This window comes from Idiomarina sp. X4, from assembly GCF_002808045.1.
Taxonomy (GTDB): domain Bacteria; phylum Pseudomonadota; class Gammaproteobacteria; order Enterobacterales; family Alteromonadaceae; genus Idiomarina.
The window spans coordinates 2122969-2178888 of record NZ_CP025000.1; the positions used below are offsets into that span (position 1 = coordinate 2122969).

Below are 55920 nucleotides of genomic sequence, written 5' to 3' on the forward strand. Positions count from 1 at the left end.
GGAAGACTGCATAGCTTTCGCCTTTATTATTTTAACGTCATAATTTAAAAATCAGCGCCGAATTCTAGCATAAAAAAAAGGCGACTCTGCAAAACAGAGTCGCCTTATTGGTTTTCGAGTGCTTAACGTTTTAAGCTGCGTCACTCTCTTTCAAGTTTTTCAGCGCATAATCAAACGCCGCTTTACCCGCTAGTAAGTCTTCCGGCGCAAAGTCGTCAACATTGATAGTACGTAAACGGCCTTCTTCCGTTTTTTCCAGAAGGGCGACTTCGTCATCGCTTAGTACGCCCAATTCTCTACCTTTAGCGGCAATCTGATCTAACTGAGTAAAGCTGAAACGTTTACCGGCTGCCTTGCAAACTTTGTCGTACAGTGGCTCAGCAGCAATAACGTTCTTCAGTGTTTCTTCTAAGAAACCAAAGTGACCTTCAGGGCTCAGGAACTGGCCTTTACCCAGGCGAGTACGTACGTCATTAGGTGACATCAACATACGCGCAATTTTGTGGTCGTTCTTGTCGCTTGGACGCTTAGCAATACGGCCTAACGGGAACATGATGGCGCGCATGACAGAGCCAATACCACCAAAGTTTTCCAGCATAGACAACTGTGCTTCCTGAAGCTTATTCAGAGTGTCCTGCATAGCCCAATGCATCAGTGGCAAGTCTTCTTTAATTTGTCCTTCATCATGGAAACGTTTCAAAATTGCAGAGCCAATGTATAGGTAGCTCAACATATCGCCTAAGCGAGCCGATACACGCTCTTTACGCTTCAGGCTGCCACCAAGCACGCCCATAGCTACATCAGACAGCAATGCCATATTGGCACTGAAACGGTTCATTTGCTGGTAGTACTTACGTGCAGGGCCGCTTACAGGCACTGAACTTAAGCGATGACCACCAAAGCCGTAAAACACTGAGCGCATAAAGTTGCTTGCGGCAAAACCGATATGACCAAACAAAGCGTTATCGAACTTCTTAAGCGCTTCAGGGCCTTGTTCTGCTGACGCTTCCATTTCTTTTAATACGTAAGGATGGCAGCGAATGGCGCCCTGACCGTAAATCATCATGTTACGAGTCAGAATGTTCGCGCCTTCAACGGTAATGGCAACCGGTACGCCTTGGTAACCACGACCTAAGTAATTGTTTGGACCTAAACAGATGCCTTTACCGCCATGAATATCCATCGCGTCGTCCATGCAGGCGCGCAATTTCTCGGTCATGTGGTATTTAGCGATAGCACCGATAACGGAAGGCTTCTCGCCTAAGTCGATGCCTTTAGTGGACAGAGTCGTCACCGCATCCATTAGATAAGCATTACCTGCGATGCGAGCCATTGGCTCTTCAACGCCTTCCATTTTACCAATCGGTAGCTTGAATTGGCGACGAATGCGTGAGTACGCACCTGTTGCCAGAGCAATCGACTTAATACCGCCGGCACTGTTTGATGGCAGAGTAATAGATCGGCCTACTGATAAACACTCAACCAGCATACGCCAGCCTTTACCGGCATTTTTCTGGCCGCCAATAATGTAGTCTAACGGTACGAATACATCGTTACCGCGAATCGGACCATTCTGGAACGGTACGTTCAGCGGGAAATGACGACGACCAATTTCAACGCCTTTGGTGTCACGAGGAATCAGTGCACAGGTAATGCCCAGTTCTTTTTCTTCGCCGATTAAGCCGTCAGGATCGTACATTTTGAAAGCCAGACCTAACACTGTCGCAACCGGCGCCAGTGTGATATAGCGCTTATTGAAGTTCAGCTTAATACCAACGATTTCTTCGCCGTTCCACTCGCCTTTACAGACAACACCTGAGTCAGGAATCGCTCCGGCGTCAGAACCTGCTTCCGGGCTGGTTAATGCGAAACACGGGATTTCGTCACCACTTGCCAAGCGTGGCAGGTAATGATCCTGCTGTTCTTTAGTACCATAGTGTTGCAGCAATTCGCCCGGACCTAATGAGTTAGGTACACCGACCGTCGATGCTAGTACTGTGCTAACACCGGCAAGCTTTTGCAAAACGCGAGACTGCGCGTACGCCGAAAACTCCAGACCACCGTATTCTTTTTTGATGATCATCGCGAAGAACTTATTGTCCTTCAGATACTGCCATACGTGCTCAGGCATATCGGTTAGCTCATGCGTGACTTCCCAGTCATCCAGCATTTTGCAGACTTCTTCGCATGGGCCATCTAAAAAGGCTTGCTCTTCTGCGGTCAATTCTGCTTTTGGCACATCTAATAGCTTTTTCCAGTCAGGGTCGCCGCTGAATAAGTCGCCGTCCCACCAAACCGTACCGGCTTCTAACGCATCGCGTTCGGTGTCAGACATTTCTGGCATGACTTTGCGGTACGCTTTAAGAATTGGCTTAGTTAGCAAGTTCAGGCGAACGGGTGCTAAATTAAGAGGAATTAAGATAACGGCAAGAATTGTCCACAGCACAGGGCCGACAATTTCCAGTACGTTACCAATAGCAAACATAGCGACCATGCCCACGCTGAATAACAGTAGGCTGGCGCGCTTGTAAATGAGAGCTGCCGCAACAATAACGGTAGCGATAATCCAAAGTGCAATACTCATAGTGTAATACTCCGATTTGGAGGTCTGACCAGTTATACTGTGCAAGTTAGATCAACCAGACATTATTTTCAAGAAAAATTTGAACGCGCGTTTGAATTTTCTGTCAATGTAAGTATCCAGTTGTCACGGCGAATGGAGTGGTGATGTTAAAACGGACAATGTATTTTTTAATGGCTTCTACTGTACTGAGTTTCTCTCAGCTTGCGCCAGTTCACGCAGACGATACTGCAAAAGCAACTCAGGGCATTAACGATACCATGAAACCTTATGAAGCAAACTACGTTATTACGCGTGGTGATAGTGAATATGGTGAGGGCTATCGATACTTAGAAGTGTCGCCTGACAACGAGTGGCAGTTGCGCACAAAATCTGACATTTCCTGGTTCATTTTGTCGGACACAAGAGAAGCTCGGTCTGTCTTTATTGTGGATGATGAAAATAACCGACTGGAGCCCCGCGAGTTTATTTACATGCGTACGGGAACCGGATCAGACAAGTCTTTTCATGGTGAATTCCGAGCAGATGATAAGACGGTTCGCAATGTCGATACTGGTCGCATGCTCGACATTAACTGGAAAGACGCTTTATTTGATGAAGCCAATGTAACAGAGCAGCTGCGCATAGACCTGGCTCGAGGAGCTAAAACGTTTGAGTATCGACTGGTTGATGAAAAAGGCCGGGAAGATGAGTATCGTTTTAGAGTGATGGCCGACAGTGAACTACTAAAACTGCCGTATGGCGAGGTTGAAGCGATAAAAGTAGGGCGAATTCGTGACAACAATCGCCGCCAGACGTTTTTTTGGTTTGCCCCCGAATTAAACTACGTGATGGTTAAAATGCAGCAATTCAAAGAAGGTGACGAACAAGCCACCATGTCTTTGAGAAGTTTAGATATGTGATCAATTTACTCCGAGGCGTAGCCCTGGGCCCCTAAGACTTCACCGTCTAAGGTTACGCGGCCGCCTTCGAGTTTTACACGTTCCTGACAGAACCAGTTGACCACGAGTGGATAAATACGGTGCTCTTGTTCGTGCACCCGGGCTTGAACTTCGTCGACTGTGTCGCCTTCAAAAATAGGTACTTTGGCTTGTAATACGACCGGACCGCCATCGAGTTCTTCGGTGACGAAATGGACGCTTACGCCATGCTCGGCGTCGCCAGCATCTAATGCCCTCTGGTGAGTATTTACACCTTTGTATTTCGGCAAAAGAGAAGGGTGGATGTTGAACATGCGACCTTCGTAATGGCGCGTGAAGTCACCAGTAAGTATTCGCATAAAGCCAGCTAAGACGACTAAATCGGGCTGGTAGCTATCAATTAACGCTTTAAGTTCAGCATCGTAAGCCTCGCGTGAATCAAATTCTCTGTGGCTCAGCACTTCCGTGCTAATACCCTTGGCTGCGGCTTTTTCCAGACCTTTCGCGGAAGCTTTATTAGAAATGACCGCAACCACTTCACCGGCAACTTTACCCTCTTCACAGGCTTGTTGAATTGCCTGCATATTACTGCCGGTGCCTGATATCAGTACAACAATGCGTTTCATTAGTGCGTCTCGTCGGCCAGAATATCGACTTGTTCTTCACCTTCCAACGCATTGGCTATGCGGCCGATTTTCCACGCATCTTCGCCAGCGTCGGTCAGTATCTGAATGGCTTTATTGGCTTGGTCATTAGGCACGGCAATAACCATACCCACACCGCAGTTAAAAGTGCGGTACATTTCTTTCATACTGACGTTGCCGTTGTCTTTCAACCAGTCAAAAATAACTGGCCAGTCCCAGCTGTTACCGTCAATAACGGCTTTACTGCCCTTTGGAAGGACTCGTGGAATGTTTTCCCAGAAGCCGCCACCGGTAATGTGTGACAAGGCATGCACAGGAACATGCTTAATCAGTTCAAGCACCGATTTAACATAAATGCGAGTAGGCTCTAATAAATGATCCGCTAGCGTTTTGCCTTGTAGGTGAGACTCTAAGTCGGCACCACTTACTTCAATAATCTTACGAATCAGGGAGTAGCCGTTTGAGTGCGGGCCGCTTGACGCTAGTGCAATTAAGGCATCGCCGTCAGCAACTTTGGTGCCGTCGATAATGTCTGACTTTTCGACAACCCCAGTACAAAAGCCCGCTAAGTCGTAGTCGCCATGTTCGTACATGCCCGGCATTTCTGCCGTTTCTCCGCCGATAAGTGCGCAGCCTGACTGTTCACAGCCGTCACCAATGCCTGCGACGACGTCAGCAGCAACGTCAACATCCAGCTTTCCTGTTGCGTAATAGTCTAGGAAAAACAGCGGCTCTGCGCCTTGCACAATAAGGTCGTTAACACACATCGCGACTAAGTCGATTCCGACACCGCGATGGCGTTTAAGGTCAATAGCTAAACGTAATTTTGTACCAACACCGTCCGTACCTGAGACTAAAACGGGTTGCTTGTATCCTGCTGGAATTTCACAAAGTGCGCCAAACCCACCAATGTTACCCATTACTTCTGGTCGATGCGTGCGTTTCGTCACGCCCTTGATACGGTCAACCAATGCATTACCAGCGTCAATATCGACGCCCGCGTCTTTGTAACTTAAAGAAGGTTTGTTATCGCTCACAGAATTATCCCGACAGGCAAAAAATTTGCGCGCAAGTTTAACACGATTTGTGGTACAAAAGGTAGTCTGAAGCCTGAGGTTATTAGCTCAGGAACTTTATTACGAGGTGCGCTCTAAGTATGGCTTCTCAAAGCTATAAAATAACCTGTGCTCAATCGCTTCATCTGGATGCCGTGGCAACGCTAGAAGCGAAAACCTACCCTGAAGATGCTATCAGCAAGCGTAGCTTCCGCCGCTTTATTGAGTCCGAAACGGCCGACTTTTTTGTACTTGAAGTGAACGGCAACGTCGAAGGTTATGTTGTGGTGTTGTATCGCAACAACACCAACTTGGCTCGTTTGTATGCGCTGGTGGTCAGTGAGCGTTGTCGTCATAAAGGCTACGGGCGTTTATTGCTTCATAAAGGCGAAGAGTTAGCTGACGAACGGCATTCTTTATTTTTACGTACCGAAGTGGCGGTGTCTAATAAGGTCGCTCAAAAACTACTTATTGGTGATGGGTTTCACTCTATAGAGTTGCGTGAAGCCTACTTTCCGGTGACTCAGGCACAGTCGAGTGACGCGCTTGTGCTGCAAAAACTCCTACCACGCTATGAACTCGGCGAAGATGCCGGTGTGGGTGCTACCGAAACCTACGTTCCTATGTTAACCCAGTCAACAGAGTTCACCTGTGGACCGGCAAGCTTACTAATGGCGCTTGATTACTTTGGCTACCCAAGTCATGACCCGCAATCAGAAGAGCTGGAGATTTGGCGCGAAGCAACCACTATTTATATGACCTCTGGACACGGCGGTTGCGGGCCTTATGGATTAGCTCGCGCAGCGTTAAAAAGAGGCTTGAATGTTCGTGTTGAGGTGAATACTGATCAGCCATTGTTTGTCGATTCGGTAAGGCATGAGCAGAAGAAAGCTGTTATTGAGCGAATACAGCAAGTCGATATCGGTTATTTGCGTGAAAGAAATGTAGCCGTGTCCGTAGGCGATTACACACTAGAGTCGTTGTGTCGTGACTTGGCGGCCGGGGCGTTGGTCATGGCGCTTATTTCAACCTATTTGTTTGACGGCATTCGAGCACCCCATTGGGTTCTGATATGCGCCGCAGACGACGATTTTGTTTATATTAATGACCCCGATTACGATACCTTACCCTGGCAGTCACCGACAGAAAGACAATACCTACCGATACCGGTCAAAACGTTCAGTAAAGCCTTTGGATATGGCGGCAAGAAGCAAAAAGCGGCGGTGATTCTGTTGGTTAAAAATAGGTAAAGTGATCAAATCACCTTGAAATCTCCGTAAATATGCACAAAGTCATAGTTTAGTTCCTAACAAAAAAGGATTCCGTATGAGCTCTGCATTTGATGATTTCGAGTTAAAAGGCCACAAGTTTGATAATCGATTTGTGGTTGCGCCAATGACCCGCACCAGTGCTGATAAAAAAGGTAAGCCAACCGAGCTTATGGGTGAATACTACGAGCGATTCGCTAAAGGTGGCTGGAGTATGATTATCAGTGAAGGTGTTTATACCGACCGTCAGGCAAGCCAGGGTTATATTAATCAGCCGGGTATTACTGATGCACCGCAAACCGATGCCTGGAAAGAAATTGTTGAAAAAGTACATGAGCACGACTGCAAATTTATTTTACAGCTGATGCACGCAGGCGCCCAGTTCCAACACAATGAATATACGGACACGCCGATCGCGCCAAGTGCCGTACAGCCTAAAGGTGAGCCATTGAGTTTATATGGTGAAACTGACGGCTGGCCAGAAGTGAAAGCAATGGACGAAAGCGACTTCGATGCGGTCATGCAAGGCTTCGTTGGCGCCGTGAAGCGCGCAGAAGAGGCAGGGTTTGACGGTATTGAGCTGCATGCCGCCAATGGTTACTTGCTGAATGAATTTTTAAGTGACTACTTCAACCAACGTGAAGACCAATGGGGTGGCAATATTGGTAAGCGTATTAAGTTTGTTGAAATGGTTGCAAAAGCGGCGAAAGCAGCGGCAAAAGATGATTTCATTGTTGGTATTCGCCTGGGCCAAATTACGGTGACCGACCCGGATTACCAGTGGCCGGAAGGCGAAGACGCGATGATAAAGCTGGTGAAAGCCTTGAAAGAGGCTGGAATAGACTATATTCATACAACGGACACCGACGTAAATCGTAAGCCATTTAAAGGTGGCAGTGCGAAGACGCTGGCGGAAATTGTGCAGGAATTCAGCGATATTCCGTTGATAGTTAACGGTGGAATTGACCAGACCAATTATGAACACGTAGCCGCGCATTATCCGAACGCTATGTTGGCAGTGGCTAAAGCGGCGTTGGCAAACCCTGACCTCCCGAAGCGTTTGAAGTCAGGTGACAAAATTGAAGATTTAGACTTCGCCATGTTGCAGCCGACAGCAACGCTTGAAAATGAGTGGAAATGGCGAACTGAGCACGATAAACATATAAACGATAAATAAACTTACGTTTAAGTAGAGGTTTTTATGAAAAAAGTAGCGGTACTATTGTCAGGTTGCGGTGTGTTTGACGGCGCTGAAGTGAATGAAGCGGTATTAACTCTGTTGCACCTTACCAAGCAAGGTGCTGCTTATCAGTGTTTCGCTCCCGACGTCGAGCAAATGCACACTATTAATCATTTGAAAGGCGAAGAAAGTGGCGACAAACGTAATGTACTGGAAGAAGCCGCACGCATTGCTCGAGGAGAGGTGAAACCGTTAAGTGAACTGGATGCGTCGGAATTTGATGCCTTGATGTTACCGGGGGGCTTTGGTGTTGCGAAGAACTTTTGTGATTTTGCAGTGAACGGAGCTGAAATGACCGTTAACGAGCAAGTTCTTAAGGTTGGTAAAGCCTTTGTTGATGCAGAGAAGCCTGCAGGTTATATGTGCATTGCCCCTGTTTTGTTACCGCATATTTATGGTAGCGGTGTGAAAGTGACTGTGGGTAATGACCAAGAAGTCGCTGGCGCAATTAATACAATGGGTGGCGAACACGTTGACTGTGGCGTGCGCGATATCGTGGTGGACGACAAGCACAAACTGGTGACAACACCGGCATATATGTTGGCGGATAACTTAGCGGATGCGGAAGAGGGCATTCGCAAATTGGTAGAAAAAGTGCTTTATATGGCCGCTTAAGGTATGAAAGCCTAATAATTCACCGTTTAAGCGCGGAACTTATAGCGCTTAAACGGTGTCTGAGTTATAGTATCGACATTACGTCATTAAGAACTGACAGAAAACTTTGGGGCTGATCAGGATTCGACGGGATACACGAAACCCAAGGTGCATGCCGAGGTGAGGCTGGCCTCGTAAAAAGCCTCAACGTTATAGTTGCAAACGACGACAACTACGCTCTAGCGGCTTAATAACCCGCTAAGCCCGTCCCCCAGCGCTTTGTCTACGAGACTGGATCAGGACGGCTCGACCTAAGGTAGACTCGCGTGGATGCTTTGTCCGGAGCTGAAGCGTTAAACTCAATCGGACTCACCTATGAACGAAGCCTGTTAGTCGGCGTCGCATAGGTTAAACAAAAGACTGACTAAGCATGTAGGACCGAGGATGTAGGTATTGCGGACGCGGGTTCAACTCCCGCCAGCTCCACCAATTCCATAAAAGCCGCTCATCTGAGCGGCTTTTTCTTTTCTTCACACAGCCAACGCTTAGGAGCTGATTTTATTGGTCAATCGAATTGATTTTCCATGGGCCAAACGCAATAAAGTACAGCAAAACAATATTGGCAAAGGGAATTAAAATTAATAGTCCAAGAGGGCCGGGGTAGCCAATGCGTTGGCATATTCTCCAGGCTGGAATGACAAAAATAATCCCCATAATGAGCATCCACAGAAAGCCCATATTAGTAAATATATTGTGATCCATCATAAAGCCGCCTCGTTTGACAGGGTTAATAATGACGTTAGACTAAGTTCGCTCATGTTGCAAAGAAGTAAACGGTTTGTGCCGAACGGAATTTTGTTGTTAGTTTTCTCTCTCACGATAATGACCACTTAGGAAAACTGATTCTTAGAAACAACTGCCTGCTCTTTCAGGTAACGCAAGTAACGTGCGCTATTTGAGAGGACTTTTAGCTATTTCATATTACTGAGGCCGGATATGGCGCAAAAGAAACGTTCAAGTCGTTGGAGAGTTTGGCACCGGTGGCTGTCATTAGTTTTTGGTGTACAGATGGTCATTTGGGCAGTCAGCGGTGCTTACATGGTGTTCTTTGACTTGGATTATATCCATGGTGATCATCTGGTTCAGGATATCAGTCAACCTTTGCCTGAACATACCGATATTGCGAGCCTCGATGAGTTGTTCGCCACCTACCCTGAGACGCACTCGGTTTCCCTAGAAACCCGCTGGCTCGACAACACACTACAGACGGTTTACAAGTTGGAAACAAGCAAAGGTTCTTTGTTGGTAAATGCTGAATCGTTACAGCCTATTGAGCTGAATGAACAGCACATTAAGGCGCTTGCGAATCGTTATTACGCTCAGGAGCAAACAAATATTGAGTCGGTTGTTTATATGACCGATAACCCGCCTACGGAAATTAGTGCAAAACTGCTGCCGGTGTGGCAAATCAATTATGACGACTTTGGTAATACCAGCCTTTATCTGTCAGAAACAACAGGTGACTTGTTGGTTAAGCGACACACTTTCTGGCGTGGCTTCGATATCGTCTGGATGCTGCACATTATGGACTATGAAGAGCGTGTAGATATAGAAACCTGGTGGTTAAAAAGCTTTATTATTGGCACGTTCATTCTGATGGTAACGGGTATTGTTTTACTGGTTTATACCATTAGCTTTAAACGAAAGCCGGCCGGAGGTTCCCAATAATGCGATTTATGCAGTGGCTGCATCGTTGGGTCAGTCTTATTCTGGTCGTTCAGGTAGTGTTGTGGTTAATCAGCGGTTTCTTCTTTGCGCTAACTGGGCATCAAGGCATGTCTGGACATCAATATATGGTTCCCAAAAAAACGCTTACTGAACTGAGAAAAGTGGCGCCAAAATTCGGCTTTGAAGAAATAAAGCAACGGTTTCCGAATGCGCATGCGGTTGAGTTGGTCAGTGTCGCAGGAGTTGGTCAATACCAGGTGACATTACCGGATGATGTTATTTACATTGATGCAAATACCGGAAGCCACTGGAATACCGATGAAACACTTGCAACGCAACTAGCTCTTCGCAGTTATAGTGGACCAGGGAGGGTTGAATCCGTTGAGCGGGTGACCGGCAGCGAGGAAGTCATTGGGTGGAATGCCCCGGGTTTTCGTGTCGACATGGCGGATGACCTCAACACGCGAATTTACGTTGATATAGCGTCTGCTCAGGTTGTTGAGCATCGAAATACGCCATGGACTATTGCTGACTGGGCATTTCGTTTGCATTTTATGGACTACAGTGGTGGTCGTAGCTTCAATCACTTATTGATTTGGAGTGCAGGTTTGTTGGCGCTTTGGTTTTCGTTGTCAGGGCTGATATTGCTCGGGCGTAACCTTATTAATGGCGACTTCAATCCCAGGCGCAAGAAGACGTGGCTTGAGCAATTTCAACAGCAAGGGCACCCGGTTGCCAGCAGTTGTGGCGGCGGTGGTACATGTGGGCTTTGTAAAGTAACGTTGAAAGGCGATAATCTTCCTAAGCCAACCGACTCTGAGAATGCGTTACTGAACCGTGACGAACTGAATGCCGGCGTGAGACTGTCCTGCCAACATAAAGTTTCTACGGCATACAATGTTGAGTTGGTTGACAAAGCGGTTAGTGACACTCGCTTAACATTAGTCAGTAAACGGCAACTGACACCATCGATTGTTGAGCTGACGTTTACCAGTTCCGGGAATCTTACTTACCAAGCTGGACAGTTTATGCAGTTTCGTATTCCACACATAGATGAGGTGTTGATAAGACACTATTCAATGGCGACGTGCCCAGACTTAAACAAGCTTGTCTTTAACGTACGGCAAATGCCATCTCCTCAAGAGGGCGTTCCCCCCGGAGTTGGTTCTAATTATTTATGCCATTTAGAAGTGGGAGCCAATGTTGATGCGACTGGGCCCTTCGGTGACTTCCAGTTGACTGAACAGAATAATAATACTCAAGTGTTTATTGGCGGTGGTGCCGGCATTGCTCCCTTACGTTCGCTTATTCAGGCGGAGCAGGCGAAACAGCAGCCGCGGCACTGTGTCTTTTTCTACGGAGCCCGAAATGAGGATGAATTGTGCTACCGGGATGAGTTTGAGGCTTATGATGGTGCTGCTTATACACCAGTGCTTTCGGAGACAACTAAAGCCGATGGGTGGTCAGGTAACACAGGCTTTGTACACGAAGCTGCTTTGGCTTGGCTTGCCAATGAGGACCTTAATGCAGTAGATGTTTATGTCTGCGGCCCACCGCCAATGCTTAAGGCTACGCTCAAAGCGCTTACCGATATCGGCATTAATCGCAGTCGTATCCGTTTCGATGATTTTGGCATTTAACTTGTTAATGGGGGAGTGCGCGTTAAAGCCAATGACCAACATCGTCTAACGGTTGTAGCGTATAACGTATGGGTTCTTTAAAGTGAAGCTGTGAAATAGCCTCTTTAATATGAGAAATATCATCGTTGGAACAAATGACTTCTGCCATCACCATACGTCGCGCGCCACGAACCTGCTCGTCGATATCAAAGCGTTCGTGGTTGCGGCTAAAGCCGTCAATATCGTAGAAACTAAAACCGCTTATAACATCGAGTTGGATTAGGCAGTCGACTAAGTCTGCTTTTTGTTCGCGGCTTAAATAGAGTTTTAATAACTTATTAGGCATCGCCTGACTTCCTGTTTACTAGTAAGTACAAAATGGGTAGTAATAATAACGTGGCCAGAGTTGCTGTAATCAGCCCACCAATGACCACCACCGCCAGAGGCTTTTGTACTTCCGAACCGGGGCCGCTGGACATTAACAGTGGGATTAAACCAAAAATAGCGGTGATAGCCGTGATTAATACCGGGCGAAGGCGGTCTTTTGCCCCTTCAATTACTAAGCTAGTGAAGTCACTATAGTGGACGCGGGTCTGCTCAAAATGGCTAATCATCACTATGCCGTTAAGAATGGCGACACCCATCAATGCGATAAAGCCAACAGAAGCCGGTACCGACATGTATTCGCCACTAAGCCACAGCGAAATCGCACCGCCACTTAAGGCAAATGGAATGTTGGTTAGCACAATCGTAGTTAAACCCATTGAACCCATCGAGCTAAACAATAAAATCACGATCAATAACAAGGCTACAGGAATCACCATCAGTAAATTGGCACTGGCGCGAGCCTGGTTTTCGAACTCACCGCCGTATTCAATAAAGTAGCCCGGTTCAAGATTCACGTTAGTGCTGACTCGCTGTTGCAGCTCGTTTACAAAACCGACAACATCGCGATTTTCAACATTGCTAGTAATTAATGCATAGCGATTAGAGTTTTCGCGTTCGATAATGGCGGGTCCCTGCTCGAAAGTGATGTCAGCAAGTTGCTGAAGAGCAACAGTTTCGCCGTTGTCCATTACAATAGGCAGAGACTCGATGTTGTTGACAGAGTGGTAGTTACCCACTGACTTTTGCGAGCCCATAACAATGGGGGTGCGAATACGTCCGTCTACGGCTTCACTGATAGGATAACCGCTTAGTTGTGACAGAATAAACTCACTAAAGTTTTGTTTTGAGATACCGTAGTAGCGCAGTTGTTGCATCTTCGGCACTATGCTTAAAAAGCGAGCGCCAGTTATTACACTCGCCTGTACGTCAACCGCACCTTGCACTTGTTCAGCTTGCTCAATGACTTTATCGGTAATATTAGCCAGAGTATTCATGTCATCGCCAAACACTTTAATTGAAACATCACCGCTACTACCGGTAAGCATTTCCGAAATACGCATTTGAATAGGCTGCGTGAAGTTAACATTCATGCCCGGATAGGCTGATACGATCTCACGAATGGCATCAATAAGCTCTTGCTTGCTATCAAAACGCCAACTGTCTTTGGGATTAAGTTCCATGAAGACGTCCGTTTCGTTAAGTCCCATGGGATCTAAACCGAGTTCATCAGACCCTGTACGGGCAACAATTTGTTTGATCTCGGGGATCTTAGCGAGTAGTTCATGCTCGACTTGAGTATCCAGAGCGACGGATTCTTGCAGCGAGATAGTCGGTGACTTTTCAAGTTGCACAATAATATCGCCCTCGTCCATGGTGGGCATAAAAGTCTTACCCACCATAAGAAAACTGACAATGCTTAAGCCGAATACAGCGGCAAAACCCATCATTGTGGCACGACGGTGCTTAATAACATGAGATAGAATATGCCGATAGCGGTTCTGCATCCGCTCAAGAGACTTATTGCGGCGGTTTTTAGGTCGCATTAATAACGAGCCCAGCGCCGGAATGAGTGTTAGTGAAGTTGCTAACGCTGCGGTTATAGCGATAACAATAGTCAACGCTACTGGTGAAAATAGCTTGCCCTCCAGCCCAGTCAGGGTGAGTAAGGGTAAAAACACCAAAATAATAATCACGGTACCGCTAACCACCGATGGTGCAACGGCCAGGCTGGCACGGTAAATCTTGTGTAACAGGGGCAACCTTTTTTTGGAATTTAATTCGGTTTCAATTTTTTCAGTGATAACGACTGATGAATCGACAATCATACCGATGGCAATAACCAGCCCGCCTAAACTCATTAAGTTTGCCGATAAACCCAGTAATCGAAGGCTAATAAAGGTAATAAGAGCTGCTACGGGAATCGATAATGAAACCAAAATTGAAGCACGCACATTGCGTAAAAAGAAAACCAGTACCGCAATAACTAATACGATAGATTGCATCAGCGCATCAGAAATTCCGGCAATAGCTGTGTCGATAAGACCTTTACGGTTATAGAACACGTTAATGTCCGTGTTTTCTGGCAAACTCGGTTGTATTTGTGTCAACTTTTGTTCTACAGCTTCTACCACGGCTGCGGCATTAGCGCCTTTTAAGCCGACGACCAGACCTTCGACGGCTTCCTCTCCATCTTTGGTAATAGCGCCAAAACGTGGGAGGTAACTGAGCGAAACTTCACCGAGTTGATCAAGACGATAAACTTGCTGCTGTTGATTCGCTACGTTAATAGCGGCGAGATCATCAAGCGCAACAATACGACCGGTTACCCGTGCACTGAACGTTTCGGTGCCTTGCGTGATGCGACCGAGATTACCGACTTGGTTGGCATCAGCCAAGGCGTCTTTTATTGCTTGTAGTGAAACTCCGGCATCGCTTAACTTCGACGCCGATGGTGTAAACTGGAAGGTTCTGACTTTCCCTCCCAAATTTGTCACGTCAGCTACGCCTTCAACTGTGCGTAACGCTGGTCGAATAACCCAATCCAACAGGTGACGCTTTTGCGCTAGATTCATCTCGGGGTTTTCTACCGTAAACATAAACATTTCGCTTAGCGGAGTGCTCATGGGGGCCATACCGCCTTGAATACCGGTCGGCAAGTCTTTACTGACTGCGGCTATCTTTTCTGCCACTTGCTGGCGAGCCCAGTAAATATCTGTGCCTTCTTCAAAGTCGAGAGTTATTGAGGTAATTCCGTATTTGGTCGTCGATCGCAAAATGGTCTGATTTGGTATGCCCAACAGTTCGGTCTCTAATGGATGGGTCACCTGATTTTCGACTCGTTCGGCAGCCATACCTGGCGCGCGTAAAATGACGTTCACCTGAGTTGGGGATATCTCAGGGAAAGCGTCTACGGGTAACTGCCGAGTTGACTGGATACCAGAAGCGATTATCAGCAAAAACGTAATAAAAACGAACAGACGGTTTTTTAGCGAAAAGCTCAGCATACGGCTAATCATTACTGCGCCTCCCGCTCTTCAGCGATAATCTTTAGCGCAGCGACAGAATGCGTTGCGATGTTATCCAATGGGATTGTGGATTGCACAAAGTAATATGAGCCGTGCAAACTGAGTAGCTCGACAGGTACGGCGTTAATTACCGTGTTTTCGATGTTAAAAACAACAGCTTGATCCTTTAGAGTAGCAATGGCGCTGGCAGGCACACGGTAGGCGTTGTCAATTGCCGCTAGGGGGGCGACTGTAAAACGTTGATCAATAGCCCAGTCAACTTGGCGCGGCGACTCACTCCAGACGCGAACAAAGCCATTACGGACGATTTGTTCGCGCTGCCTTACCGCTAGTTGCAGGTTGTTAATTTGTAAGTGAGTAATACGTTTTGCCTGCGCGATAGGAATCTCAGCAACAACAGCGAGTCGCTCTTGTGTTAGCAATGAGCCTAACTGCTGGCTATTATCGCTGGTACGCCAAACGCCTGGCTCTGTTGCGAGAAGTTTTGCTGATTGCTCACCAGTTTGTGTCACCCATTTTAGAATCACGTTAATATCGTGCAAGGTATCACTCAGGTTAATGTATTGCGTTAAAAACTGCTGCCACTTATCAGTAGCGATTGCGTTATTTTCGTATAAGCGCTTTTTGCTTTGATATTGTTTGGAGGCAACATTGTATTGCTCTTGCAGTATGTCAACACGATGGAAGAAGTGCTCGACCGAAGAGCCGCTTAATTGTGCGATCAGAGTGCCCGACTCCAGTGCTTGACCATCAACCACTGTATAGTCGACGGCAGCATTGTCGAAGGGGTTGGGTAACGTTAAGACGCTACCTGGTGTTGTTTGATAACGAGCGGTAACGGGGGCGAAAGCAACCATTTCTGCTTTTTCGGCGGTTTGCGGGCGCAGCTCATAGTTGCTGATTTGATCGGCAGCAATGGATTGTGCGGCCAAAGCATTCGTTGCTGTCGCAACTCCTAATAAAGCGAGACCTAATATATTAGCAATAAGAATATTGGCGCGACGAGAAGGGTTACGGCGTTTCATAAAGTGATCCCCTTTGCTTGGTTTAATAGTGCCTCGGCTTTTTTAACTTCGATTTGACTGAGTTGTGCAGCTTGTTGGTAAGACAACTGTTCAAGTAATCGATCAATGTACAAGCGGGTATCAATTTGACCTTGTTGGTACAGGTTGCTGAGCTGCTCAATGGCTCGATGACTTAGGTTTGCATTTTGACGATTACTTTGATGCTGTTGCTTTAGTTGAGCTAACCGACTTTCTGCGTCGACGGTGTCGAGCGCAATTCGTATTTGTGTCTGTCTCAGTGATTGGTTCAATTCGTTTTGTTGCTGTTGCAAGGCAACAAGCTCGCTGGCGTTTAGGGACTGAGAAAAGCTGAGCGGCAGGCTAAAACCCAGTCCCCATTGGTTTTCGCTTTGGGAGGGCGAATCAATGTATTTATACCCTGCGTTAATGCCCCAGCTTTTTTGGGCGGCGATGCTTTGGTGGGTTGCATTTAACGTCAATTGCCATTGCAGCTGTAGACGTTGCAGCTCAGGGTGTGTTGGTATGGCCGGTTGTGTCAGTTCAGGCTCATCAAGTGAGGCTGGTACTGCACTAAAGCCGGTGAACTGCTGCCACAGGCGTTGGAGCTGTTGTAAAGCAATCTGCTTTTCTGCAACTTTGCTCTGCGCAGCCTGCTGCTGTTGCATAACAATGATGCCTGCATACGCCGGGCGCTCTCCTGCCTCAACTAGAAACTGGGTTTGGCGTTGTAGCTGATTTAGTTGGTCAGCGACCTGTTCGGCATAAGCAAGTTCAGCTTGTCGTTGTTTGGTTTGCCAGAACAGTTCACGTATAACACCACTCGCTGTCAGATTAAGCTGAAGATTCTGGAGTTGATGGTATTGTTGAATCAACTGCTGAGAATGACTATCAAGCTGTCGTTGCTCTGAATTTAAAAACTCCAATTCTAAAACAAGCTCGGTCTCGTTAGCGCCAAAGCTGTCAGCGATAGTCTGCCAATGCATTAGACTCAACCGTGGTGTTGCGGAGAGCCATCGGCGCTGGCTAAAATCAGTTGTTATAACAAGCCCATCCGTTTTGAGTCGCTCAACCGTCGACTGCAGTAAAGTTTGTTGTGATGGATTATTGGCTTTGGTTGGGGGGCTAAGCAGCAACACAGCAACAGCCAATAGACTAAAAAACAACTTACCGGGAATGACGCGGAACAAAGACATTAAAGCCTCCATCGGTTAATATCATCGCTGACATTAGGGTTTTTAAGGCGTTAATGCATCGGGCGGATGTCCTAAGCGTAGTATTTTATGGGGAATTTATGACAATTGACCGACTATTAATGGTAATTTTTTTACTCATTGCGTTTGCTAATATTTCTGATGTGATAGCGGATTACCATATGCAAGTGGCAACCTGGCACTTGGCGATTGAGGGAATCACCGTGGTAATTTCAATTGCTGCGTTTATTGTGTTGTGGAAAAGAGTATTAGGGCGTAACCGAGAGCTTCAACAGGTAAAAGATGCGTTAACAAGACATCAGCAACGCGAAAGAGATAGCGCCGAAAACCAGGAGTCGATAGTGAAGGTAGACGGGGACGAAGACGGCTCTCCAGCCTCATATACTGCTGTAAAATCCTGGTTCAAACAATGGAAGTTATCGCCTAGTGAGCAAGAGGTCGCCGTTTTATTAATCAAGGGATTAAGCTTTAACGAAATAGCTGAAGTCAGAAATACCAAAGAAAAGACGGTTCGCCAGCAGGCGTCATCAGTTTATGCAAAATCAGGGTTGAGTGGCCGCAATAATCTATCAGCCTGGTTGATCGAAACCTTATTAGACTGAGTGTGTAAATGGATAAACCATATTAAGGCGCTGCCGATGCGTTTATATTTTTCTCAGCTTTTTTGTTTAAATCCAAGCTTTCATTATAAAGTGAGGTTTCGACATTAAAGTATCCCAACAGCGTATGCGAGAAATTATCGTGGCTGACCGCTATGTTATCGCTACTTCCTGCGACACCAATTGTGTGCGACGGCCAAATTATCCAAGGTATATGTCGCTGCTCCTTGGGCGCTAGCCAGTTCGGTAAACCATGCAAATAAATTCCGCTATCGCCGAGCGATTCGCCGTGATCAGAAACGTACATCATCGTACTATCCAGTTCATCATGCTGCCTTAGCAACGCTATGACCTCACTAATGAGCTGGTCGGTTACCAATAAACTATTGTCATAAGCATTAGTAATTTCAGCTCGAGTACAGTCTGTTAACTCTGGGCTTTCGCATTCAGGAAAAAAGCGCTTGAGTTGCTGGGGCGAGCGCTTGTAATAGGCCGGGCCGTGGCTCCCCATTTGATGAAGGACGATAATTGAGTCTTGACTGATGTTTGACAACCAAGATTTGAGTTCGTTAATCATGTCTGTGTCGTAACAGCTTATTTCTCCGCACCGGCTTTTATTCATTACAAGGGTATTGATGCGATTGCAGACGTCTTTGCATCCGGAGTTGTTTTCTATCCAGGTTACATCAATACCTGCTGTTTGCAGGACATCTAATACATTGCTCGAATTTCTCGCGATATTCGAATAGTTATCAGACGTTAAAAAACTGAACATACAGGGAACTGAAACGGCCGTTGCAGTTCCACATGATGTGGCGTCTTTGTAGCTTTGAAGTTGCCCTGAATTGAGCAAACGAATGAGAGTGGGTGTTGTGGTTCGGTCATAACCATTGACTGAAAAATGATCGGAACGCGCCGTTTCTCCCAATATAACAACCATGACATTTGGCTTGTTTGAGGTTTTAGTTTGTACTGCGTCATGCCCCAGAGAAATAAATTCTGCTGGCTTTTCTAGCTTTCTTGATACCGCTGAAACTGTTGCAGAAACCACATTGAAGGGGACGATACGATATTTGATATCCCGGTGATTACGAAATAAAGAAGCAAAGTCGTCATAACTGGTGTATGCAATGCCCACCACTAAAGAGAGTAAACAGACTGCTGAGATGAGACTTTGTTTGATTTTTACTAACGCGTTACAGCTAGGCATTTTGACGTAAAGCAATAATAATGAAGGGGCAACCCCAAGCATGAGTAGAGTGATGAAAAATCTGCTGGAGAGTTGTTCGCTTGCTTCTGCCGGATCAGTTTCAAAGGCGTTTATGACCATGTCGGGATCAATGACAATGCCGTATTGCAACATATAGAATGAAGCAGTAGCCGCTAACATCATTAAAACTATGGCTAGCAGCTTGAAGATGTTGAACAGCTGGCTTAAGGCTAATACTAAGGCATAAAAGCAGAGTATAAATGCCATTAATTTATACTGTACGAAGGGAGTGATACCATAAGCTTCTAACGTATTTAGCAATGGCGTTGAGTAAGCAAAGGTAAGCCAGGCCGAAACAATCGTTAGTATCACTATAAAATTAAGACTGAATCGTTTCATGTTGTTCACCTGCACGAAAAATTAATAAGGCTACGGTCCAGCAAATGAAAGCTGTCGCAATGTCGTCAACAAAAAAGTGGGCGCCGCGCAGCTGCTGAACAAATCCCAGGGTAGTCCCCGCAATAAGAGAAAGGGCGACCGTAGTTTTGGCAAGGGTAGGCCGATGCCGACGCCAGAAAAAATAAAGTGCAATCCAGGCAAAGCCGATGCTTGAATGCCCGGAGGGGAAGCACCGCCCCGAGCTAACATGGCTGTCATTAAGAGACCACAAACTAAAATAAGGTTTCGTTCCGCCGTATTGTCGTAAATCCCAGGGACAGTCCATTCCCAGCGTGGCTTTTAGATAATTAACCAAGCCAAATGAAAGTAAAACGGATAACAACAGAAGAACATAAGACCGTTTTTGAGAACCTCTTTTTCCAGGTATGAATTGCAGTAAGGTTATAATCAACAGTGATGCAACAGCGATGAGATTTAACGTGCGGACACCGTCATGAAGCACTGCTTCAGTAATAAAATGGTGTTTCAGCGACCACTGAAAGCCTTCAAGTTGATAGAGCTTATTAGCAATAAAAAACTTGAGACTGAGTAAATCGCCAGCCGCTAATGCAACGAGCACTACTAAGAACGTCAGTAACCAGCGCTGCCAGAGTGTGGTCATTTTAGGAAATCCAACATATTGATTTTTCTGGTTTCATGGGGGGCCCGAACCAATAAAAAGCGTATCTTAAGCAACGAATATTAAGCGCAGCTTAAAATTTTCTTTATAATCAACATGACTATTACAAATAAATGAAATCGCTAAATTACGGAAACGGATAAGACATCCCGCATGAAAAAACTCTATTTAACCTATGTTGGCGGCACTGCTCCCGGCGCGAATATTGAGCTACATGATGTTCGTTTTGTTGTGGGGGAAACTATTGAGCATACCTACCCAGAAATTCGAGCAGGCTGGTTCGGTACGCAAAAAGGCTTGCATCTGGATAGCTATGTTCAGTTGCACCATGTCGATGGTTATCGTATTGAACTTGCAAAAGAGCCACAATTGGATTGCGCTAAAAAGCTTTATTTCGTGAATTTTGGTGGCTACTTTGACGGTAAGTTGGCGGAGTTTCATGATTTTACGGTTGTTGTGGCCGAATCTGTTCAAGCGGCTAAACAGCAAGCTAAAGTTCAGGTGCTTAACAGAGGATTAGCTGGTGCGGAGCAATTGCATAAAGATGATTTGATAGCCGTCGATGACTGTCTGTGTTTGGATCTTATCGATAGTCACTACATTCACTTGTACCACGACGGCAAAAAACAGCCTTTGGTTCCTGACTGGAAAGGTTATCAGCCGCTTCCGTGATGAGTGCATTAAATGACATGGGTATTACTGTCCGAGCTTTTTATGACGATGGTTTTTCCATACATGATAAACCATTGAAATAGTGAAAGCCGTGGCAAAGTGCAAAATGCCAGCGTGTCCCCAGGTAAACTCCCCAGTTTGAAAGTAAGTAATGATCATGGCCGCAACTGAGTAACCACCAACCAAAACCAATGTAAAATATAGTGTAGAGAGTACCGGGTTATTGTCTGAAAGCATAAGGTCTATCGCTTAGGTTGTTTTTTAATCTTCATAAGGTAAGTTATTAAAACTACTAGTCAAATTTTTCGATGCAACCATAAGGAAGTGACAATGATAAGAACAATAAAACTAATAGCGATAACGACTCTAGCAGGTGCTTTCGCCTTTACTCAACCAGCGCAGGCTCAAGAAAGTGTCTCGTTGATAAAGTCCGACTCCTGTTTTACAGGCCCTTTTTCAAATTATGAAAGTTGGATGAAATTAATTTCCGGCGGAAGTAGCAAAAAAGCAGAAGATTTTGAAGAGCGTCTCAAGAGAAATAAATCATTCTACAAAAAAGAAGACTTTGAACGCTATCAGAAGACTATTGATTGTAAGGGCATAGTGTACAAAGTAGACGATGCTATCGTTAATGGATTTTATGTTGCCCCGGCTGACAAGTCCGATTTACCCGTTGTTATTTATAATCGTGGTGGGAACGGAGCCTATGGGATGTGGATGTTCGGCCGAGTTTACATGCGGCTATTTGACTTAGCAAAAGAGCATAATGTCGCTATTTTTGCGACTAACTATCGTGGTATTTTTCCTAAGTTGCCCGGTAAAGATGAGTTTGGTGGAGAAGACGTGAAAGATGTGCTTGCGCTACCACAGTTGTTTGATGAGTTCCCGGCTGTAAACCCTGAGAAGGTTGGGCTTTATGGCGCAAGCCGAGGCGGCATGCAGTCAATGCTGGCTCTAAAACAAGGGCTAAAAGCAGACTCGGTTGTTCTTTATGCCGGGAACTTAGACCTGCAGCAAGGTCTAAAGCGCCGGCCTGAGATGGAACAAGTATATAAGGCCAGAATTCCTAATTATGAAGAAAACAAAGAGACAGAACTCAAAAAGCGTTCTGCTGTTTATTGGGTGGATGAAATTGATAAGAGTATCCCAATACTGCTTATTCATGGCGATGCTGATAAGAAAGTTCACGTAGAGCAAAGTATTGCTCTAGATAAGGCTTTGGAAAAAGAAGGCTTTAAACATAAGTTGTCTATTTATGAGGGGTTGGGGCATCAGTCGGCACCTAAACGAAAAGAGATAACGGCTGAAATGATGTTGTGGTTCAAGCAGCACTGGAATTAATACGCTATAAAGCAGAGGTCAACTAAGAGGTTGGCCTCTTTACACCAATACACGCTCAATATCGTCATCTATTTTAAACGTAGCTAGGTCGTCAGCGCGGGTTTTACCGCGCGTTAAAATGGCAATGGGTTGATTATTTTCGGCGGCCTGGCGGGCAAAGCGGTAACCCGAAAACACCATTAACGATGAGCCTATAACGAATAACCCTCCGCTGTCAGCGAGCGCTTGCTTTGCTTCTGCAACTCGAGTTTTAGGTACGGTGTCGCCAAAATACACGACGTCCGGTTTTAAAATACCGCCGCACTTTAAGCAGTCGGCTATTTGGAAGGTTGAAAAGTCGGTTTCAATGTCTGCATCGCCGTCGGGTAGGGCGGAGGCAGCCATTTCTGCGAACTCTGGATTCAGTGCCAGACAGCGTTCGTGCATTTCCAAACGAGACGATTGCGCACCACAGCTCATGCAAATCATGTCATTCGCGTAGCCGTGTAAATTTATCACGTCAGTGGCTCCGGCTCTTTGGTGTAAGCCATCTACATTTTGAGTAATGATGGTGCCAATTAAGCCTTCCTTCTGCATCTTTGCTAATGCCAAATGTGAGGCATTAGGCTGTGCGTTATAAAGTACCGGCCAACCATGTAACGCACGTGCCCAGTAACGCTTGCGCAGTAGTTCGTTGGACATGAAGTCGCGATGCTGCATAGGCGGGGCACTTTTCCAGTTGCCGTTACTGTCGCGGTAGTCCGGAATACCCGAAGCGGTACTTAAGCCTGCACCTGTTAGTACGGTTACGGGCTTATTCTGAGAGAGAAACTGAAGAAGTGTTTGTTTCTGTGATGTCATTAGGTCAAATTGTAGCTTGTCGTTAGAGCGAAAGCCTATATGATCATAAAAAACAAAGAAACCCAATTGGCAACGATATGATAATAACTCCCGGTATTTACGAGCACTACAAAGGCAACCGATACCGAGTGATTGATACAGTAACGCACAGTGAAACCGAGGAAACGCTGGTACTGTATCAGCCGCTGTATGGTGAACAAAAACTATGGGTAAGACCGTATGATATGTTTACCGAATCGGTCAACCTTGAAGGGCAGAGAGTGTGCCGATTCCGCCTCATAAAGGAGTAGTCCGGTAGTATGGATTCAAAGCTGAAATTTAACGAGCTTATGACGGAATGCAAGGAAGGGCAGGTTAAGCCGAACCTACGTATTATCCTCCCTATTTTGCTCGCTATTTTATTGCTGTTACCGGAGACTCGAGAAATCACTCTACAAGTGCTGTCCGATGCATTTTTGCAGGTGTCGGTGTTTGTTTTTGCGTCGTTGGCGCTTTACTACAGCTTAACTCGTAATCTCGATAAAGAGCGATTAGCCACCTATATGCAGCGGCACCCCTTACAGGAAGTTGCTATTGCGGCGTTATTGGGTGCGTTGCCAGGTTGCGGTGGCGCCATTATTGTTGTGACTCAGTTTACCCGTGGCATGACAAGCTTTGGGGCCGTAGTTGCCGTGCTAACCAGTACAATGGGGGACGCTGCGTTTTTACTGCTGGCGCAAAAACCTGCCGATGCGCTACTTATTCTGGCAATAAGCTTAGTGGTTGGCACCATCAGCGGCTACGTGGTTAATCTGTTTCATCGGGGCAAGAACGACTGGTTACTGAATAAAAGCGCTGCGCAAAGTAGAGAGAGCTTGTGTGGACCAGAGCCAAGTACAACACGTAAAACCGTGCTGCGTTGGTCCGTGCGTTTTTGGAAGGTTATTTTTATTCCAGCGCTCATTGGAGCAATAGCGGTTGCACTCCAACTAGAGCTCAATGAACCACTCCATTTACCGGCTAATACGGTTGAAACCATTGCTGCGACAGTGACTTTTCTTATCTTGGTGTTATGGGCGTTTACGTCCGATCTCACCGGCTATTCGGCAATAACCAGTGAAGAGCCCACGACACATCATGAGGGGTGGCTAAATAAATCGGTTCTGGACACTCAGTTCGTCACCGGGTGGGTCGTGCTGGCTTTTTTGGCTTTCGAAATTCCGGTTCAGCTGCTTGGTATTGATATTGCGGGCATGTTTGCGTCGTGGGGGCCAATGGTTGTTTTGATAGCGGTTGTTATCGGCTTTTTACCAGGCTGTGGTCCGCAGATACTGGTGACAAGTTTGTACATTAACGGCTCTATTCCATTTTCAGCTCAACTCGGTAACGCTATTAGTAACGACGGCGATGCGCTCTTTCCCGCCATCGCGTTAGCTCCAAAAGCGGCAATATTAGCAACGGTTTATTCGGCTATCCCAGCCTTTATTGTGGCTTATGGCTATTACTTTTTATTTGAGTAAGGGCTGGGTGTTTCTGTGTTACTATGCGCGCCAATCTGAAAACGCTTAACCTTTTATATTATGACTGTTATTGCATTAATCCTCCTTGCTTTTGCTATGTCAACGGATGCGTTTGCTGCAGCAATTGGTAAGGGGGCAGCATTACGCAAACCAACGTTCAAACAAGCCGCTAAAATAGGTATTCTGTTTGGTGTGATTGAAGGTTCTACTCCGCTTATCGGCTGGCTTATTGGCTATTCCGCAAAGTCTTATGTACAGGCGTGGGATCATTGGTTAGCTTTTGGGCTATTAACGATATTAGGCCTTCACATGATTTATGAGGGAGTAAAAACAGAAGAGAATGACGCTGACTTTACTCCGAATACTGGCTCTTTTCTTAAGCTAGTCGTGACCGCAATAGGAACGAGTATTGATGCGCTAACCGTAGGAATAACCCTGGCATTTATTGAAGTGAACATCTGGCTTGCGGCTGGGTTAATTGGGCTAGCGACCGCAATAATGGTAACTATTGGTGTGCTCTTGGGCCGTATCGTTGGAGGCTGGCTAGGGCAACGAACAGAAATTTGTGGCGGTGTGGTTCTAATTACTATTGGTATATGGGTTTTGTATAGTCATTTATAGTGATCAGCAAATACTAGGTGTAGGTTATGAGTAGCGAGCTGTGTCCGTGCGGCAGTGGAGATGAGTATTCAGGGTGTTGCGAACCGTTACATATTGAGACGATGCGGGCCGACACCCCAGAGCAACTGATGCGATCACGTTACAGTGCCTTTGTAAAACAGCTTACCAATTACCTACTGAAAACCTGGCATCCCGGCACACGTCCCATGACACTTGATTTGTCGGACTCACCTGATTGGTTAAAATTACAGGTCATGTCTTCTGAACAAACGGGCGATAAAGGCAAAGTGCACTTCCGGGCGTTTTATAAAGAGGGCGCTGACGTGGGTTTTATGGAAGAGCATTCCGACTTTGTGCGCGAGCAGGGCCGTTGGTTTTACCTAAGTGGTAAGGTGAAATAATAGAAGGGAGATAAGGACATCCGTACCTTTATAAGGGAGTTTTGGTTATTTGGTGTCAAACAGGCGTATGCCTGTATTTTTGGCGGATTTTTGCTGTTCGTTATGTTGGCGACCAAATTGTATTACCCCATTGAAGCGATACATCGCTACGACTTTATCTTTATTTCGGCCATTGTATTTCAGGTTCTTTTACTTCTCTTTAGGCTTGAAACGTTGCGTGAATCTGTCGTGATTTTGATATTTCACTTAGTTGCGACAATTATGGAGCTTTTTAAAACATCAGACGCGATTGGCTCTTGGACTTATCCTGAGGAGTATATTTTTGGCATTGCTAACGTTCCGTTGTTCACAGGGTTTATGTATAGCGCAGTGGGTAGTTATATTGCTCGAGTCTGGCGTATCTTTGATTTTAGGTATTCTTATTACCCTCGTCATAGCTGGACCGTTATTTTAGTCACGCTAATTTACATCAACTTTTTTACGCATCACTTCATTTGGGACTTTCGTTGGATTTTGGTTGCGGTAACTATCGCTTTATTCTTTAGGACTCAAATTTACTATAGAGTGGATGTTGAGTATCGAAATATGCCCCTATTAATAGGGTGGGGTTTAGTCGCGCTGTTTATCTGGATAGCTGAAAACTTGGCGACTTATGCGAATGTGTGGGTCTACCCAAATCAAGATAAGCAATGGGAAATGGTGTCCTTTTCAAAATTTGGTTCCTGGTATCTTCTAATGATACTCAGCTTTGTTCTGGTGGCTTCTATTAACCAAATAAAAACGATAAAACGACGCTCCTAAGAGCGTCGCTTTAGAAAGAAAGCGACAACAGCGGCGGTGATAGCGCCCATCACCAAGGCGCCGATAGCTGATTGCATCATGTACGATGTCAGATTGAAATATTTTTCAGCCTGGTCTTCGTTCATCATGCCAGATGCAATGGCGTGGCTTTTCATATTTGGAAAGAACTGCGGCGAAATAACGTAGTGAACCAATAATTGCACAGCGGGCGATAGCACCGCTACCACAACCGCAATTTTCAAACCGCTAATAAAACCTTGTAACCATGTCATTTCCTGATTGGGTAATGACGCTCTTTTATCGCGTAACGCAATGATATAAATGACAATGGCCACCACGGCAAACACGTTGGTAAATATAGCGTGATACTCGATATTATGAGTGTGTAAGCCTGTTAGCCTTTCAATGATCAGCCACAAAATAATCGCTGCAACGAAAATTAAGCCCCATTTTATTTCTTTCATCATTTCGACCTTGGTTTTGATTGTTGATTCGTGTGCTTTGATAATAGCATTTGTTCAAAATAGTTGTTAGATTTACGAAAAAGACAACGGTTGATTATTTTGGAAAGACGAAAAGACGATCGCCGGCTGCAGCGGCATGAAAAGCTGACGACAGCTCTATTGGTCAAAATCAGTATCTGGGCAATTTCCCTTGTCGTTATTGCTTCTGCAATTACGTTCCTGACAACTTATAGTAATGCTCGGGAACGGGTAATACACCTGCTTCAACAAGACTTATCTCCAACGCTTGAACGCAACCAGGCCTTATTCAAGCGTATTGAAAGTAACGCGAATATTTTAGCGGAAGAGTTTCTTTCTCAATATCAACTGATGAAAAGTAACGAATCCACCAATGAGTGGTTTAACCAATGGTATCAGGAGACATCGCCGGGTGTTTTTCGGTTGAAGCCGGCTTTTAACCGGGGGATATCGTTTAATGGGGATTACTTTGAATCGTTAAGCGCCTTTCTTGGACCTCGAGAGAAACCCATAAATGATGAATTAAAATCACGTGTGATTGCTGCGCAGTTTACGTTAAACGAGCTTGCCCCGGCATGGCAAAAGGATGTTGCGAACACGCACTTTTCAATGCCTGAAAACATTCTTTTGATGTACTCAAAAGAGTCTCCGTGGGGATTGCTGGCTGACAAAGACCTGGTTATAACCGACTTCTCGGTGGTCAAATCGACGTTGCGAAGTAAGAATCCTGAGCGGAAGCCAAATTGGACAGGATTGTATTACGACCTCCCTGCCGATGTCTGGACGATTACCTACCAAAAACCGATAGACTTAAATGGGCTGCATTTAGCGAATGCGAGCTTTGATGTTGCGTTAGGCAGTTTACTGAGTGATTTAACACAGAAAAAGAGGCCTAAATCAGAACACATTGTTTTGAATACAAAGGGAGACTTAATTGCTGCATCCAACTTGTCTCAGGATGCAATCATTGAGCGTTCAACGCTGACTTCACAAACTTATGATGAGCCTTTGTATCAACAGTTGAGTCATCTGGTGATAGAGGCAGAGCTTAATGACACCTCTATAACGTTGGAAAATGCAGTAGATGATCAATTGCTTATTATTGATAAAATAGCTGGCCCTGATTGGTGGCACATAACCGCTTATCCGCTTGAGGAAGTACGCAAGCAGGCTATTATTTTACCACTTCAACTAGTTGCCGCGGGTGTTGGTTTAGTGATACTGACATTGTTGATGACCTATTGGCTGATCCAGCGAGAAGTCTCCAAGCCACTGCATGAAGTTGCTACTGTGGCATCACTTATGGGTCAGCGAAACTACCAAGAAGCTTTGTCTCACCGTGCCGCATCAATAAAAGCGCGTGGTGAGGTCAAACAGGCTTTGGATGCGTTTAAAACAATGGCGTCACGATTCATTGCCGCTCAAAATGACTTGGAGCAGCAGGTTGAGGCTCGTACGGAGGAGTTGGCCGAAGCAAACAGGCAACTTGACGCGCTGGCGCACATGGATGGGCTAACAGGGCTGTTCAATCGCAGGGCGTTTGATCGTGATCTGGAAGCTGCGATTGAATCAAGAAAGCCTTATTATTTAATGATGGCAGACATAGACGAGTTTAAGCCCTATAACGATAACTACGGACATGAGGCTGGCGACAGAGCATTGAAAAAAATAGCCGACTGTCTACTTGAAAGAACGCCACTTAAAGTCTATCGGTATGGGGGAGAAGAGCTTGCTATTATTATCCCCGCAGCTGAATCTATTGATAAAAAGTTGAATGAGCTGCGTGAGGCGGTGATGACTTTGGTCATTCCTCATGACTTTAAGACAGCTGAGTTGCCGATACTGACAATAAGTATGGGGGCGGCTGCTATTCATTCAGATGAGTCAGCGGCTGATGCGATTAGACGGGCTGACCGGCAGTTATACGAAGCGAAAAAGGCCGGTCGGAATTGTGTATGTGTGGAGTCTTAGTTCTGTAAGGGGACATAATACGAGCGCCCCTGATAGAGAATAGACGGTAGCATGGCATGTGCAACCACTTTGCGTAGGTGTTTTTCGCTCAAATTTTTACGGAGTGGCGTGAGCTCGTTCTGTGCCGGGGAGTATAGAAACTGCTCTGCGGGTTTCTTGACTTGAAGTACCGTCAATATTTGCCCGTCTTTACTGCCTTGCAACCAGCCATAATTGTCCCCAAATTGCATCATGGCTCGATTAGCCGGTTTAACATCTGATTGACTCAAGTCCTGCCCGATAGTTGGAACATAGGCGGAAATGCCGGCTAAAGAAAGCAAGGTCGGAGCCAAATCAATTTGGCTGGTAATTGTAGATACTGTTTTTGGTTGAATATCAGCGCCCAAAATTAATCCTGGAATATGAAACTTTTGCACCGGAACAAGTTCTTCGCCATAAACGCGGGTGTCGTGGTCAGCGACCACTAGAAATAGTGTATTATGCCAGTAGTCACTTTTTTTTGCCTTGGCGAAAAACTCACCGAGTGCATGATCTGCATACTTAACCGCATTGTGAACAGTTTGTTTCGGTTGCTCGGACAAGTTTATTTCCCCGTCAGGGAATTCAAATGGCTCGTGATTCGATGAGGTAAATGCCAACGTAAACTGTGGTGTGGAAGCTTCTGTATTCACTAAGCGTTGGTGTAACTTGTCGAATAAATCTTGATCGCTGACTCCCCAGCTGCCAACGAAGCGAGGGTTTTCGTAATCGTCCTGATCGATGACGGACTGAAAGCCATTGCCGACAAAGAAACTCGCCATATTGTCGAAGTGCGCCTGGCCACCATAAATAAACTCGGTGTGGTAACCCTGACGACCTAGAACGTCTGCAAGCGTGAAAAACTGCCGTTGAGAGCCGGACAGCTTAACCGTAGAACGTGCCCGCGTTGGTAGAAAACCGGAAACAACTGCTTCGATACCGCGAACTGAGCGTATTCCAGTAGAGTACAGGCTCTCGAACCACCACCCCTGGCTTTTTAGGTGTTCAAGATTAGGCGTTAACGGCTTGCCCCCCAGTGACTCAACAAAAGTTGCTCCCAAACTTTCTTCCAGAATGATAACAATGTTCAGCGGTTGGGAGCGGCTAACTGACGCCTGTTGGTAATGAACAGTCGGGTAGTTGTCATACGGGAATTCAGTGTTTCTTAAATATTCAGTTTGCCGAATCTCGCTAATGACTTTGTCATTACTGAGCGAGCCATAGACACGATTGGCTTGTGCTTCGTGCTTAAGGTTGTAGAGTGCGTACTCCAACGTATAGGTGGAGTTTAAAATCAATGAATTCACCATGGCATCGGAGGTGACAGCAAAAAATGCCGGATTAGCGGGTCGGTGCGCGAGTGTTGAACGTATACCAAACAGCGTGCAAATTATTAAGATCGGTATGACACCGATAAGATAGCGACGTTTTATCGTTCGAGTGTTAAAACGGTTATCGGTTCTTTTATACCAACGGTACGCAACAAAAATAACGATTGTCGTAGAGGCGATGCCAATAAATAACCAACCTGCAAACCCGTTAATTAAAGTTGAAAATACCTCTTTAGGGTAGGCAAGATACTCAAAGAACAATCGGTTTGGACGAGTATCGTATTGTGCTAAAAATGCCGGTGTAGAAATTTCCATAAACCAGAATACGACGACACAAATGAGACTCCATACGATCCATATACGTCGCCACCACAGCTGCATTAGTGGCTTATGCAGTGCGAACGCCATAGGCGATAACAGCAACAGTGGAATGAGAACAAAATAGCCGATTTGGACGACATCTGCTCGAATGCCCAGCAATATAAAGTCAAACCAGCTAATAGCGTTGTCAACTCTATCGGAGTAGAGCCACGCCAGCATTAATCGGGAACTGCTCAGCAACGCCAGCGCTAGCAGAAAAAAGTACAATAGTGGCTTAAAAAGCGCCAGTGTTTGCCATAACGTATTCTGTGATCTTTCTGCAGGCATGAGTGTTAGTTCTTCCGGTAGTTCATTCTTTGTGAAGACGCTAACAATTATTTCTTAAGTTAAGCTTAAGATTGATTTAATAAACTCTGTCTGTTTAATTTATCAATTGCAGGAAAGGAAAAACAATGAAACCAGGCTATACCGGTATGATGCGCATTTGGAAAGCAACGTTTAACTCGTTGCGCGGAATAAAAGTAGCCTGGCGTTATGAAGCAGCCTTTCGCCAGGAGGCACTGCTTTGTGCGGTATTGGTTCCGGTGGCATTGTTGGTTGAGGCTTCGATTGTAGAGCGCTTACTGCTTATTACGAGTTTATTTATTTTGGTGATTACTGAATTACTAAATTCCGCAGTAGAAGCTGTTGTTGATCGAATCGGAGCAGAATTCCATGAGCTCAGCGGGCGTGCCAAGGATATTGCTTCAGCTGCTGTTTTCTTTGCATTGATACTGTTAATGGTTACCTGGGTAACGGTTTTATTTTTTTAATGGAATAAAAATTGGAACTTTTAACGGTCTGCGCAAACCATCATTCCGGAGATCAATTTAAGTTTTCCTTAAGTCTTTATTAATAAAGTGACTGCATTGACGCTGTTGCAGCCAGCTGGCTGACTTAAGGAGTAGATATGCATCACTGTTGGATCCTGCCTGAACATCCGCTACGCGAACAGGTTGAAACGTTTATTTGTGAACGCTATTGGTTAAACTTCCATGCCTGCTTGCGCACATTGCCCCGTTTATTGATTGCTGTATTTGAAGAGAGTCGATTAGTGGCTGCGTGCGGGGTGCAATTAGCCGACGAACAAGCTCTATTCTCCCAAGCTTACCTAACCCAGCCTTTAGAGAACTATCGTGTTAGCGACAAACCGCTGCCTCAATCAGAAAACCTGGCTGAAGTTGGTTCTATGGCGGCGTTAACTCCGACGTACTTGCCACATTTATTTCGAGCTGTTGTGCGGTTATTGGACGATAAAGGTCGTGATGTGGTTATTTTTACAGCGACCCGAGCTCTGCAAAAATATTTTCGTCGCATAGGCGTTGCGTTAACTGAATTAGAAACGGCACAGAAAAGTGCATTGCCTGAATCGGTGCGTGATCTTTGGGGCAACTATTATCAGCACCAACCGACGGTGCTTGCTGGCTGGTTAACGGACGGGAACGTCTTTGAGCAAATGACTACACCCTGCCAGTACGTGTTGTCTCAGCAGCGAGAGATTGCGATATGAACGTGTTCTTTGAACGTCTACAAGCGCACGCCAATACGAACCCTGAAGCGATTGCTATTCGCTCAGAACGAAGACAACTCAGCTACTCAGAGCTGCTGCAATCCGTTGAGCAACGGGCGGAGCAATTGCGCCAACAACCTCAGCGACTCTTTTTATTGAAGGAAACTGCCCCGGTAACTTGGGTAATAGAAGATTTAGCGTTGATGCTGGCCGACAAAGTATGCATTCCGGTGCCGCCATTTTTTAGTCAGCAACAGCAAACTTATTTGCAGACGAAAGTGAGTGCAAATAAGCCGTTACCGTCAGGAACCGCAAAAGTGACCTTTACGTCTGGCAGTACCGGCGAACCCAAAGGCGTTTGTTTATCCGTTGATAACCAACTGATTACGGTAGCTGCATTAGCTGAGCGGGTTGCCGGTTCTTGCGTAAAGCGACACATGGCTATTATGCCGCTGTCGGTGTTGCTGGAAAATGTGGCGGGTGTTTACTTGGCGTTATGGCTCGGCGCAGAGGTCGTGCTGCTGAGAAGTGAAACACTTGGGTTACAAGGTTCGTCGTCGTTGCAGTTCAATCCGTTTTTTACCGCACTGACTCAGTATCAACCCGACAGTTTGATTCTGACACCAGCGTTGTTGGACGTATTAGTTACTGGTGTGGAGCGCGGACTTATCAATGCCCGACAATTCAAATTACTGGCCGTTGGCGGAGCCCGCTTAAGCGACACATTGGAAGAACGGGCTCTGGCGCTGAAACTACCTATTGTTCAGGGGTATGGCTTATCGGAATTCAGTTCCGTGGTAGCGCTCAATGCGCCTTCAAATAGCGCACCAGGCACAGTTGGACAACCGCTAAAGCATGCAAGGGTTTCGTTTGAGAATGGCGAGGTTGTCGTACAAGGCAATGCCATGCTGGGGTATTGGAATGACAAAAGCAGTTGGTTTCCCGCACAAATTCATACCGGTGATCTCGGGGTTTTGGATGATAAAGGACGCCTGATTATTTTAGGGCGCCGTAAGAACATTATCGTGACGGAGTACGGCCGCAATATTGATCCTGAATGGGTTGAATCAGAACTTTGCAGTCAGCCCTGTATTGCACAGGCAGCCGTCCTAGGTGATGAACAAACACCTTTGACCGCTTTATTAGTACTAATGCCCTCCACAACCACCGCACAGGCTGATACTGCGGTTAGTCAGGTGAATACACAGTTGCCGGACTATGCGCGTATTCAGCGATATATCGTAATGACCGAACCTTTTACGGTAAGCAATGGCTTATTAACTGGAACCGGACGATTGCGGCGTCAGGCTATCCAAGTGTTTTTTGAATTGAAAGATCCCGCATCGACTAACGAGGTAAATGATGAAATTTTTTAATACGTTATGTGAACAAACTCAAAGCGAACAGCATTATCTATTGAGCGCACCGGCCATCCAACAAGCGTTACAAGGCGACATCACTGCCGAGCGCTATGGTGCATTTTTAACGCAGGCTTACCATCACGTAAAGCATACCACGCCTTTACTCATGCGCTGTGGCAGCAAGCTCTCGTTCACCGATGAATGGTTACGTAAAGCGGTTATCGAGTATATCAATGAAGAGTACGGTCACGAGCGTTGGATTTTAAATGATATTCAAGCGGCTGGTGGTGATGCGCAGGCAGTACAAAATAGTCAGCCACATACAGCCACTCAGGCAATGGTGTCATTAGTTTACCACGCTATCGATAATGAACATCCGGCGGCGTTTTTTGGTATGGCGCATGTGCTGGAGGGAACGAGCGTTAAATTGGCGACACAAGCTGCGGGAAAAATTAAAGCAGCTCTGGGACTACCAGATTCAGCGTTCAGCTATTTGTTGTCGCACGGAGACCTTGATCAGGAGCACGTTCACTTTTTTGAACAGTTGATGAATAAGGTGACCGATGAAAATGCACAGCGAGTGATTATACGGACTGCAAAACATGTCTATCGGCTTTATGGTGACATGTTCCGCGCCTTGCCTGAACTGGCTGGGGAACCTGTATGAAAAATAACGTTAACGTCATCGATTGGTCTCGACAAACGATTGTGCTAACAGGAGCCGCCGGTGGGCTTGGTGAAGCGTTGGCAGAAGCACTTAGTCAACGTGGCGCTCGCGTAGTCTTGGTTGGGCGCTCGGCGGAAAAGCTGGACGCGCTGGCAACTCGTTTGCAACAAACATCGTTTGTCGCTGATGTGACTCAAGCGGATGACCGACAACGGCTAGTTCAGTTTCTACAGCGACAGGAGTCATCATTGACCGGGCTTATTAATAATGCTGCGGTCACGCATGAGGGCCTCTTTAATGAGGCAACAGAAACCGATATAGAGCGAGTTATTTCCACTAACCTGACAGCGCCTGTAGCACTGACCCGCCAACTACTTCCGTTACTGAAAGTTCAGCAGGGGTGGGTATTAAATGTGGGGTCGGTGTTTGGTGCTATCGGCTTTCCGGGCCAAGTGTTGTACTGCGCCAGCAAATTTGGTTTGCGGGGCTTTACACAAGCACTACAGCGTGAATTGAAGGCACACGATGCCTGCATTATGTACGCGGCTCCGCGTGCTATCAAAACATCGCTTAATCAAGGTTTGTTAAGCCAATTAAACCAACGCTTGAAGACACCGCAAGATCCGCCGCAACAAGTGGCACTGCAATTAATTAAACAAATTCAACGGCAGAAGCAGCTACAAACGTTGGGCTGGCCCGAACGACTATTCGTTCGTCTTAATGGATTGTGGTCGGAGCTGGTCAGTCGCAGCTTGCGTAAAACACGAGATACGTTGTGTCAATTAATTGAGGAAAATCATCATGAAAAAAACTAAAGTAATCGCATTCTTTATCGCTGGCTTTTTAAGCCTATCCGTTTTCTCTGCTGAGCTCGATTCCAGCGTTAACAGTCAACAGCGGCTGCATGATCTGCAACAACGATGGGCCACTGTTAACTATACACTTAAGGACGACGCCCAGAAAAAAGCGTTTGAGCAATTGGTTGCAGATGCCCAACAGTGGGTTGAACAAGAGCCTGAGTCCGCGCCCGCACATATTTGGCTGGGTATTGTAAAAAGCACCTACGCGGGTGCAAAAGGAGGGCTTGGGGCATTGAGCTTGGCGAAGGAGTCGCGAAAGTCTCTGGAGAAAGCGTTGGAAATCGATCCAAATGCACTAAGCGGCTCAGCCTATGCGTCATTGGGTACCTTATATTATAAAGTGCCTGGCTGGCCGTTTGGGTTTGGTGATGATGATAAAGCGCAAGAGCTATTGGAAAAAGCACTAGCAATTAACCCTAATGGCATTGACCCAAATTACTTTTACGCTGATTATTGGTTTGAACAGGGTGAGTACGTAAAAGCGGAAAGCTATGCGAATAAGGCGCTTGCCGCAGCACCACGACCTGACCGACCTCTTGCTGACGAATTTCGGCGGAAAGAAGTGGAACAGCTCTTGGCCAGAATAAAACGTGAACAGTAATACAGGGGTATAGGGTGCATGGATCTATTGTTAATCGAGGATGACGGGATGTTGGGACAGGCTGTTGAAATTGGCCTGTCTGAACGTCAGTTTTCGGTGCAGTGGGTAAGGACCGGAGCGGCTGCTATCAGTGAAAGTCAGCGGGCGCCTTATGACGCCGTTGTACTGGACCTCGGGCTACCCGATTTGGATGGTAGCCGAGTGTTGTCTGCGTTACGTAAAAAAGGTCAGCTGATGCCAGTGTTGGTATTAACCGCGCGCGATGATAGTTCGGAGACCGTTAAATTGTTAGACCTGGGGGCGGATGACTATATGGTTAAGCCCTTCGATATGAATGAGCTGGCTGCGCGCTTGCGCGCGTTGGTTAGGCGTCAGCGCGGACAGGCGTCGGCTGAACTGGTGGTTGGACCTATTCGTCTTGACGAAGTTAACTTTCAGGTTTTGGTTGATGAACAGCCGATTAACTTATCCCGACGTGAATTTGAGCTGTTACGCGCGTTAATGACGTCACCGGGACGTGTGCATAGCCGTGATAAGTTAGAGCAAGTGGTGTTTCGTAACGAACAGCAAGTGGAAAGCAATGCGTTGGAAGTGCATGTACATAATCTGCGAAAGAAACTCGGCAATAAGGAGTGGATTCAGACCATTAGAGGGGTAGGGTATCGCCTGGCATGCAAATAATTAGCCGTATAAGAACAAAACTAAACTCCATACGTCGGCGCATTCTGGTTGCGGTATCGGCTGTCTATTTATTGAGTTCGGCCGTCTCTGCCACGTGGATTTATGCCGAAATCAGTCATGAAGTCGATGAGTTGTTTGACGCTGAAATGGTGCAGCAGGCGAAAACCTTGCTTGCACTTTTACCCCAAAATAATGAGTACGTGGATCGCGACATTACCATTAGTCGTATTAATGCACATTCATATGAGGACAAACTCTCTTATCGTATCGAAACCACCTCTGGTGAGAGTCTATTGCAAACAGAAGGCTCGCTGGATCCGTCAGTGATTACCTTTAACGAAGGCTTTGCGGTTAAAATGATCAATAACGAGCTGTGGCATAGCTTCGGTTTATATTCGGCTGCAGGCGATTACCGCATTTTGCTGTTGCAGCAGGATGAATTCCGCTCTGAAATTCGCAATGATCTGACGGTTGATACCGTGATACCTATTATCACACTATTACCATTGATGCTGTGGCTAGGCTGGTGGACAATAAATCGCAACTTCGCGAGCTTCAGACGGTTAGCCGGAGCACTTAGACGCAAGCGCTCAGACGACTACCGACCGTTTTCAGAGTCCAACGATACTGAAGAGGTCGCGTTAGTTAAAACTGCACTGAACCATTATTTACATCGCATTGAGCAAACATTCTTACGGGAAAAACAGTTTTCTGCCGATGCAGCACACGAACTACGAACACCGCTGGCAAGCCTGAAGGCTCAGTTACAAAATCAAATAGTCAAAGCGACGACCGATAAGCAAAAGTCTGAGCTCCAGTCGCTACTGGACAGTACTGAGCGACTGGTGAGTCTGGTTGAAAGTTTACTATTGTTATCAAAAACAGAGCTTCCTCCTGAGCAGTGGCGACAGGTGAATGCTGCTGCGGTTATTCGGCAAGTAATTTCTGACTATTATCCAAAAGCAGAAGCCCAGCAGTTGTCGCTAGAGGTGAATTTGCCTGACACCGTTGACTGGCGCTCTGAAGAAAGTTATCTGGCGGTACTATTCAGCAACCTGGTTGATAACGCGATTAAATATGCCCGACCAAAATCAACGATAGATATTGCCTTTGATGGCTCTGCGTTTGTTATTCGAAATTCGGTAGAAGCGACACATCATATTGATGTTCAACGCCTCACTGAACGTTTTTATCGCGGGGGACAGTTACGTGAACAAGGCGCTGGAATCGGCTTAAGTATCGTAAATAATCTGGCTCGGCAGCTCGGCTTAATACTGACATTTGAGCATCAAGATGGCGATTTCATCGTAAAAGTTGATCGACATCATAAAGAAGGAGAGTAATAAACCGTCTTCACTCATCTTTTAATGCTCGCTTAAGAATTCGTGTTTACTCTGGCGTGAAGAAACGTAAGGAGTAACGTATGAACAGTAAATACACACCATTATCGCGCACACTTCATTGGCTCGGGGCGTTATCAATTTTTACCATACTGACACTTGGTTTTATGATGGTGTTTGCTGACTCCAGAGAGGTTAAACACTATTCCGAAGCCGCTCATATTGGTGTTGGTTTTTTTGTTTTCTTTATTGTTGCCTGGCGTATTGTTTTGCGCTTTTATCAAGGTTTTCCTGAGTCAACCACAACGGTAAAAGACAAACTCGTCAGATATCTTCATTATGCTTTATTACTAACTATGTTGGTCTTAATTGTAACAGGGCCTCTTTATCTGTTTACCGAAAATGATCCTTTATCGGTATTTGGATGGTTCAGCGTATCCGTGGACTTAAGTGGATTGCCATGGCTGCATGAGCCCTCAGAAGAAATACATAAAGTATTAGGTACGTATGTATTACCAGTGCTGGTTACTTTACATATTGCCGGTGGTGTTTGGCACTTTTACAAAGAAAAGGACTAAATTGCGAGCTGGTGCAAATTAGCCCTCAGTCTAGAATAAGAGCTTGGTTACTTTAACGTTTGGATATTTTCGGCAGTTAACTCAATAATGCGTTGTCTCGCTTCTGGTGAAGTCCAGGCGTTATGTGGTGTAACAATCAAGTTCAGTGGTTCATTTAGTGCATCAAGTAACGGGTGGCCGTCTTTTGGCGGTTCTTGTGGCAGAACATCGGTTGCATAGCCGCCAATGTTTCCATTGCGAAGCGCATCTAAAACATCTTCCTCATTAGCTACGCCACCTCGGGCATTGTTAATGACTAAAGTGTGAGGCTGGCAATGTTTAATATTGTTGCGGTTAAGCAAACCTTTCGTGTCATCCGTTAGCGGGCAATGGAAAGAAATAACGTCCGCTTGAGGTAACAGTTCGTCAAAGCTTGGGCGTGAGTCGTCTGCTTTACCAGGGCGTGCACTAAAGGTGACACGCATTCCCAATGCTTCGGCCTGTTTCTTCACCGCCTGGCCAAGCTCGCCCGAACCAACAATAACCAAGTGCTTGCCTTCTAACTGATAGGTAGGAGGATCAAGCAAGGTAAATAACGGTGATTTTTGCCAGTCGCCAGCAGCCATCCGTTGCTGCATGACAGGCATTTTAGTTGCCAATGACAGCATCATCATTAATGTATGCTGCACCACACTAGGTGTTCCGTAGGCTTCGACGTTTTTAACGGGAATACCAAGCTTTTCAGCAGCTTTTAAGTCGATATTGTTCATCCCGGTAGCCAGCACACAAACCAGTTTCAGCCGCTTTGCCTGTTTTAAACTGTCTTCATTCAGAACCACTTTATTGGTAATAACAATGTCGGCATCCTGAATGCGCTCATCGACTTGCCCGGGCGACGTCAGCGAATAGCAATCGAGCTCGTTAACTTGATTTTCAATAGGAGATAAATCAACACCAGTTCCCAAACTGCTGTTATCTAATATGACTGCTTTCATAAAAACTCCTGCCACTAAAAACGTGTTTGTTGATTTACGCCCAGTTTATCATTAAAAGCGGCAGCTTGAATAAAGATACAGATTTATAACAAGTTGATAAAAGGGTATTATTAGTCATTAACTGAACGCGATTCAGTTTATTGCATTTGGTTATGGAACTTTTGTTAGTCATCTTATAAGGATAATTGATGTTTAAATTTGGAAAGTTAATTGCGTTAGCCATCGCAAGCTTCTATTTATCGGGCTGTGCGTCAATAATGACTGCTGAGCAGGCTGCGCCTGCTGTCAATACCCCTAATGAGCTGGAGTCGGTCTCAATCGCGGTCGTTGATAAGCGCGAGTATGTTCTAAGTGGTGATAAGTCTCCAAACTTTGAAGGCCTTTCCCGCTCCAACTTCGGTATTCCATACTCTCAGTACACGTATACTGGTCAACCTATGTCTGAATACCTCACCGAGCGTTTAGTCGCTGGCTTTATGAAAAAAGGAGTCGATGCTGAAGCGTATCCTACTTCATATTCGATGAGCCTTAGCAGCATTAAAAATGCACTGGCTAAAAAAGAACAACCATCCATTATTATTGCGTTGAATGAGTGGAAATACGATTACCATGCATTTTCTGACAACTCATGGTACGACGTTGATGTTGTTGTTTTAGATAAAAACGGTGAAGAGAAAATTAAACGCAGCTTTAAAGGCGAAAACGATGTCGGTAGCGGACTCATTTCAAATGAAATGCAGACCATCTATAAACAGCGTTTTGAGTCTATATTTCTGGACGATGCTATTCAGAAGGCTTTAGTTCAATAAGTTTTTCTGGCACTTATGGGGAAGAAACATTAAGCTTTCTTCCTCAATTCAAACAAATTGATATTGCTAAACGTGCTCTACTATAAAAACAACAAAGCACTTATTTCGCTGCTAAACACGATTAAAAGCAAAGTATCGCTAAGCCGCTCCAGGGAGGAGTTAGACGCGGTTATTTCCGAGCTGAAATCGTTTCCCGGTGGTTACCAATTTAAAACAAAAGTCTACTGGGCTATTTTTACCGGCTTATTATTAGCAACAACGGTATTCGGTTACTGGGACTGGTCACAACGTCAGTATTTTCAGCAAAGTACCTGGATTATTATTGCCATTGGTGGTTTGTTAACGGTGCTTGCCGGTATTACCGCCTATTATCCGCATCATCTGATGTCGAAAGTGTCCCATGCTTTATTGCAGCGCGACGGTCTACTCGACAATAACCTAACGTCGGTAAGTTTTAACGGTAAGGCTACCGCTCACCGGTTTCAGCAACGCTTTAGCGAGTTTCACCGGGGCAATTACAGCCGTGAAATTAAAGAACTGTTTAAAGGCAGTTACCAGGGCGAGGAATACTCGTTTGACTACCATTACTACCATTTTCACTACGTCGATGAGCGTATCGTTACCGAAACTTACACAGACAGTAACGGCCGGGTTAGAACGCGTACTCGGCGCGAATACGATCATTATGATCGTTATGGTCTGATTTTGCCTTTTAGTTTACTGCGTAATTTTGCGGTTATTGGCTTTAACCTTCCTGGGGCAGGTAAGGCAACTTATAAGCCTGCGTCTAACCGTTTTAATAAGGTATTTAAAGTTATAGCGGCGAGTGAAATTGAAGCGGCTAAAGCCATGAAACCAACGGTTGTTGTCGCGTTTGAAGAACTTAGCAATGTATTATCAAAAATAAACTTCGAGGTGAATGACGAGGCCGATTTATGCTTGTCCTTTGCCGACAAAGATCTTATTGCAACACCCAACAAAGTAAAAATTAGCGAATTTGACGCCTTTATTGAGGCGTTAGAAGGCGAACAGGAATTTGAAAAACTAAGAGCGGCACTGAGTCATGTTTATTATGTAATGACTAAACTGGACAGTAATTTTTAGGAGCAGACAAATGACTGGAATATGGATAGCGGTTGGTATCGCGGTAATTTTGGTGATAGCTATTATTGCCATTTATAACGCCATTATTAACAGGGCGAATGCCGTTGAACGGGCTTGGGCAAACGTTATTACGCAAGAGCGCCAGAAGAATAAAATCATTCCGCATTTAGAGGATGTGGTAAAAGATTACAAAGAGTTTGAACAGGGAACACTGACTAAAGTCACCGAGCTTCGCAGTGCGCTACAGGGCTTAGATAGCGGGAAAGTTGATACCACAAAACTGGAACAGGCTGAAGCAAAAACGGGTGAGTTACTAAAGAGCTTAAATGTCACCGTTGAAAATTATCCTGAATTGAAAGCGTCAGAAACCTATCAGAAACTCATGCGCGAAATTACCGACCAACAGGAAAACATTGGGGCGGCGATTCGTATTTTTAACCAGAACGTTGAAGACTTTAATAACGGTATTGAAGTTTTTCCGAACTCGCTGGTTAATGCCATGCTGAATCGTAAGGAAAAAATAAAAACTTTCTCTGACTCACAAGCCGAAGAAGGTTTTGAGTATAAGCCCAATATTTAGTAGCACTGCGAGTAAAAGAACTGCAAATGGCGTTAGCGAATTTCTGAATTAATGCTAATTTTATGGTACTCAAAGCGTTAAAAAGGAAAACGGTATGAAGAAGTTAGCGTTATTAACGATAATGACCTCGCTCGCTTTAGTGGGCTGTGAAAATATGAGTAATACCCAGAAGGGCGCAACCATTGGCGCTGTAACTGGTGCATTGCTTGGTAAAGGTACCGGCGACCACGATAAAAGCCGTTATATCTGGGGGGCGGCAGTTGGCGCATTAGCGGGTGGTGCTATTGGTTCCTATATGGACAAGCAGGAAGAAGAGTTCAGAGAAGAACTGGCAGATAGTGGTGTTAAGGTAATACGTGAGGGCGATAACATTCGCCTGCAGCTGCCAAGTAATATTACATTTGCCACAGGCAGCGCGACTATCTCACAGAGTTTTGATCCTGTGTTAGATGACGTGGCCAGAGTGCTGAAAAAGTATGAGAAAACCACCATGCTTATTCAGGGACACACGGACAGTACAGGCACCGCTGAATACAATCAGCAATTGTCGTTAAACCGAGCAAATGCTGTGCGTAACCATTTGGTGGGCAATGGCGTTGACACTCGTCGCGTGACAACCGAGGGATATGGTGAAAGTCAGCCAATAGCAGACAATGACACAGAAAGCGGTCGTCAACTCAATCGCCGCGTTGAGCTGCGAATTGTCCCCAATACCAAATAAGTTTCAGCAGTAACGTTTAACGCTGAAACTCCAGAATTTGATTATTTGCCGGCATAGCATGGGTGCTCTTCAATCTAAACCCCTGTTGTCCGGCAAGCTCTGCAATCCATTGTTTATCACGTATTCCCATTTGGCTGTCACGCGCTTTTAATGATTCATTAAATGAGCGGTTACTCTCACTGGTAAACTGACCGTTGTCGTTGAATGGTCCATAAATGCATAAAAGCTTTACCGACTTAAGGCTATTTCCCAAATGCTCAAACAGTGCTTTCACTCCTTCTTTAGGCATAATGTGGCAGGTATTGGCGGTAAATAAAGCATCGAACTGACCATCAGGGGCTGACTGAAACACATCAAACTCAAACGGCAAAGGCTGGTTTGGTACCCCTTCTTTTAAAATTCGGGCTTTTATGCCCGATAAATAGGCTGGCTGGTCACTTGCCTGCCATTTTAAATGAGGGAGTTGTCTAGCGAAGTAAACAGCATGTTGTCCGGTGCCACTGCCCACCTCCAAAACATGTGAAGCTTTAGCAAAAGCGACTTTCAGAACATCAAGTATTGGCTTTTTATTGTTTTCACAAGCTTGTGAGAAAGGCAATTCCATAAAATGTGACCCAGTTGTCGTCGTTAGTAACCGATACTCTAACAAAAAAGCGGGCTGTGTTTTACATCCAGGATTTCTTCAATGACTCAACCTGATGTAGCGTTTCGTCAATTAATGTATCACCGGAGATTTCTTTAATAAAAGGAATGGATTGGCCGCCACAGGCGAGCACAAAGCCGACAGTGCACAACTTGAAACGCCGCATAAACCAGCTTTGGTAAAATGAGGTTTGTTGAACTTTGTGAATGGGGAAGCAGCGATAATTAACGCCAATAAGACCTTTACGAATGTATATAAACTGATCGTCGCTTGCATAACCCCAGCGCTTCCAACGCAGCACAATAAGAGGAATAAGGAGTAAAAACAGGCTGCCGAAGCCAAGTGAAATTTCGTAGTAACCAAGGTAGCTAGCGGCAATGGCAGGTACAATCACCAACCAAAAGGCGATTAATAGATTACGAACCATAAGGCGCTTGCTTATCGGGTGAAAATTAATAGTGCCCATTTGATGTTTTGGCCAAGCGTCTGCGGCCAGTTCCTCTGCTTCTTTCAGAGTAACGGAAGGCACCATGATTTTTCCGCCCGCTGTAGAAGCGCTGTAACGTTCAATACTGGCATTGAGTTGCTCGAACTTCAGGTTCACACGCTGTAGCAGACGGTCAAGCCAGTTTTGTTGATACACGATCATCTGTAGTCGACGCAGTCGCATTGCCACTTCATGGCGAGTAAATAGACCGTTTCTACGAATGTAGCGGTCGCCGGATCGAGTCAGGCGAAAATCGTAAAAGGTAATAACCGAACCAACGACAGAAATTAGCGCTAGTAGCGCAATAATAATGAAGGTGGCCGAGGCTATAACCAGGATGTATTGCCACATAGCGTATTGAGTGGAGGACATGAGGGCTTCCAGATCGACACCGAAGCTTTCTATTCCTTCAATGACTTGTTCCGAAATCGAATTGAAAAAGGGCGCTAACGCACCTAAGACAATCCAAATACGGTTGCTTGCTAAACCGTGAATAATGAGATCTCTTACTGAACGAGTATTAAGAACAGCTTCTCGCTCTTCCTGCTGCTTTGATTCTGGCTGACTTTTAGTGTTGGTTTTGTGATCTTTAAACAGCAGTATTTCTTGTTTAAGCGCCTCGGCGACGGGTTTGGGAAGGGCGATGATTTTTGCTTCCGCCTTACTCGAACCAGCAGTGTCGAGCAGCATGCAGACGTGATCAGTAAAACGGTAATAAATAGGCTGCTCAAAGCGAATGTTTTGAATGCGCTCAAAGGGTAAATCTATGTGCTTCTTTTGAAAAACCCCTGAGTGAATTTGTGCTCGCTGCCCGGTAATTCGGTATTGGTAAAAGTAAAATTTAACCAACGCACTAACAGCAATAAACACCAAAACCCCGGTGACACCAACAATAATAGAAATAATATTGTCTGCCAGCTTCTGGTATCCAATGACGAATGCCGGAATTAAATAAACGAAGTTACTGGCGGTATTTTTAATAAACTGAATAGCAAAATAAATAATCGCGACGGGTGACAGTTTTAGCCATTTATCGCGATACTTTTCTGTCGAATTGTTAATACCGATTATTTGCTCGTTATTCATTGGCCGCAATATCACCATGCTCAAGTATATACTGACGTAGTTCGCGGGCTTTTTCTTCGGGTAAGCCCGGAATAGCGAACGTATGCATAGCGCCGCCGGCACTGAATACCTCTAAAGAGGCAAGCCCAAAGTGACGATCGATTGGCCCATGTTTTAATTCAACGTGCTGTATTCGCAAGATGGGTTGACTGATAATTGACTTAAAAATAACGCCGCTTTTGTAACTTAAGTCATGCTCTCGCAACGCATAGCCTTTTATTTTGTCGCCAATAACGCCGTAAACGGATAGCAATAGCCCTAATGAGGCAATAGCAATGAGTAAGCCGGGAATTGCTTTTTGCATAGGGCTGGGCAGTTCAAACCAAGGCTGCCAGTAAACAACAACCAAGGCGACTAAAATCACAAGCCAAAGCAGTAAGCGACAAAGTAAGTTAACTTTAACGTAGGCAGGGCTTAACGGTAAAAATTGTTGTTCACGAGCTTTAGGAAGGCTGCTGCTTTCGATTGTCTCGTTTGAAAATGAACTGGTAGACATGACAGGCTGCTTGTTATTGTTGTTGGAGCCTAAGTTAGCAAGCTTTTAAGTCTCCTTCTAGTGCCTGAAATGCTTTGATACAAATAAAAAGAGCGGCTAATTTGCCGCTCTTTTTAACACTAAGTGATTTCGTTATTTCTTCACTTGAAGGTCGTTTTCAATGTCTTTCACGCCCTCGACGGTAGAAGCTAAGTTTTCAGCGGTATCAATATCAGCGTCGCTTTCAACAAAACCTGACAGCTGAACAATACCGTTGTTGGTTTCAACGCTAATATTCATGCTGTTGAGGTTGTCGTCTTCAAAAATAACGGCCTTAACGCGTGTGGTGATGATAGAGTCATCGATGTAGTCACCCGCTTGATCTGCTTTTTCTTCAGCGTAGTCGCCAGCTTCCTGAGCTTCCTCTTTGGTTTTATTCCAGGCATCTTCAGACGTTTCTTTGGTTTCATTCCAAGCGTCTTCTGACTTTTCCTGAGCGTCGTCCATGGTTTCCTTTGCTTTTTGCTCAGCTTGCTCCATTTTACTCTCAACTTCAGACTCTGCTTTGTTTGCTTCTTGTTCACTACAACCAGACAGTGCTAGAAGCGACAATGGAATTAAACTTGCGAATAAAGCTGCTTTTACGTTTTTCATCACTAACCTCCAGTGTTAACTAAAATACTAACGCTATTAAATATAGGACAATAATTTACGTTTATGGTGCTCTTTACAGATGTTTTTCAAAATACCCACAAAAATTAAAGTGATATTCAATAAGTTGATTTAGCTCAATAACGGGTTTGCTGCGTTCTCATAAACTGATGAAAACAAAATAGGAGTATCCGTTATGAGTTTATGGCGAGAGTTTTTTAGTGACCCTGTTATCTTTATTTCTTTTAGTGGGCTGGCTATTGTTATTGGTATGTGTTTTTTCTACGCCATATTTTTTTACATAAAAATGGTGAAGGCGGAGAAAAAGCGCAAATAACCGTACCTATAACCGCATAAAGGAGAGTAATGAAATATATTTTTCAGGTGCGTATAAAAGACGGACACACAGCAGAAGACTATGCAGAGGCTTGGGTTAAAGCCAGTGAAATTATTCAGCGTGCTCCGGGCGCACGAGGCACCGAGCTCCACCGTAAAATTGGCGATGATAAAACACTGATTGCTATTGCATCCTGGGACTCGAAGGCGCAGCGGGATGCAATGGAAAACCAACACAACCCAGACGTCGCTGAGATTATTCGCGGCGCTGCGCCGTTTTGTGAGATTACGCCCTTAGGGGAGTTCGAAGATCCCGAGTGGGTTGTCTTACCGTCTGGAAAAACGACCTAAAAGTGCTACATATTTCAGATTTTGGTTAGCCAACCATGTGTATCTTCTGCTTTGCCCCATTGAATATCATTTAAGGCCTTGCGGAGCTTCAGTGTGGTTTCGCCTGTGTTGCCATTGCCGACTGAGAACTCCTGACCATCATGAATAAGAGTACCAACTGGTGCTAAAACGGCTGCCGTACCTGATAGAGCGGCCTCGCAGTTTGGTTTTGCTGCGCGCTCTAATAATTCTTCAACACTTAGTTCCCGCTCTGACACTGTCATTCCTAAGTCTTTAGCAATGGTGAGAATAGAGTCACGAGTGACGCCGTGCAAAAAGCTGGTATCCAGTGCTTTGGTTATGATTTCATTGTCATCAATTAGCAAAAAGTTTGCCGCACCGGTTTCCTGAACGTCGCCGTTTGGACAGAACAATACTTGGTCAGCATTGACAGAGGCACGCGCCTCTAAAATAGGCTGTAGTGCACTGGCATAATTACCACCACTTTTCACCATCCCCATGTGCGCCGCGCAGCGGGAGCCGTTTTCTTCCAGCAACAGTCGCAGTGCTTTATCGCCGCCCGAAAAGTAATCGCCGACAGGTGATAACAACACATAAAGCATTGAAGAATGTGTTGGAGAAGCGGCTTTACCAATTGCGGCTTCGGTGCCAATATGGGTTGGACGAATGTACATAGAGCCCGGCGGCGCAGGTACTTCGTCACTAAAGTGCTTAACGACATCGACAATCATTTTCTCAAGCATGGATTCGTCGAATGAGGGTAACGAGAGTAGCTCACTGCTCTGCTGCATGCGCTTCACGTTGCGATCCATGCGAAAAATATTAATGGAACCATCGTCGTGTCGAAACGCTTTTAGTCCTTCAAAACAGGTGCTGGCGTAATGTAAAACGTGGGCACCCGGGTGTAATTGAATGGCGTCGGAGGAAACCAGTTCAGGCGTGCTCCAGTTTGAGTTTTCAAACGCCGCCAACGTCATTTGCGGCATAAATACAGAGCCAAAAGCGGCCATAGATGAATCCTGTTTGAGTCAAAAAGTTGCGCAATAATATACCATAATTTTTAACAATTGGATGACACCGACGAGACAGGAGACATGTCCGCTTGTTTCAAAATCGCGGGTAATAATTTATCCTAAATAAGGTTCAACAAAGGTTTTCATGTATGTATTCACCTTCAGAAAGAGATAACCGTCCTCGATGATTAATATTTCTCAGCGCGTTGAAATTGCGGAAAGCGAAATAGAGTGGCAATTTATTCGCTCCAGTGGAGCTGGTGGACAAAATGTTAATAAAGTGGCTACCGCCGCACAGCTCATTTTTGATATCCAGGCGTCATCGCTGCCTGACTTTTATAAACAACGACTGCTTAAAAAGCATGACCATCGAATTACTCAAAGCGGTAAAGTCATTATTAAAAGTCAGGAAACACGAAGCCAGGCAAGGAATAGAGAGTTGGCATTAGAGCAACTGACTGAACTCATTCGCAGTGTTTCTAAAACGCAGAAGAAACGTATTCCAACTAAGCCAACTCGCGCCGCTAAAGAGAAGCGCTTGAATAATAAGAAGCAGCACGGCCAGAAAAAGGTGCTTCGCAAAAAGGAGTTCTAAGCACTAACATCTCTCGTCTCACCTGAGCAAGATATTCGGGCACATTCCAGTATAAGTTCCTTTAATTCGCATTGGCTGCAGTAGTCACAGCAACGGATGTCACTCGCGACAACTCGCTTTTCTAACAATAGATGTTTCAACTGCTCTTTGCTCATGGACAGTTGCAAACGTTCAGGTTTGTTCCTGCGCATGGTTTAGCTCCTCAAGTTGCTGAGTGTAGTGTCCAACACAGCGAGAGTGCTGACACCCGGTAATCAATAACTGGCAGCAGTAGCGGCACAACTCATTAATTTGTATGGAGTCCGTATTGGTGCGCCATTGTTGAAGTTGCCGGTTTGCACTTTCTTGTCTTTCCTGAGCGAGAAGCGGCTTATTAATCCGAATATAAACAGCGATGAGTAAAATAGACGCCGTCGTGTAGGTTTGTATTGCATTGGCTGTCAAAGCGGCTTCTTCTGCGGCGCAACGTGCATCTTCAATTGCTTCTAACAGCACCGAAGTGACGCTGCAATAGTTCTTCTGTTGTAGGTACTGGGTGGCTTTTTGCAGGTTTCCCTGACTGCTAAAGTAACCAGTGTAGGCATTTTTCATTTTTATCGCTTTCCCATTTTGTTGTTGCTGAAAATAAGTTAACGCAAATGATAACTGTTCGCAATAATGTTTTTTGTAAAGACTTTTTTAAACGATCAAAAGTGGCTTTTTCTGCGTAATACAGATAAGAGGTAAACTTTGAGGTCACTATGAAACACTATAAACAGAATGATTTAGCCCAAATGAAAGACAGGGATCGTGCCCGGTTTGTGAACTGTCTTTCTGGCTTTAAGAGTGCCAATGTTATAGGTACACGCGATCGGCGCCAGCAGGATAACCTGGCTATTGTGAGTTCGGTTGTGCACCTTGGAAGCAACCCGCCGTTTCTTGGCTTTGTCATGCGTCCACAGTCAGTGACAAGGCACACCTGGGAGAATATCGAGGAAAGTGGTGTGTATACTATTAATCATGTTGGCGAGAGCTTTTTTAAACAAGCCCATCAAACGTCAGCGCGCTATCCCAGAGAGCAGTCCGAGTTTGACGCTTGTGACTTGACCCCTGAGTTTATGGATGGGTTCCATGCACCTTATGTCGCTGAAAGTTCTTTGCGTATTGGTATGCAGTTGGTTGAAATTATTCCGATACAACACAACGACACGGCGCTTATCGTTGGCGAAGTGCGTTGGGTAGATGTGCAGGAGGATGCAGTGCAAAGTGATGGCTATATCGACATTGAAGGTCTCGGTACTATGACCATTTCCGGATTAGATGGTTACCACTTGACCTCACGGGCAGCACGCTTGTCATACGCCAAGCCCGACGAAGAGCTGCAGGAGCTGACAACCAGCGGTGAAGTTAAAGACTGATAATATCCGGTACTTTGCGGCTGTGTTTTTTAGTAACCCAGAATAGCAACAGGCCTGCTAAAGATAAGCCACAGCCAACCCAGCCGGTGCCTTGCCAGCTTAGTGGTGAAACAATAGCCAAGCCGCCAAGCCATGCACCAAGTGCGTTTGCAGCATTGAAGGCTGAGTGATTCAGCGATGCGGCTAAGGTCTGTGCTTCTCCGGCGACGTCCATAAGCCTAACCTGAAGAGCCGGCACAAGAGCCGCGGCACTACCCAGTAATAAAACCATTGGCATGATGCTCCAGATACTTTCAAGGGTAAACGGAAAAACACCTAACACAACCGCAGACCAAGCAAGCGAGCCACCTATCGTTAACTTAAGGCTTCTGTCCGCAGCCCAGCCTCCCACTAAACTGCCGGCTAGCGACCCGATACCATAAATAAGCAGTGCAACCGGTATCCAGTGGGGGGCGAGTCCTGTTGCGTTAATCAGCGTAGGCGCTATGTAGCTTAATACGGCAAACATCCCACCAAAACCGATGGCGCCAATTGCCAGGGTTAACCAAACCTGAGGATTCTGCAAGGCTTTCATTTCACCTCGGGCGGAGGTTCTTTGTTCGTTCGGATGTTGTGGCACAACAAGTGCAATCATAACCAATGCAACTAACCCTAACGTGCCAACGGTGTGGTAGACCGTGCGCCAGTCGATAAGCTGTCCCAGCCAGGTGGCAAGAGGGTTGCCGATCAAAATCGCAATGGTAAGGCCCATCATCACCATAGTAACTGCCATACCTCGTTGATTTCGGCGTACCATATCGGCGGCGACTAAACAGGCAATACCAAAATACGCACCGTGAGGCAGGCCAGTCAGAAACCTTAAAACTTGCAGCAAGAAGTAATTGTCCGCCGATGCACTGGCAAAATTACCAATAGCAAAAACAAATAACAGTATCAGTAACATAGGTTTACGCGGAAAGCGCGCGAAGAGGATAGTAATAAGCGGTGCACCGATAACAACACCTAATGCGTACAGACTGATCAAGTGCCCGGTTGTTCTCGTGTCAGTGCTAAAGTCGGCGGCAACATCGGGTAGTAACCCCATAATGACAAATTCACCAATACCAATAGCAAAACTACCAATAGCCATTGCAAAAATAGCCAGTTGAACTTGCGCTTTGGAAAACTGAGTCATGGGGCGGGCTATGTTCCTGTAGTGATACTCTTTAGTAAGAGTGCGCAGTTTAGCGAATGTGGCTACTATTGCAATTACTTACTGATAACTGTATAAATAACCAGTATCTGTAAACCTCAGCAAAGGACATAACCATGGCTGTAGTAACCCAATACGTAGTGATTCGCGATGGAGCCGAAAAAATGACATTTACCTCGAAAGCCGAAGCCGATGCACACGATAAAATGTTGGATATGGCAGAAGCGCTAACGCCGTTGATAGAGGGCAGCGAACTTTTTACTGACGATAAACAGCTTGAAGATATGGCGATGTTTTTAGCGAAAGAACGAGAAAATGTATTAATTGCTCTGGGCGCTAAGAAACCGAAAAAGCCGAAAGCGGAAAAAGCACCGACAGAGAAAGCTGACAATAAAGCAGAAAGTAAAGAGTCGACTAAAGCGGCGTAGCTTTGGTGCTTGTGAAGATTTTGGTAGTATAGCTGCCTCTTTCAAAGAAGTAATGGATAGGATCAGACTATGACGCAAGAAACGATTTACCACATTGGTACTCCGGGTAAGCCGTGGGGTGCAGAAGAAAAAGCGCAATGGTTAGCGGAGCAAACTCAAAAGCGTTCATATTTTGATGATGTCGTTAGTAAAATAGAAGCATTTAAAAACGATTTTGACGTTGAGCAATATGGTGAACTGGCTTATGAGAGCGCTACTTATCCGTTGTTCGCAGTGAAAACCAAGAGCTGGGACAGTAGTAAGCCAACGGTATTAGTCACTGGCGGTGTGCATGGCTATGAAACAAGTGGGGTTCATGGCGCGCTGCGTTTTATTGAAACCAAAGCCAATAGTTATGCCGAGGACTTTAATGTCGTTGTTGCGCCATGTTTAAGTCCATGGGGTTATGAAACCATTAACCGATGGAACCCGGCCGCTATTGATCCTAACCGTTCATTTGTTGCTGAGTCTCCGGCAGGTGAGTGCGCACATATTATGAAATATGTTGCTGGTTTGGACGTAGATATTTTGGCGCACATCGACCTGCATGAAACTACCGATACTGACAACAGTGAGTTCCGTCCGGCAAAAGCGGCAATGGACGGTACTGTGAACACCAACTGGAATATTCCTGACGGCTTTTATTTAGTCGGTAATGCAGAGAAGCCTTACCCTGACTTTCAAAAAGCGGTACTGGACTCTGTCGAGAAAGTCACACACATAGCCGACGCTGACGAAGAGAATAAACTGATTGGTGAAGATATTGCTCAACGCGGTGTTATTTTACTGCCAACCTCAAAGTTAGGGCTCTGTATTAGCTTCAGTAACGCCGAGTATGCTACGACAACAGAGGTTTATCCTGATAGCCCGAAAGCGACACCTGAGCAGTGTATTGAAGCTCAGGTGGCTGCAGTAACGGGTGGGCTGGATTTCTTAAAGTAAAGCCAGCTACCAGTAAAGTTATTAGCGCCGTGTCGCCGGACGCTTATGCTTCGGTGCGCGGCGTGAATTATTTGGGCGGTTGCCTCTTGGTTTTTGTATAGGCTCCGGTTTTATGCTTGGATCCGGTTCAAAGCCGGGAACCACTTCTTTCGGTATCTCATTTTTGGTCAGTTTTTCAATGTCGCGTAGCAACTTATGTTCGTCAACGCAAACTAAAGAAGCGGCTTCGCCTTCGCTGCCGGCACGGCCGGTGCGTCCAATGCGATGCACATAGTCTTCAGCAACTTGTGGTAGTTCAAAATTTATTACATGTGGTAATTCGTCGATATCAATACCGCGTGCAGCAATATCGGTTGCGACTAAAACACGTAACTTCCCTGCTTTAAACTGCGCTAAAGCTTTGGTTCTGGCGCCCTGACTCTTATTGCCGTGAATAGCCATTGCTGGTAAACCGTCGTCGCTAAGTTGAGTCGCCAAACGATTAGCCCCGTGCTTGGTTCGGGTAAAGACTAATACTTGTCGCCAGTTTCTGCTGCCAATTAGGTAGCTTAGTAACTCACGTTTGCGTTTCTTATCAACCGGATAAACGCGCTGCTCGATTGTATCAGCAGTGGCATTTTGGCGAGCAACTTCCACCAGTTTAGGTTGGTGCATAAATTGTTGAGCTAATGCTTTTATTTCTTTTGAGAATGTCGCAGAGAACAGCAGCGTCTGGCGCTCTTCAGGAATTAATTTCATAACTTTTTTAATGTCATGAATAAAACCCATGTCTAGCATGCGATCTGCTTCATCAAGAATAAGCACATCGATTTTGCTTAAATCAACCGTGCCCTGACGGCTATGGTCAAGCAAGCGTCCGGGGGTTGCTACTAAAATGTCGACACCTCGACGTAACGCATTAATTTGTGGGTTGATACCAACGCCACCAAAAATGACCAATGATTTAAGGCCTGTGTATTTTGCGTAGGTGTTGAGGTTATCCTCAACCTGAGCTGCTAACTCACGTGTCGGTGTTAATATTAACGCTCGAATAACAGGCTTACCTTCTGTCTTCGTCGAAGACAAGTTATGCAATAAAGGAAGCGTAAATCCTGCTGTTTTCCCGGTTCCGGTTTGCGCTGCTGCCAGTAAGTCATGACCTTTCATTACGGTCGGAATGGCTTGCTCTTGAATCGGGGTAGGGGTGGTGTAACCGCATTCATTTACGGCTCGTAAGATATTGTCGTTCAGTCCTAGTGACTGAAACGAGTTCTGATTTTGTTCTGTGGACATGAAGCTCCGGGAATTGTTTTAAGTAGGTATCACAGTTGCTGTGACTTTCCCTGCACTATACCACATTCTCAGTAACTCGGATTCAGTAATTCAACTTGATCTGAGTCAAAGTCTACCCTCGGAGAATCTATTCTCAACGGCTTTTGGGCGATTTTGCTTAAAGCTTCAACAGAACTGTTATATATTAGTTATCTTAGTTAAAAAGTTATTTTAGTTAAAAACATTCGCTTTAAAGGGCTGTGCTGTAACGGAGAATGCTCATGGAAGTAAAACAAGCCTTTACCGATTTTCTCGAGATTATTCCTGATGGTGCAGTCGTTATAAACACTGAAGGGTTGATTGTCGCTGTGAATCAAGCAGCAGCGGCAATGTTTGGTTATTCGTCGTCTTCAATGTTGGAAATGCCGTTAAATAGCTTATTGCCTAAAGAGTTCCGGGAAAAGCATGATGAACACCTGGTCAAGTTTTTTAAACACCCAGGGCGGCGTTCAATGGGGAATGGCCTAATCTTTCCTGCCGTTCGCCGTGATGGTTCTAAGTTTTACGTTGATATTATGCTGAACCAGATGGAAATTGAAGGTGAATTGTTCGGTATTGCGATCGCTCGTGATTACACGCTGCTTAAAAAAGCGGAAGATAAAATTCGTTTGGAACTGGAGTTTGAAAAACGTCAGGCATTGACGGATCATTTAACCGGCATAATGAACCGAAGAGCGTTTACAGCGCAGTTGACCGATGAAATTACGCAGTTGGAGCAGCATGGAACGCCGTTCGCAGTCAGCTTTATTGATCTTGATGACTTTAAAGAAATTAACGACGAGTACGGTCACCAGTATGGTGATGAAGTCCTACAAAAGATTGCTGAACTTATTCGTTTGCACAGTCGGCATACCGATTATGTTGCTCGCATTGGCGGTGACGAATTTGCGACCATTCATCCGATGATTGCAGCAAGTGACGCTGAGCAAATGATGCAACGCTTAAGAGCTGAATTAGTCAGCGGAATAGGGCATGCAAAGTTGCCAGTCACCTTGTCTATTGGTTTATGCCAATGCGACAAACCGTCAGAGCATTACACTGTTGAAAATATTATGGCGCGGGCAGACCGGGCTATGTATCAGGCTAAAAAGGAAGGCAAGAACGCCGTTGTTCTGACGGGTTAGTGAGTCTTGCGTTAAGTCGTGTAATTTTGTTTGATTATTGTCCATGGTCTAGCCTAGAGTTGTTTTAGACTGCGTAAGGAGAGAGCATGGGTGTTGTCACATCTTACCTGAGAATTATTTTGCTGATTCTGGGCGTACTGGCTGGTATTCAATTACCGGGCTTTGTTGATCAATACGGCAAAAGCCTTAATGCTCATCTAATAGAGTCAGAAAAAAGCCTTGATGCATTCAGAGACGAAGCAGAGAAGTTTTTCGATGGTGATATCGAACAGCTCATTGCTCACTATGAGGCCAGTGACGATATCGTCTTCCAGGAAGGAGGACAAAGCATTAGCGCTATTTACACGCGCCATCAGTTATTACTCCGTGCGCTGAATAAATTTAACGAAAACGCCTGGAATGCTTACACTCAGGCTTTTATTTCTCCCGTACCAGACATACAACAGGAAGTCAGAAGTGACTTTTCCTACACGGTTAAGCTGAACCCGGGGGCTATCCTATTTGGCTTGGTTTGCGGTTTAGTGCTCGCCATTGTCGGTGAACTATTTATTCGCTTGTTGGCGCGCCCCTTTCGACGATCGCCGCACAGTTAAGTCCACTCGGCATGGTTCCATAATTCAAGCCACTATTGGACGCCAGGCGGCTTGCGCAAAAGGCGTCAGCAACATCATTTGTGGCGTGTTGAAGCAATAAAGCTCCCTGTAAGCCTACCGCCATTTTGTCTGCAATAGTCCTTGCTCTATATTGCAGAGTGTTTATATCGCTAAATTCCGATTTTAAGCTACGCACAAAGGTATCAAAGTGTCGATCCGCTCCCTGAGCCTTCTCTAATTCAGTAAAGTACGCATCGAGAACCTCCGGCTGTTTTTCAATTGCGCGCAAAATATCAAGGCACTGAACATTGCCGCTGCCTTCCCATATCGCATTCACCGGCGACTCCCGGAATAAACGCGGCATAATATGGTTTTCCATAACACCGCTGCCGCCAATGACTTCCATCGCCTCGTAGGCATGGTTCGGTGTACGCTTGCAAATCCAGTATTTGCCAACGGGTGTGGCAATGCGGGACAACAGCTTTTCATGCTCGCTGTTCTGGTTGTCCATTGCTCGGGCAATGCGCATGGTGTATGTCATAGCTGCTTCACTTTCTATTGCAAGGTCAGCCAGCAAGTTTTGCATGAGCGGTTGTTCACTTAATCGGGCACCGAAAGCTTCCCGATTCGATGCGTGATGGATGGCTTGAGCCACAGCTTGGCGCATGCCGGACGACGAACCAATCATGCAGTCGTAGCGAGTGGTCGCGACCATTTCAATAATAGTGCGAATGCCGCGACCCTCTTCACCGACCATCCAACCTAGCGCGCCACGTAACTCGGTTTCACAGGATGCATTGGCGGCATTGCCCATTTTTTGTTTCAACTGTTGTATTTGTAGCGGGTTTTTAGAGCCATCGGGGCGCCAACGGGGGACTAAAAAGCACGATAAACCGTTTGTCGTCTGTGC

At 45.6% G+C, this 55920-nt stretch carries 61 protein-coding genes and 1 other RNA gene (2 of these 62 cut by a window edge); 37 read left to right on the plus strand and 25 right to left on the minus strand.

The window, feature by feature from the left end:
* Together CWC33_RS10240 and fadE are read right to left on the minus strand one after the other, a co-directional pair.
* Nucleotides 1–12, minus strand: the 5' portion of a protein-coding gene (locus CWC33_RS10240; protein WP_100691835.1) for an AbgT family transporter. It extends 1557 nt beyond the left edge of the window; the window shows 12 of its 1569 coding nt (coding positions 1–12); its start codon is at nt 10–12; its stop codon lies beyond the left edge, outside the window.
* A 118-nt stretch (nt 13–130) separates the two neighbouring features.
* The gene (gene fadE / locus CWC33_RS10245) at nt 131–2584 is read right to left on the minus strand and encodes an acyl-CoA dehydrogenase FadE (protein ID WP_100691836.1); all 2454 of its coding nucleotides are present in this window, start codon (nt 2582–2584) and stop codon (nt 131–133) included.
* 143 nt (nt 2585–2727) lie between these two features.
* Between fadE and CWC33_RS10250 the strand changes: the two genes are divergently transcribed.
* A complete protein-coding gene (locus CWC33_RS10250; protein ID WP_100691837.1) occupies nt 2728–3483 on the plus strand; it encodes a DUF3108 domain-containing protein in 756 nt (251 codons plus the stop codon).
* A 5-nt stretch (nt 3484–3488) separates the two neighbouring features.
* On the opposite strand, the gene purN is transcribed toward CWC33_RS10250, so the two are convergent.
* The gene (gene purN / locus CWC33_RS10255; RefSeq protein ID WP_100691838.1) at nt 3489–4127 is read right to left on the minus strand and encodes a phosphoribosylglycinamide formyltransferase; all 639 of its coding nucleotides are present in this window, start codon (nt 4125–4127) and stop codon (nt 3489–3491) included.
* Complete coding sequence (gene purM / locus CWC33_RS10260) at nt 4127–5182, minus strand: phosphoribosylformylglycinamidine cyclo-ligase (RefSeq protein ID WP_100691839.1); 1056 nt, start codon at nt 5180–5182, stop codon at nt 4127–4129. Before purM ends, purN begins: the two co-directional genes overlap by 1 nt.
* Before the next feature lie 119 nt (nt 5183–5301).
* Between purM and CWC33_RS10265 the strand changes: the two genes are divergently transcribed.
* From CWC33_RS10265 to ssrA, 4 genes are all read left to right on the plus strand, one after another.
* Nucleotides 5302–6450, plus strand: coding sequence for a peptidase C39 family protein (locus CWC33_RS10265; protein WP_100691840.1), 1149 nt, complete (start codon nt 5302–5304; stop codon nt 6448–6450).
* A 76-nt stretch (nt 6451–6526) separates the two neighbouring features.
* Nucleotides 6527–7645: an NADH:flavin oxidoreductase gene (locus tag CWC33_RS10270; protein WP_100691841.1), complete on the plus strand. Its 1119-nt coding sequence runs from the start codon at nt 6527–6529 to the stop codon at nt 7643–7645.
* Nucleotides 7646–7669: 24 nt separating this feature from the next.
* Entirely contained in the window at nt 7670–8323 is a 654-nt protein-coding gene (gene elbB, locus CWC33_RS10275) for an isoprenoid biosynthesis glyoxalase ElbB (protein WP_088767896.1), read from the plus strand.
* A 108-nt stretch (nt 8324–8431) separates the two neighbouring features.
* Nucleotides 8432–8791, plus strand: a transfer-messenger RNA (tmRNA) gene (ssrA, locus tag CWC33_RS10280).
* 69 nt (nt 8792–8860) lie between these two features.
* Here the strand turns inward: ssrA and CWC33_RS10285 are convergent.
* A complete protein-coding gene (locus tag CWC33_RS10285) occupies nt 8861–9067 on the minus strand; it encodes a hypothetical protein (protein WP_100691842.1) in 207 nt (68 codons plus the stop codon).
* A gap of 231 nt (nt 9068–9298) precedes the next feature.
* On the opposite strand from CWC33_RS10285, the gene CWC33_RS10290 reads away from it, so the two are divergent.
* Both CWC33_RS10290 and CWC33_RS10295 read left to right on the plus strand, forming a co-directional pair.
* Nucleotides 9299–10030, plus strand: a complete 732-nt coding sequence (locus CWC33_RS10290) for a PepSY domain-containing protein (protein WP_100691843.1) — start codon at nt 9299–9301, stop codon at nt 10028–10030.
* Complete coding sequence (locus tag CWC33_RS10295) at nt 10030–11670, plus strand: FAD-binding oxidoreductase (RefSeq protein WP_232709789.1); 1641 nt, start codon at nt 10030–10032, stop codon at nt 11668–11670. Before CWC33_RS10290 ends, CWC33_RS10295 begins: the two co-directional genes overlap by 1 nt.
* A 22-nt stretch (nt 11671–11692) precedes the next feature.
* Here the strand turns inward: CWC33_RS10295 and CWC33_RS10300 are convergent, their stop codons facing one another.
* From CWC33_RS10300 to CWC33_RS10315, 4 genes are read right to left on the minus strand one after another with little or no spacing between them, the layout of a single operon-like run.
* The gene (locus CWC33_RS10300) at nt 11693–11995 is read right to left on the minus strand and encodes a DUF3240 family protein (RefSeq protein ID WP_100691845.1); all 303 of its coding nucleotides are present in this window, start codon (nt 11993–11995) and stop codon (nt 11693–11695) included.
* The gene (locus CWC33_RS10305; RefSeq protein ID WP_100691846.1) at nt 11988–15053 is read right to left on the minus strand and encodes an efflux RND transporter permease subunit; all 3066 of its coding nucleotides are present in this window, start codon (nt 15051–15053) and stop codon (nt 11988–11990) included. The genes CWC33_RS10300 and CWC33_RS10305 overlap by 8 nt, the downstream gene beginning before the upstream one ends.
* The gene (locus tag CWC33_RS10310; RefSeq protein WP_100691847.1) at nt 15053–16087 is read right to left on the minus strand and encodes a membrane fusion-like protein; all 1035 of its coding nucleotides are present in this window, start codon (nt 16085–16087) and stop codon (nt 15053–15055) included. Before CWC33_RS10310 ends, CWC33_RS10305 begins: the two co-directional genes overlap by 1 nt.
* Nucleotides 16084–17280, minus strand: coding sequence for a TolC family protein (locus CWC33_RS10315; protein ID WP_100691848.1), 1197 nt, complete (start codon nt 17278–17280; stop codon nt 16084–16086). Before CWC33_RS10315 ends, CWC33_RS10310 begins: the two co-directional genes overlap by 4 nt.
* Nucleotides 17281–17378: 98 nt before the next feature.
* On the opposite strand from CWC33_RS10315, the gene CWC33_RS10320 reads away from it, so the two are divergent.
* Nucleotides 17379–17900: a helix-turn-helix transcriptional regulator gene (locus tag CWC33_RS10320; protein WP_100691849.1), complete on the plus strand. Its 522-nt coding sequence runs from the start codon at nt 17379–17381 to the stop codon at nt 17898–17900.
* 22 nt (nt 17901–17922) lie between these two features.
* On the opposite strand, the gene CWC33_RS10325 is transcribed toward CWC33_RS10320, so the two are convergent.
* Together CWC33_RS10325 and CWC33_RS10330 are read right to left on the minus strand one after the other, a co-directional pair.
* Entirely contained in the window at nt 17923–19506 is a 1584-nt protein-coding gene (locus CWC33_RS10325) for a phosphoethanolamine transferase (RefSeq protein ID WP_100691850.1), read from the minus strand.
* The gene (locus CWC33_RS10330) at nt 19487–20125 is read right to left on the minus strand and encodes a phosphatase PAP2 family protein (protein WP_232709790.1); all 639 of its coding nucleotides are present in this window, start codon (nt 20123–20125) and stop codon (nt 19487–19489) included. The genes CWC33_RS10325 and CWC33_RS10330 overlap by 20 nt, the downstream gene beginning before the upstream one ends.
* Before the next feature lie 213 nt (nt 20126–20338).
* Between CWC33_RS10330 and CWC33_RS10335 the strand changes: the two genes are divergently transcribed.
* Nucleotides 20339–20857: a DUF1543 domain-containing protein gene (locus tag CWC33_RS10335; RefSeq protein ID WP_100691852.1), complete on the plus strand. Its 519-nt coding sequence runs from the start codon at nt 20339–20341 to the stop codon at nt 20855–20857.
* Between the two features lie 24 nt (nt 20858–20881).
* On the opposite strand, the gene CWC33_RS10340 is transcribed toward CWC33_RS10335, so the two are convergent.
* A complete protein-coding gene (locus CWC33_RS10340; RefSeq protein WP_100691853.1) occupies nt 20882–21094 on the minus strand; it encodes a hypothetical protein in 213 nt (70 codons plus the stop codon).
* A gap of 237 nt (nt 21095–21331) precedes the next feature.
* Between CWC33_RS10340 and CWC33_RS10345 the strand changes: the two genes are divergently transcribed.
* Nucleotides 21332–22198: an alpha/beta hydrolase family protein gene (locus CWC33_RS10345; RefSeq protein WP_157803489.1), complete on the plus strand. Its 867-nt coding sequence runs from the start codon at nt 21332–21334 to the stop codon at nt 22196–22198.
* Nucleotides 22199–22237: 39 nt separating this feature from the next.
* On the opposite strand, the gene CWC33_RS10350 is transcribed toward CWC33_RS10345, so the two are convergent.
* On the minus strand, nt 22238–23038 hold the full coding sequence (locus tag CWC33_RS10350; protein ID WP_100692325.1) for an NAD-dependent protein deacetylase: 801 nt from the start codon (nt 23036–23038) through the stop codon (nt 22238–22240).
* Nucleotides 23039–23115: 77 nt separating this feature from the next.
* On the opposite strand from CWC33_RS10350, the gene CWC33_RS10355 reads away from it, so the two are divergent.
* From CWC33_RS10355 to CWC33_RS10375, 5 genes are read left to right on the plus strand one after another with little or no spacing between them, the layout of a single operon-like run.
* Complete coding sequence (locus CWC33_RS10355; RefSeq protein ID WP_100691855.1) at nt 23116–23328, plus strand: DUF1653 domain-containing protein; 213 nt, start codon at nt 23116–23118, stop codon at nt 23326–23328.
* A 9-nt stretch (nt 23329–23337) separates the two neighbouring features.
* Nucleotides 23338–24537: a putative manganese transporter gene (locus CWC33_RS10360; RefSeq protein ID WP_232709791.1), complete on the plus strand. Its 1200-nt coding sequence runs from the start codon at nt 23338–23340 to the stop codon at nt 24535–24537.
* Between the two features lie 60 nt (nt 24538–24597).
* Nucleotides 24598–25158: a manganese efflux pump MntP gene (locus tag CWC33_RS10365; protein ID WP_100691856.1), complete on the plus strand. Its 561-nt coding sequence runs from the start codon at nt 24598–24600 to the stop codon at nt 25156–25158.
* 26 nt (nt 25159–25184) lie between these two features.
* The gene (locus CWC33_RS10370) at nt 25185–25559 is read left to right on the plus strand and encodes a YchJ family protein (RefSeq protein ID WP_157803490.1); all 375 of its coding nucleotides are present in this window, start codon (nt 25185–25187) and stop codon (nt 25557–25559) included.
* A 30-nt stretch (nt 25560–25589) separates the two neighbouring features.
* Nucleotides 25590–26360 (plus strand): DUF817 domain-containing protein, encoded by a 771-nt coding sequence (locus CWC33_RS10375; protein ID WP_232709874.1) that lies wholly within the window; start codon nt 25590–25592, stop codon nt 26358–26360.
* Here CWC33_RS10375 and CWC33_RS10380 read toward each other — a convergent pair.
* Nucleotides 26357–26827 (minus strand): DUF4199 domain-containing protein, encoded by a 471-nt coding sequence (locus tag CWC33_RS10380; RefSeq protein WP_232709792.1) that lies wholly within the window; start codon nt 26825–26827, stop codon nt 26357–26359. The genes CWC33_RS10375 and CWC33_RS10380 overlap by 4 nt on opposite strands.
* 96 nt (nt 26828–26923) lie before the next feature.
* Here CWC33_RS10380 and CWC33_RS10385 point away from each other — a divergent pair, with 96 nt between their 5' ends.
* Entirely contained in the window at nt 26924–28813 is a 1890-nt protein-coding gene (locus tag CWC33_RS10385) for a GGDEF domain-containing protein (protein ID WP_232709793.1), read from the plus strand.
* On the opposite strand, the gene CWC33_RS10390 is transcribed toward CWC33_RS10385, so the two are convergent.
* Nucleotides 28810–30810, minus strand: coding sequence for an LTA synthase family protein (locus CWC33_RS10390; protein ID WP_100691859.1), 2001 nt, complete (start codon nt 30808–30810; stop codon nt 28810–28812). The genes CWC33_RS10385 and CWC33_RS10390 overlap by 4 nt on opposite strands.
* Nucleotides 30811–30935: 125 nt before the next feature.
* Between CWC33_RS10390 and CWC33_RS10395 the strand changes: the two genes are divergently transcribed.
* The 9 genes from CWC33_RS10395 to CWC33_RS10435 all read left to right on the plus strand — a co-directional run bounded on the left by CWC33_RS10395 (nt 30936) and on the right by CWC33_RS10435 (nt 38120).
* Nucleotides 30936–31295, plus strand: coding sequence for a diacylglycerol kinase (locus CWC33_RS10395; RefSeq protein WP_100691860.1), 360 nt, complete (start codon nt 30936–30938; stop codon nt 31293–31295).
* A gap of 137 nt (nt 31296–31432) precedes the next feature.
* Nucleotides 31433–32032, plus strand: a complete 600-nt coding sequence (locus tag CWC33_RS10400) for a thermostable hemolysin (protein WP_100691861.1) — start codon at nt 31433–31435, stop codon at nt 32030–32032.
* Complete coding sequence (locus CWC33_RS10405; RefSeq protein ID WP_100691862.1) at nt 32029–33408, plus strand: AMP-binding protein; 1380 nt, start codon at nt 32029–32031, stop codon at nt 33406–33408. Before CWC33_RS10400 ends, CWC33_RS10405 begins: the two co-directional genes overlap by 4 nt.
* Complete coding sequence (locus CWC33_RS10410) at nt 33392–34060, plus strand: TenA family transcriptional regulator (RefSeq protein ID WP_198511819.1); 669 nt, start codon at nt 33392–33394, stop codon at nt 34058–34060. The genes CWC33_RS10405 and CWC33_RS10410 overlap by 17 nt, the downstream gene beginning before the upstream one ends.
* The gene (locus CWC33_RS10415) at nt 34057–34875 is read left to right on the plus strand and encodes an SDR family oxidoreductase (RefSeq protein WP_100691864.1); all 819 of its coding nucleotides are present in this window, start codon (nt 34057–34059) and stop codon (nt 34873–34875) included. The genes CWC33_RS10410 and CWC33_RS10415 overlap by 4 nt, the downstream gene beginning before the upstream one ends.
* Nucleotides 34862–35521 carry a tetratricopeptide repeat protein gene (locus CWC33_RS10420; protein ID WP_100691865.1) on the plus strand — a complete coding sequence of 220 codons (660 nt, stop codon included), beginning with the start codon at nt 34862–34864 and terminating at the stop codon, nt 35519–35521. Before CWC33_RS10415 ends, CWC33_RS10420 begins: the two co-directional genes overlap by 14 nt.
* A gap of 18 nt (nt 35522–35539) precedes the next feature.
* Complete coding sequence (locus CWC33_RS10425; RefSeq protein WP_088767915.1) at nt 35540–36202, plus strand: response regulator; 663 nt, start codon at nt 35540–35542, stop codon at nt 36200–36202.
* Entirely contained in the window at nt 36193–37545 is a 1353-nt protein-coding gene (locus CWC33_RS10430; RefSeq protein ID WP_232709794.1) for a histidine kinase dimerization/phospho-acceptor domain-containing protein, read from the plus strand. The genes CWC33_RS10425 and CWC33_RS10430 overlap by 10 nt, the downstream gene beginning before the upstream one ends.
* Nucleotides 37546–37625: 80 nt before the next feature.
* Complete coding sequence (locus CWC33_RS10435; protein ID WP_100691866.1) at nt 37626–38120, plus strand: cytochrome b; 495 nt, start codon at nt 37626–37628, stop codon at nt 38118–38120.
* Between the two features lie 47 nt (nt 38121–38167).
* Here CWC33_RS10435 and CWC33_RS10440 read toward each other — a convergent pair whose 3' ends face one another.
* Complete coding sequence (locus tag CWC33_RS10440) at nt 38168–39094, minus strand: D-2-hydroxyacid dehydrogenase (protein WP_100691867.1); 927 nt, start codon at nt 39092–39094, stop codon at nt 38168–38170.
* A 188-nt stretch (nt 39095–39282) separates the two neighbouring features.
* On the opposite strand from CWC33_RS10440, the gene CWC33_RS10445 reads away from it, so the two are divergent.
* The 4 genes from CWC33_RS10445 (at nt 39283) to CWC33_RS10460 (ending at nt 42308) form a co-directional block, all read left to right on the plus strand.
* Nucleotides 39283–39903 (plus strand): hypothetical protein, encoded by a 621-nt coding sequence (locus CWC33_RS10445; protein WP_100691868.1) that lies wholly within the window; start codon nt 39283–39285, stop codon nt 39901–39903.
* A gap of 72 nt (nt 39904–39975) precedes the next feature.
* Nucleotides 39976–41007 carry a hypothetical protein gene (locus CWC33_RS10450; protein ID WP_232709795.1) on the plus strand — a complete coding sequence of 344 codons (1032 nt, stop codon included), beginning with the start codon at nt 39976–39978 and terminating at the stop codon, nt 41005–41007.
* Nucleotides 41008–41017: 10 nt separating this feature from the next.
* Nucleotides 41018–41587 carry a LemA family protein gene (locus CWC33_RS10455; protein WP_100691869.1) on the plus strand — a complete coding sequence of 190 codons (570 nt, stop codon included), beginning with the start codon at nt 41018–41020 and terminating at the stop codon, nt 41585–41587.
* A 94-nt stretch (nt 41588–41681) separates the two neighbouring features.
* A complete protein-coding gene (locus tag CWC33_RS10460) occupies nt 41682–42308 on the plus strand; it encodes an OmpA family protein (RefSeq protein ID WP_100691870.1) in 627 nt (208 codons plus the stop codon).
* Between the two features lie 16 nt (nt 42309–42324).
* On the opposite strand, the gene CWC33_RS10465 is transcribed toward CWC33_RS10460, so the two are convergent.
* From CWC33_RS10465 to CWC33_RS10480, 4 genes are all read right to left on the minus strand, one after another.
* Nucleotides 42325–42912 (minus strand): DUF938 domain-containing protein, encoded by a 588-nt coding sequence (locus tag CWC33_RS10465; RefSeq protein WP_100691871.1) that lies wholly within the window; start codon nt 42910–42912, stop codon nt 42325–42327.
* 61 nt (nt 42913–42973) lie between these two features.
* Nucleotides 42974–44524 (minus strand): PH domain-containing protein, encoded by a 1551-nt coding sequence (locus tag CWC33_RS10470; RefSeq protein ID WP_100691872.1) that lies wholly within the window; start codon nt 44522–44524, stop codon nt 42974–42976.
* Nucleotides 44517–45059 (minus strand): PH domain-containing protein, encoded by a 543-nt coding sequence (locus CWC33_RS10475; RefSeq protein ID WP_100691873.1) that lies wholly within the window; start codon nt 45057–45059, stop codon nt 44517–44519. Before CWC33_RS10475 ends, CWC33_RS10470 begins: the two co-directional genes overlap by 8 nt.
* Nucleotides 45060–45191: 132 nt before the next feature.
* A complete protein-coding gene (locus CWC33_RS10480; protein ID WP_100691874.1) occupies nt 45192–45692 on the minus strand; it encodes a BON domain-containing protein in 501 nt (166 codons plus the stop codon).
* Nucleotides 45693–45885: 193 nt separating this feature from the next.
* Between CWC33_RS10480 and CWC33_RS10485 the strand changes: the two genes are divergently transcribed.
* Nucleotides 45886–46026: a DUF3149 domain-containing protein gene (locus CWC33_RS10485; protein WP_100691875.1), complete on the plus strand. Its 141-nt coding sequence runs from the start codon at nt 45886–45888 to the stop codon at nt 46024–46026.
* A 29-nt stretch (nt 46027–46055) separates the two neighbouring features.
* Complete coding sequence (locus CWC33_RS10490) at nt 46056–46376, plus strand: antibiotic biosynthesis monooxygenase family protein (RefSeq protein ID WP_100691876.1); 321 nt, start codon at nt 46056–46058, stop codon at nt 46374–46376.
* A 14-nt stretch (nt 46377–46390) separates the two neighbouring features.
* On the opposite strand, the gene CWC33_RS10495 is transcribed toward CWC33_RS10490, so the two are convergent.
* Nucleotides 46391–47386, minus strand: a complete 996-nt coding sequence (locus tag CWC33_RS10495; RefSeq protein WP_100691877.1) for a branched-chain amino acid aminotransferase — start codon at nt 47384–47386, stop codon at nt 46391–46393.
* A gap of 187 nt (nt 47387–47573) precedes the next feature.
* On the opposite strand from CWC33_RS10495, the gene arfB reads away from it, so the two are divergent.
* Nucleotides 47574–47984 (plus strand): alternative ribosome rescue aminoacyl-tRNA hydrolase ArfB, encoded by a 411-nt coding sequence (gene arfB, locus CWC33_RS10500; RefSeq protein WP_100691878.1) that lies wholly within the window; start codon nt 47574–47576, stop codon nt 47982–47984.
* Between the two features lie 171 nt (nt 47985–48155).
* Here arfB and CWC33_RS10510 read toward each other — a convergent pair whose 3' ends face one another.
* On the minus strand, nt 48156–48575 hold the full coding sequence (locus CWC33_RS10510) for a hypothetical protein (RefSeq protein WP_100691880.1): 420 nt from the start codon (nt 48573–48575) through the stop codon (nt 48156–48158).
* A gap of 149 nt (nt 48576–48724) precedes the next feature.
* On the opposite strand from CWC33_RS10510, the gene CWC33_RS10515 reads away from it, so the two are divergent.
* Entirely contained in the window at nt 48725–49381 is a 657-nt protein-coding gene (locus CWC33_RS10515) for a flavin reductase family protein (protein ID WP_100691881.1), read from the plus strand.
* On the opposite strand, the gene CWC33_RS10520 is transcribed toward CWC33_RS10515, so the two are convergent.
* Entirely contained in the window at nt 49371–50555 is a 1185-nt protein-coding gene (locus CWC33_RS10520; protein ID WP_100691882.1) for an MFS transporter, read from the minus strand. The two genes, CWC33_RS10515 and CWC33_RS10520, sit on opposite strands and share 11 nt — an antisense overlap.
* Nucleotides 50556–50689: 134 nt before the next feature.
* Between CWC33_RS10520 and CWC33_RS10525 the strand changes: the two genes are divergently transcribed.
* Nucleotides 50690–51001, plus strand: a complete 312-nt coding sequence (locus CWC33_RS10525; protein WP_100691883.1) for a YebG family protein — start codon at nt 50690–50692, stop codon at nt 50999–51001.
* A gap of 69 nt (nt 51002–51070) precedes the next feature.
* Entirely contained in the window at nt 51071–51982 is a 912-nt protein-coding gene (locus CWC33_RS10530; RefSeq protein ID WP_100691884.1) for a M14 family metallopeptidase, read from the plus strand.
* Between the two features lie 21 nt (nt 51983–52003).
* Here the strand turns inward: CWC33_RS10530 and CWC33_RS10535 are convergent, their stop codons facing one another.
* On the minus strand, nt 52004–53254 hold the full coding sequence (locus tag CWC33_RS10535) for a DEAD/DEAH box helicase (protein WP_100691885.1): 1251 nt from the start codon (nt 53252–53254) through the stop codon (nt 52004–52006).
* 260 nt (nt 53255–53514) lie between these two features.
* On the opposite strand from CWC33_RS10535, the gene CWC33_RS10540 reads away from it, so the two are divergent.
* Together CWC33_RS10540 and CWC33_RS10545 are read left to right on the plus strand one after the other, a co-directional pair.
* Complete coding sequence (locus CWC33_RS10540; RefSeq protein ID WP_100691886.1) at nt 53515–54417, plus strand: GGDEF domain-containing protein; 903 nt, start codon at nt 53515–53517, stop codon at nt 54415–54417.
* A gap of 86 nt (nt 54418–54503) precedes the next feature.
* Entirely contained in the window at nt 54504–55010 is a 507-nt protein-coding gene (locus tag CWC33_RS10545; RefSeq protein WP_100691887.1) for a DUF2937 family protein, read from the plus strand.
* On the opposite strand, the gene CWC33_RS10550 is transcribed toward CWC33_RS10545, so the two are convergent.
* Nucleotides 54964–55920, minus strand: partial view of an isovaleryl-CoA dehydrogenase gene (locus CWC33_RS10550; RefSeq protein ID WP_100691888.1) — the 3' portion only. 720 nt of this gene lie beyond the right edge of the window; 957 of the gene's 1677 nt are visible here — the last part of the coding sequence; the start codon falls outside the window, past its right edge — the gene reads right to left on this strand; its stop codon occupies nt 54964–54966. The two genes, CWC33_RS10545 and CWC33_RS10550, sit on opposite strands and share 47 nt — an antisense overlap.

Coding starts and splice junctions, on each gene's coding strand:
- CWC33_RS10360 (WP_232709791.1), top strand. CDS start 23,338: ATGGATTCAAAGCTGAAATTTAACGAGCTTATGACGGAATGCAAGGAA.
- CWC33_RS10470 (WP_100691872.1), bottom strand. CDS start 44,524: ATGAATAACGAGCAAATAATCGGTATTAACAATTCGACAGAAAAGTAT.
- arfB (WP_100691878.1), top strand. CDS start 47,574: ATGATTAATATTTCTCAGCGCGTTGAAATTGCGGAAAGCGAAATAGAG.
- CWC33_RS10475 (WP_100691873.1), bottom strand. CDS start 45,059: ATGTCTACCAGTTCATTTTCAAACGAGACAATCGAAAGCAGCAGCCTT.
- CWC33_RS10335 (WP_100691852.1), top strand. CDS start 20,339: ATGAAAAAACTCTATTTAACCTATGTTGGCGGCACTGCTCCCGGCGCG.
- CWC33_RS10320 (WP_100691849.1), top strand. CDS start 17,379: ATGACAATTGACCGACTATTAATGGTAATTTTTTTACTCATTGCGTTT.
- fadE (WP_100691836.1), bottom strand. CDS start 2,584: ATGAGTATTGCACTTTGGATTATCGCTACCGTTATTGTTGCGGCAGCT.
- CWC33_RS10310 (WP_100691847.1), bottom strand. CDS start 16,087: ATGAAACGCCGTAACCCTTCTCGTCGCGCCAATATTCTTATTGCTAAT.
- CWC33_RS10535 (WP_100691885.1), bottom strand. CDS start 53,254: ATGTCCACAGAACAAAATCAGAACTCGTTTCAGTCACTAGGACTGAAC.
- CWC33_RS10400 (WP_100691861.1), top strand. CDS start 31,433: ATGCATCACTGTTGGATCCTGCCTGAACATCCGCTACGCGAACAGGTT.
- CWC33_RS10430 (WP_232709794.1), top strand. CDS start 36,193: ATGCAAATAATTAGCCGTATAAGAACAAAACTAAACTCCATACGTCGG.
- CWC33_RS10405 (WP_100691862.1), top strand. CDS start 32,029: ATGAACGTGTTCTTTGAACGTCTACAAGCGCACGCCAATACGAACCCT.
- CWC33_RS10270 (WP_100691841.1), top strand. CDS start 6,527: ATGAGCTCTGCATTTGATGATTTCGAGTTAAAAGGCCACAAGTTTGAT.
- CWC33_RS10355 (WP_100691855.1), top strand. CDS start 23,116: ATGATAATAACTCCCGGTATTTACGAGCACTACAAAGGCAACCGATAC.
- CWC33_RS10395 (WP_100691860.1), top strand. CDS start 30,936: ATGAAACCAGGCTATACCGGTATGATGCGCATTTGGAAAGCAACGTTT.
- CWC33_RS10350 (WP_100692325.1), bottom strand. CDS start 23,038: ATGACATCACAGAAACAAACACTTCTTCAGTTTCTCTCTCAGAATAAG.
- CWC33_RS10345 (WP_157803489.1), top strand. CDS start 21,332: ATGAAATTAATTTCCGGCGGAAGTAGCAAAAAAGCAGAAGATTTTGAA.
- CWC33_RS10465 (WP_100691871.1), bottom strand. CDS start 42,912: ATGGAATTGCCTTTCTCACAAGCTTGTGAAAACAATAAAAAGCCAATA.
- CWC33_RS10380 (WP_232709792.1), bottom strand. CDS start 26,827: ATGATGAAAGAAATAAAATGGGGCTTAATTTTCGTTGCAGCGATTATT.
- CWC33_RS10455 (WP_100691869.1), top strand. CDS start 41,018: ATGACTGGAATATGGATAGCGGTTGGTATCGCGGTAATTTTGGTGATA.
- CWC33_RS10420 (WP_100691865.1), top strand. CDS start 34,862: ATGAAAAAAACTAAAGTAATCGCATTCTTTATCGCTGGCTTTTTAAGC.
- CWC33_RS10370 (WP_157803490.1), top strand. CDS start 25,185: ATGAGTAGCGAGCTGTGTCCGTGCGGCAGTGGAGATGAGTATTCAGGG.
- CWC33_RS10290 (WP_100691843.1), top strand. CDS start 9,299: ATGGCGCAAAAGAAACGTTCAAGTCGTTGGAGAGTTTGGCACCGGTGG.
- CWC33_RS10265 (WP_100691840.1), top strand. CDS start 5,302: ATGGCTTCTCAAAGCTATAAAATAACCTGTGCTCAATCGCTTCATCTG.
- CWC33_RS10495 (WP_100691877.1), bottom strand. CDS start 47,386: ATGGCCGCTTTTGGCTCTGTATTTATGCCGCAAATGACGTTGGCGGCG.
- CWC33_RS10435 (WP_100691866.1), top strand. CDS start 37,626: ATGAACAGTAAATACACACCATTATCGCGCACACTTCATTGGCTCGGG.
- CWC33_RS10415 (WP_100691864.1), top strand. CDS start 34,057: ATGAAAAATAACGTTAACGTCATCGATTGGTCTCGACAAACGATTGTG.
- CWC33_RS10540 (WP_100691886.1), top strand. CDS start 53,515: ATGGAAGTAAAACAAGCCTTTACCGATTTTCTCGAGATTATTCCTGAT.
- CWC33_RS10425 (WP_088767915.1), top strand. CDS start 35,540: ATGGATCTATTGTTAATCGAGGATGACGGGATGTTGGGACAGGCTGTT.
- CWC33_RS10250 (WP_100691837.1), top strand. CDS start 2,728: ATGTTAAAACGGACAATGTATTTTTTAATGGCTTCTACTGTACTGAGT.
- CWC33_RS10325 (WP_100691850.1), bottom strand. CDS start 19,506: ATGAAACGATTCAGTCTTAATTTTATAGTGATACTAACGATTGTTTCG.
- CWC33_RS10545 (WP_100691887.1), top strand. CDS start 54,504: ATGGGTGTTGTCACATCTTACCTGAGAATTATTTTGCTGATTCTGGGC.
- CWC33_RS10390 (WP_100691859.1), bottom strand. CDS start 30,810: ATGCCTGCAGAAAGATCACAGAATACGTTATGGCAAACACTGGCGCTT.
- CWC33_RS10315 (WP_100691848.1), bottom strand. CDS start 17,280: ATGTCTTTGTTCCGCGTCATTCCCGGTAAGTTGTTTTTTAGTCTATTG.
- purN (WP_100691838.1), bottom strand. CDS start 4,127: ATGAAACGCATTGTTGTACTGATATCAGGCACCGGCAGTAATATGCAG.
- CWC33_RS10295 (WP_232709789.1), top strand. CDS start 10,030: ATGCGATTTATGCAGTGGCTGCATCGTTGGGTCAGTCTTATTCTGGTC.
- CWC33_RS10340 (WP_100691853.1), bottom strand. CDS start 21,094: ATGCTTTCAGACAATAACCCGGTACTCTCTACACTATATTTTACATTG.
- CWC33_RS10285 (WP_100691842.1), bottom strand. CDS start 9,067: ATGATGGATCACAATATATTTACTAATATGGGCTTTCTGTGGATGCTC.
- CWC33_RS10480 (WP_100691874.1), bottom strand. CDS start 45,692: ATGAAAAACGTAAAAGCAGCTTTATTCGCAAGTTTAATTCCATTGTCG.
- CWC33_RS10490 (WP_100691876.1), top strand. CDS start 46,056: ATGAAATATATTTTTCAGGTGCGTATAAAAGACGGACACACAGCAGAA.
- CWC33_RS10445 (WP_100691868.1), top strand. CDS start 39,283: ATGTTTAAATTTGGAAAGTTAATTGCGTTAGCCATCGCAAGCTTCTAT.
- CWC33_RS10410 (WP_198511819.1), top strand. CDS start 33,392: ATGATGAAATTTTTTAATACGTTATGTGAACAAACTCAAAGCGAACAG.
- CWC33_RS10460 (WP_100691870.1), top strand. CDS start 41,682: ATGAAGAAGTTAGCGTTATTAACGATAATGACCTCGCTCGCTTTAGTG.
- CWC33_RS10365 (WP_100691856.1), top strand. CDS start 24,598: ATGACTGTTATTGCATTAATCCTCCTTGCTTTTGCTATGTCAACGGAT.
- CWC33_RS10520 (WP_100691882.1), bottom strand. CDS start 50,555: ATGACTCAGTTTTCCAAAGCGCAAGTTCAACTGGCTATTTTTGCAATG.
- CWC33_RS10305 (WP_100691846.1), bottom strand. CDS start 15,053: ATGATTAGCCGTATGCTGAGCTTTTCGCTAAAAAACCGTCTGTTCGTT.
- CWC33_RS10525 (WP_100691883.1), top strand. CDS start 50,690: ATGGCTGTAGTAACCCAATACGTAGTGATTCGCGATGGAGCCGAAAAA.
- elbB (WP_088767896.1), top strand. CDS start 7,670: ATGAAAAAAGTAGCGGTACTATTGTCAGGTTGCGGTGTGTTTGACGGC.
- CWC33_RS10530 (WP_100691884.1), top strand. CDS start 51,071: ATGACGCAAGAAACGATTTACCACATTGGTACTCCGGGTAAGCCGTGG.
- CWC33_RS10510 (WP_100691880.1), bottom strand. CDS start 48,575: ATGAAAAATGCCTACACTGGTTACTTTAGCAGTCAGGGAAACCTGCAA.
- CWC33_RS10300 (WP_100691845.1), bottom strand. CDS start 11,995: ATGCCTAATAAGTTATTAAAACTCTATTTAAGCCGCGAACAAAAAGCA.
- CWC33_RS10515 (WP_100691881.1), top strand. CDS start 48,725: ATGAAACACTATAAACAGAATGATTTAGCCCAAATGAAAGACAGGGAT.
- CWC33_RS10485 (WP_100691875.1), top strand. CDS start 45,886: ATGAGTTTATGGCGAGAGTTTTTTAGTGACCCTGTTATCTTTATTTCT.
- CWC33_RS10440 (WP_100691867.1), bottom strand. CDS start 39,094: ATGAAAGCAGTCATATTAGATAACAGCAGTTTGGGAACTGGTGTTGAT.